Origin of the sequence: Moraxella equi (genome assembly GCF_002027555.1) — a bacterium.
Lineage (GTDB): Bacteria > Pseudomonadota > Gammaproteobacteria > Pseudomonadales > Moraxellaceae > Moraxella > Moraxella equi.
In genome coordinates this window covers 1-48168 of sequence record NZ_MXAP01000020.1, presented here as the reverse complement: position 1 = coordinate 48168, position 48168 = coordinate 1, and the positions used below count along the sequence as shown (strand labels likewise).

At 44.8% G+C, this 48168-nt stretch carries 34 protein-coding genes; 20 read left to right on the top strand and 14 right to left on the bottom strand.

Annotated features, from left to right (window positions below):
- Positions 1–390: 390 nt before the first annotated feature.
- Together dnaE and B5J93_RS13420 are read right to left on the bottom strand one after the other, a co-directional pair.
- Positions 391–4185, bottom strand: a complete 3795-nt coding sequence (gene dnaE / locus B5J93_RS02150; protein ID WP_079324218.1) for a DNA polymerase III subunit alpha — start codon at positions 4183–4185, stop codon at positions 391–393.
- Positions 4186–4469: 284 nt separating this feature from the next.
- A complete protein-coding gene (locus B5J93_RS13420) occupies positions 4470–4634 on the bottom strand; it encodes a hypothetical protein (protein WP_158080663.1) in 165 nt (54 codons plus the stop codon).
- Positions 4635–5046: 412 nt separating this feature from the next.
- On the opposite strand from B5J93_RS13420, the gene B5J93_RS02140 reads away from it, so the two are divergent.
- From B5J93_RS02140 to recD, 3 genes are all read left to right on the top strand, one after another.
- Positions 5047–9330: an exodeoxyribonuclease V subunit gamma gene (locus tag B5J93_RS02140; protein ID WP_079324216.1), complete on the top strand. Its 4284-nt coding sequence runs from the start codon at positions 5047–5049 to the stop codon at positions 9328–9330.
- A complete protein-coding gene (locus tag B5J93_RS02135) occupies positions 9327–13208 on the top strand; it encodes a UvrD-helicase domain-containing protein (RefSeq protein WP_079324215.1) in 3882 nt (1293 codons plus the stop codon). Before B5J93_RS02140 ends, B5J93_RS02135 begins: the two co-directional genes overlap by 4 nt.
- A 118-nt stretch (positions 13209–13326) precedes the next feature.
- On the top strand, positions 13327–15441 hold the full coding sequence (gene recD / locus B5J93_RS02130; RefSeq protein WP_079324214.1) for an exodeoxyribonuclease V subunit alpha: 2115 nt from the start codon (positions 13327–13329) through the stop codon (positions 15439–15441).
- A gap of 149 nt (positions 15442–15590) precedes the next feature.
- Here the strand turns inward: recD and B5J93_RS02125 are convergent, their stop codons facing one another.
- On the bottom strand, positions 15591–17363 hold the full coding sequence (locus tag B5J93_RS02125) for an acyl-CoA dehydrogenase C-terminal domain-containing protein (protein WP_079324213.1): 1773 nt from the start codon (positions 17361–17363) through the stop codon (positions 15591–15593).
- Positions 17364–18228: 865 nt separating this feature from the next.
- On the opposite strand from B5J93_RS02125, the gene B5J93_RS02120 reads away from it, so the two are divergent.
- The gene (locus B5J93_RS02120) at positions 18229–19527 is read left to right on the top strand and encodes a transglycosylase SLT domain-containing protein (RefSeq protein ID WP_079324212.1); all 1299 of its coding nucleotides are present in this window, start codon (positions 18229–18231) and stop codon (positions 19525–19527) included.
- A 71-nt stretch (positions 19528–19598) separates the two neighbouring features.
- Here B5J93_RS02120 and B5J93_RS02115 read toward each other — a convergent pair whose 3' ends face one another.
- The 4 genes from B5J93_RS02115 to B5J93_RS02100 form a co-directional block, all read right to left on the bottom strand.
- Complete coding sequence (locus B5J93_RS02115; RefSeq protein WP_079324211.1) at positions 19599–20153, bottom strand: GDYXXLXY domain-containing protein; 555 nt, start codon at positions 20151–20153, stop codon at positions 19599–19601.
- A gap of 42 nt (positions 20154–20195) precedes the next feature.
- Positions 20196–21995, bottom strand: coding sequence for a DUF2157 domain-containing protein (locus tag B5J93_RS02110; RefSeq protein WP_143823473.1), 1800 nt, complete (start codon positions 21993–21995; stop codon positions 20196–20198).
- 114 nt (positions 21996–22109) lie between these two features.
- Positions 22110–23948: a phosphoenolpyruvate carboxykinase (GTP) gene (locus B5J93_RS02105; RefSeq protein WP_079324209.1), complete on the bottom strand. Its 1839-nt coding sequence runs from the start codon at positions 23946–23948 to the stop codon at positions 22110–22112.
- A 178-nt stretch (positions 23949–24126) separates the two neighbouring features.
- On the bottom strand, positions 24127–25455 hold the full coding sequence (locus tag B5J93_RS02100) for an SLC13 family permease (protein WP_079324208.1): 1329 nt from the start codon (positions 25453–25455) through the stop codon (positions 24127–24129).
- Positions 25456–25717: 262 nt separating this feature from the next.
- Here B5J93_RS02100 and xseB point away from each other — a divergent pair, with 262 nt between their 5' ends.
- Together xseB and B5J93_RS02090 are read left to right on the top strand one after the other, a co-directional pair.
- Positions 25718–25948 carry an exodeoxyribonuclease VII small subunit gene (gene xseB, locus B5J93_RS02095; RefSeq protein ID WP_079324207.1) on the top strand — a complete coding sequence of 77 codons (231 nt, stop codon included), beginning with the start codon at positions 25718–25720 and terminating at the stop codon, positions 25946–25948.
- A 53-nt stretch (positions 25949–26001) separates the two neighbouring features.
- On the top strand, positions 26002–26676 hold the full coding sequence (locus B5J93_RS02090; RefSeq protein WP_079324206.1) for a TerD family protein: 675 nt from the start codon (positions 26002–26004) through the stop codon (positions 26674–26676).
- A 98-nt stretch (positions 26677–26774) separates the two neighbouring features.
- On the opposite strand, the gene B5J93_RS02085 is transcribed toward B5J93_RS02090, so the two are convergent.
- The 5 genes from B5J93_RS02085 to B5J93_RS02065 form a co-directional block, all read right to left on the bottom strand.
- The gene (locus B5J93_RS02085) at positions 26775–27155 is read right to left on the bottom strand and encodes a murein hydrolase activator EnvC family protein (RefSeq protein ID WP_158080662.1); all 381 of its coding nucleotides are present in this window, start codon (positions 27153–27155) and stop codon (positions 26775–26777) included.
- A complete protein-coding gene (locus tag B5J93_RS02080; RefSeq protein WP_079324204.1) occupies positions 27145–27600 on the bottom strand; it encodes a LysM peptidoglycan-binding domain-containing protein in 456 nt (151 codons plus the stop codon). The genes B5J93_RS02085 and B5J93_RS02080 overlap by 11 nt, the downstream gene beginning before the upstream one ends.
- Positions 27593–28459, bottom strand: coding sequence for a symmetrical bis(5'-nucleosyl)-tetraphosphatase (locus B5J93_RS02075; RefSeq protein ID WP_079324203.1), 867 nt, complete (start codon positions 28457–28459; stop codon positions 27593–27595). The genes B5J93_RS02080 and B5J93_RS02075 overlap by 8 nt, the downstream gene beginning before the upstream one ends.
- Positions 28460–28510: 51 nt before the next feature.
- Positions 28511–29353 carry a 16S rRNA (adenine(1518)-N(6)/adenine(1519)-N(6))-dimethyltransferase RsmA gene (gene rsmA, locus B5J93_RS02070; protein WP_079324202.1) on the bottom strand — a complete coding sequence of 281 codons (843 nt, stop codon included), beginning with the start codon at positions 29351–29353 and terminating at the stop codon, positions 28511–28513.
- A gap of 173 nt (positions 29354–29526) precedes the next feature.
- A complete protein-coding gene (locus tag B5J93_RS02065) occupies positions 29527–29943 on the bottom strand; it encodes a DUF4377 domain-containing protein (protein WP_079324201.1) in 417 nt (138 codons plus the stop codon).
- A 648-nt stretch (positions 29944–30591) separates the two neighbouring features.
- On the opposite strand from B5J93_RS02065, the gene B5J93_RS02060 reads away from it, so the two are divergent.
- Positions 30592–31074 carry a septal ring lytic transglycosylase RlpA family protein gene (locus B5J93_RS02060; protein WP_079324200.1) on the top strand — a complete coding sequence of 161 codons (483 nt, stop codon included), beginning with the start codon at positions 30592–30594 and terminating at the stop codon, positions 31072–31074.
- A gap of 117 nt (positions 31075–31191) precedes the next feature.
- Here the strand turns inward: B5J93_RS02060 and B5J93_RS02055 are convergent, their stop codons facing one another.
- Positions 31192–31629, bottom strand: coding sequence for an HIT domain-containing protein (locus B5J93_RS02055; protein ID WP_079324199.1), 438 nt, complete (start codon positions 31627–31629; stop codon positions 31192–31194).
- Positions 31630–31860: 231 nt separating this feature from the next.
- On the opposite strand from B5J93_RS02055, the gene B5J93_RS02050 reads away from it, so the two are divergent.
- From B5J93_RS02050 to B5J93_RS02015, 8 genes are all read left to right on the top strand, one after another.
- Positions 31861–33150 (top strand): adenylosuccinate synthase, encoded by a 1290-nt coding sequence (locus tag B5J93_RS02050; RefSeq protein ID WP_079324198.1) that lies wholly within the window; start codon positions 31861–31863, stop codon positions 33148–33150.
- A 201-nt stretch (positions 33151–33351) separates the two neighbouring features.
- Complete coding sequence (locus tag B5J93_RS02045) at positions 33352–35007, top strand: ABC transporter substrate-binding protein (RefSeq protein ID WP_079324197.1); 1656 nt, start codon at positions 33352–33354, stop codon at positions 35005–35007.
- A 62-nt stretch (positions 35008–35069) separates the two neighbouring features.
- Entirely contained in the window at positions 35070–36737 is a 1668-nt protein-coding gene (locus B5J93_RS02040; RefSeq protein WP_211278838.1) for an ABC transporter substrate-binding protein, read from the top strand.
- A gap of 55 nt (positions 36738–36792) precedes the next feature.
- Positions 36793–38427, top strand: a complete 1635-nt coding sequence (locus B5J93_RS02035) for a peptide ABC transporter substrate-binding protein (RefSeq protein ID WP_079324196.1) — start codon at positions 36793–36795, stop codon at positions 38425–38427.
- A gap of 157 nt (positions 38428–38584) precedes the next feature.
- Positions 38585–38794, top strand: a complete 210-nt coding sequence (locus B5J93_RS02030) for a hypothetical protein (protein WP_079324195.1) — start codon at positions 38585–38587, stop codon at positions 38792–38794.
- A 175-nt stretch (positions 38795–38969) separates the two neighbouring features.
- Positions 38970–39890: an oligopeptide ABC transporter permease OppB gene (gene oppB, locus B5J93_RS02025; protein ID WP_029102904.1), complete on the top strand. Its 921-nt coding sequence runs from the start codon at positions 38970–38972 to the stop codon at positions 39888–39890.
- 12 nt (positions 39891–39902) lie between these two features.
- Positions 39903–40799, top strand: coding sequence for an oligopeptide ABC transporter permease OppC (oppC, locus tag B5J93_RS02020; RefSeq protein ID WP_029102903.1), 897 nt, complete (start codon positions 39903–39905; stop codon positions 40797–40799).
- Between the two features lies 1 nt (position 40800).
- The gene (locus B5J93_RS02015; protein ID WP_079324194.1) at positions 40801–42399 is read left to right on the top strand and encodes an ABC transporter ATP-binding protein; all 1599 of its coding nucleotides are present in this window, start codon (positions 40801–40803) and stop codon (positions 42397–42399) included.
- 79 nt (positions 42400–42478) lie between these two features.
- Here the strand turns inward: B5J93_RS02015 and B5J93_RS02010 are convergent, their stop codons facing one another.
- Complete coding sequence (locus B5J93_RS02010; protein ID WP_115237274.1) at positions 42479–43705, bottom strand: NRAMP family divalent metal transporter; 1227 nt, start codon at positions 43703–43705, stop codon at positions 42479–42481.
- 210 nt (positions 43706–43915) lie between these two features.
- Between B5J93_RS02010 and xthA the strand changes: the two genes are divergently transcribed.
- From xthA to B5J93_RS01985, 5 genes are all read left to right on the top strand, one after another.
- Positions 43916–44731: an exodeoxyribonuclease III gene (gene xthA, locus B5J93_RS02005; protein ID WP_079324192.1), complete on the top strand. Its 816-nt coding sequence runs from the start codon at positions 43916–43918 to the stop codon at positions 44729–44731.
- 303 nt (positions 44732–45034) lie between these two features.
- Entirely contained in the window at positions 45035–45661 is a 627-nt protein-coding gene (locus B5J93_RS02000) for an alpha/beta hydrolase (RefSeq protein WP_228144836.1), read from the top strand.
- A gap of 3 nt (positions 45662–45664) precedes the next feature.
- Positions 45665–46219: a hypothetical protein gene (locus B5J93_RS01995; protein WP_079324191.1), complete on the top strand. Its 555-nt coding sequence runs from the start codon at positions 45665–45667 to the stop codon at positions 46217–46219.
- Entirely contained in the window at positions 46188–47285 is a 1098-nt protein-coding gene (gene zapE, locus B5J93_RS01990; protein ID WP_078274998.1) for a cell division protein ZapE, read from the top strand. Before B5J93_RS01995 ends, zapE begins: the two co-directional genes overlap by 32 nt.
- A 208-nt stretch (positions 47286–47493) precedes the next feature.
- Complete coding sequence (locus B5J93_RS01985; RefSeq protein ID WP_079324190.1) at positions 47494–48066, top strand: nitroreductase family protein; 573 nt, start codon at positions 47494–47496, stop codon at positions 48064–48066.
- Positions 48067–48168 lie beyond the last annotated feature (102 nt).

The following is a 48168-nucleotide window of genomic DNA, read 5'->3' as shown; positions in this document are numbered from 1 at the left end:
TTGGAAAGAGGTCTAATATAATCCAAAAAATCGTCTTTCGATTTGTATAAACTTTTGAATATACTGAGTTTTTGTGTAAAATACGAAAGCTGTTTAAAGTGTTGAATTTTCATGGTATTATGTAAAAATGTTATCAATGCTCAATAATCTCCTTGTATATTCCCAATAAGTTATAATAAGCAAACTTTACGTTATTTACATCTTGCACACGCCCTGAAAAATACAATGTTGTGTATCTTGTATTGGGTCTAGAGGGTGGATAATCTTTTATTAACAAAGCTGTGTATTGTCAGAGATGAAGCTCAATAAATCTTAATGTGAGAAGCGAGGTGGGGCGTAAGAGCAAATCAAATCCACCCTTGATTGCAGTCCTACCTTAATTGTAAAAACTCATTTCACCACCAAATCCGACCCAAAGGTATGTCTTAGGCGGTTTAGGTTGTTATCAGATGGATACAAGCGAAAACGGTCATTCGTCAGCACTTTACAAATACTGCATTCATCGTACAAATACAGCGACACAGGCAGACAGCCGTCGGGGGTGTTGCCATTTGCGTCAATGATGGCTCCCCCGTCTTCGGTCGTTGTCTCGGATTTGATGAATCCAGCAATCTCATCGGGGTTGGGCGGAACATTCTCTTTTAGCAGACTGGTCAGTACCGACAGTCGTTCGGTGTCGTGGCTGTGCAGTTTGACGTGCAGACTGTCCAACGATTTTAGGCGAGACTCAATGATGTTCTTACCCCCTTGTAGGCGAGCGAACACCCGTCCGTCATTTTCGCTGACACTAATGCGAGCGATGAGAATCACGCCGTTTAGGTTGTTTAGCTGTTCCCAGTCTTTTTTGTCAATCTTTGCCAATGTCTGCATGTTTAGGCGTTTGGGGTTGAAGTTTTTGTCTTCTTTGGTAAGATGGGCGTATTTTTGGCTTAGGACGGCATTTAAGCTGATGTTGCTTTCAAGCAGGGGCGAGATACGTTGGTATTTGTCCATATAACAGCTAAGCTCCAAGCGACAACTGCCGTCATCTAAGGTGATGGCGACACGGTTACCAAAGTTTGCCACGTCTATCACCAGTCCTGCGACCAAGGCAAATTTGCCATAGCCCGTCTCGGACACTTCGCTTAGGTTTTTGACGTTGGTATAACGGGGCAACTCATCACGATAAGCGTCCATGGGATGACCTGTCAGATACAGTCCCAACGTGTCTTTCTCGCCACGCAGGCGAGTTTGGTCGCCCCAGATGATGTCAGGCAAGGGCGGAGCGACAGACAGCCCTTCGTCCACTTCGGCAAATAAGTCAAATGTACCTGCTTCGCTGTTTAGTCGGTTTTGGTGAGCCACTTCCATGGCTTGGGGGAGTTGCTCCCAAAGTCCGCCACGGATTTGGTAGGATAAGTTTTTGCCATGAATGTCAAGCAGTTCGGGACGTAGCACGCCTGCTAGGTCATCAAAACAGCCAGCATTGATGAGAGCTTCTAAGGCACGTTTGCCGACTTTTTTGGTGTCCACACGGTTACAAAAATCGTATAAATCCTTAAAAGCCCCTTCGCTTCTTGCCTTGACGATACTGGCAACCGCGTCTTCGCCCACGCCTTTGACTGCTCCTAGCCCATAGATGATGGTTTTGGGGTCACGAGCGACGAAGTGAAATTGGCTGTGATTGACCGATGGCGGCAGCACTTCTAGGTCAAAGTTATCCTTGCAGTCGCTGATTAAAAAGACCACGGTATCGGTATCATCCATCTCCGATGTCAGCACTGCCGCCATGAACTCGGCAGGGTAGTAATGTTTTAGATAAGCGGTTTGGTAGGCAAGCACGCCATAGGCTGCCGAGTGCGATTTGTTAAAGCCATAGCCTGCAAATTTCTCTACAAGCTCAAAAATCTTAATGGCAAGCTCACCATCCACGCCAAGCCCGATAGCCCCTTCTTCAAATATCGACCGCTGAGCTGCCATCTCTTCGGGCTTTTTCTTGCCCATGGCACGCCTTAGCATGTCCGCTCCGCCTAGGGTGTAGCCTGCTAGGGTCTGGGCGATTTGCATGACCTGCTCTTGATAGACGATGACCCCATAAGTCGACTCTAAGGCAGGTTTTAGCCAGTCGTGCTGATATTGGGGGTCAGGGTAGGCGACTTCTTGTATGCCGTGCTTGCGGTCGATAAAGTCCGACACCATCCCCGTCTCCAAAGGACCGGGGCGGTACAAGGCACACATGGCGATGACGTCTTCGATGTTGGATGGTTTTAACTGTTTTAGGTATTTTTTCATGCCCGAGCTTTCAAGCTGGAACACCGCCGTGGTGTTGCCATTTTGTAGGACATGCTCATACACCGCCGTGTCATCTAAGGGCAACTCATCTAGGTCAATGGGGTCTTTGCCTTCTCTGGCAAGGCGTTCATCGATGTTGTTAATGGCGGATTTGATGACGGTCAAGTTTCTAAGTCCCAAAAAGTCAAACTTCACCAGTCCGACTGCTTCTACGTCGTCTTTGTCGTACTGACTGACAAAATGCCCTTCATCATCGGCATAAATGGCACTAAAATCACTGATACGATTCGGGGCGATGAGTACGCCCCCTGCGTGCTTACCGACGTTACGGGTCATGCCTTCAAGTTTCTGTGCCATCTCCCAAATCTCAACCGCCTGTTCGTGGTCTTGGGTATCGGCATTGGTGAGCAAATCTTTTAATAAAGGCTCTTCTTTGACCGCGTCTTCAAGCGAGATACCGGGGGTTTTGGGGATGAGTTTAGAGATTTTATCGGCAAGACCGTATGATTTGCCCTGTACCCGTGCCACGTCTCGCACCACAGCCCTTGCCGCCATCGTACCGAAGGTGATGATTTGTGAGACCGCCATTCGCCCATAAGTATCGGCAACATAAGCGATGACACGGTCTCGCCCTTCGATGCAAAAGTCCACATCAAAGTCAGGCATGCTGACACGTTCAGGGTTTAGAAATCTCTCAAAGAGCAAATCATACCGCAAGGGGTCTAAGTCGGTGATGTTTAGGCTATACGCCACCAGTGAGCCTGCCCCCGAACCACGCCCCGGACCGACAGGCACGCCATTTTCTTTTGCCCAGCGGATGAAGTCCATCACGATGAGAAAGTAGCCTGGAAAGCCCATTTTTAAGATGATGTCCACTTCAAATTTAAGGCGTTCATCATAAGGCTTTCGCACATCCGCCCAGCTCTCATCTCGGCTCTCGGGTGGATAGAGTTTGTCTAATCGTCTGTTTAACCCATCTTCGGATGTTTTGCGGAAAAACTCTTCTTCGGTCATGCCTTCGGGTATGGGAAAGGCGGGCAAAAAGTTTTTACCAAGGGTGAGCGTGACGTTACAGCGAGAGGCGAGCAGGGCGGTGTTTTCAATGACTTGGGGGATATCAGCAAACAAAGCACTCATCTCGCTTTGGGTTTTAAAATACTGCAACTCACTATAAATACGAGGGCGTGTGGTGTCCGCCAGCACATAGCCACTGGCGATACACACACGAGCTTCATGAGCGTCAAAGTCAGTACTGGCGGTGTCTTCTTTGCCTTGACTGCGAACACTCGCGTTCATAAAACGCACGTCATTATGAGCGATGATAGGCACGCCAAATCTCGCCCCTGCCATGATGATGTCACGGTTTAGGTCGTCATCATGGACGTGGGTGCGTTTGACCGCCAGATACAGACGGTCGCCAAAGGCTTGTTGCCATGTGCCTATCGCATTCATTCCCCCACGCAAAGCGGACGTTATCTCTGAGCGGTGCGTGAGTATGGCGATAATCCCTGCGTTTTTGGCAGGGTCGAACAAATCCCGTTTTAACACAATGGGCGTGCTGACCGTCACTTTGCCGTTCTCGCCCATGGGTCGGTTAGTGTAGCTGTCTGAGACTAGGCGCAGGATGTTTTGGTAGCCGTCGTTGTTCATGGCATAGAGTATGACGCTAAAACTCTCATGTTCGGCGGTCGCACTAAAATCATCGCCCGTGATGACTTCCGTGCCAAGCAAGGGCTTGATACCAGCACCAAGGCAGGCTTTATAAAACTTGACTAGGGCAAAGGTGTTTTTAAAATCGGCAATGCCCAAGGCGGTCTGTCCGTCATCCACGGCACGTTTGACCAGCTCTTTGATTTTGACGATAGAATCAACAATGGCGTATTCGGTACGCACGCCCAAATGCACAAATGACATAAATTCGCTCTGTTTTAATTTTTAAATGGGTTTGGGCAAATAATTGGCAAAATAAAAGGTTATTGACTATATAGATGATTTTTAAAATTTAAACGGTTTTTAAAATTTTCATGTTTAACATGAGTCGTGTTTATTCATGTTATTTTGGTAAATTTGCTAGGAAAAATATATTTACAAAGATGACTGATTGATTTTAAAAAAAATTGTCATAAAGCAAACCGCCATTTTCCTGACAAATTTATTTAATTTAATTTAACACACCATCAATTTAAAACACCAACACATCACAACGCCACGGGTATGGGGTTAATCTCTTGGCTTTTTTGATAAAATCCCACGCCTAGCGACATCACAAACAGCAACACAAACACCGCCAAGACACCCAGCACGGCTTTTTTAAGATAAGGATAGCATTTGGAGCAGGCGTGTTTGAGGTCGTATTTTTTCATTATATAAATCAATGGGTTGGGGTTTGTTTTAATATACCCAAAAAACTTCAAAATTAACACACACGCAATGATGTTTGGATGTAGGGGCGTGCTGAGCACGCCTATATAGTCTGCCAACTTTGAAATAATACTGTGTCAAACTCGCTCGTAGTACTACTTGTACAACTTCGCTCGTTTTCCTTGTCTTATTTCAAATTTGTTTGACTATAACAATGACAACATTAAAGGATGTGTGGAGCTAATCTCTACAAACCCGTGGTAAATATCAGGTTTGTTAGGCATAAACTTATCAATGATTGCTAAATGGGGTTATTATAACATGGAAAATTTACCAAAATCACGGTAAAATTAAGGAAATTTTTCGGGGTCATCCCAGTCATCATCTTATCATCAATACCGAGCCGATTTGTCCATGTTTCATATCATCCAGTCCAATAACACCGACCGTCTTGTGGGTCATCTGATTGATTTTTACCAAAAAAATAACGCAGAAGATGACCTTGCCCATCTAATTTTTACCCCGTTCACCGTCATCGTGCCGTCCATGGTGTTGGGCGACTGGCTGACCAAGACCGTGGCGAGCCGTGTGGGCATTAGCACGCTGTTTACCGCTCAGTTTTGGGGTAAATACCAGTGGGACATGATGAAAACGGTGTTGGAGCTAGACGCGCAGGCACACCCCCATGACGCTCTGTCCGTGCCAGAAGTGGCAGTTTTGTCGGCGTCCATCATGCGTTGGCGGATTTTTGGCTTTGTGATGAGTGAGTTTGAAAAAAATAACCGACTGCTTGATGATACGGCTCATCCGCTTTATTTTTTGATAAAGCCTTTGTATGATGACGACACAGACACTCTGCCCGAGACTCGGCTGTGGCAGGCGTGCGATGAGTTATCACGCCTATATGTGCGGTATCTGACCCATCGCCCCGAGTGGCTTCGTGACTGGGCAAATGGCGTGTCGCTTAACGATACCGTCAAGCAGATGATGAGCGAGAAAGAACGACTGGACAAAGTCTTTGGGGCGATACAGCCGAGCGATGACAATAATAATGATAAATCTGATGACAAATCCGATAAAGCCAATGCCAGCGACATGCCTGAGTGGCTCGTTGAGCATTATCTGGATTTGGAGCGACTGCTTGGCTATCTGTGGCAACAGCTTTTTGGCGAGACCTATCGTTATCGCTTGGCATTAAAAGAGCGTTTTTGGCAGGTGCTGTCAGGCAAGCGAGACGGCACGGCTAACAATACCAATCATGCCAACCATACCAGTGGCGAATCATTGTCCATGCGTGCCATACAGGCTTTGCCCAAAGCCCTGTATCTATTTACCGTGCAACAAATCCCCAAAGTGGAGCTTGATTTTTTAAAACAGCTGTCTTTGTCTTTGGATGTGGTGCTACTACACTTTAACCCATCGATGATGTTTTGGGCGGACATCGTGGACAGACAATGGCTAAAAACCCAGCAAATCATCCGTCCGCACATGGTCTATCTTAAAGACTACGGGCATGGGTTGTTATCACGACTGGGCAAAGAGTCCCGAGACACCTTTGCCATGCTTGCCGACTTATCGGGGGGCGACAGCCACGCCACATGGCAGGTGCGTTGGCAGGATGATTTTGATGAGTCCGTGCCCAAGAGTGGTGCACTGCCGAACCTACTACAAAGCTTAAAGGCGGACATTCTCATGCTAAACCATGACAAGGACGTCCATGAGCAGGCAGGCGGACAAATCGTGGCAACCTTGCTTGATGATGAGCTATTTGCCCATGATGATATGGCAGATGATACGCTCATGCAAAAAGTCCGCCCCAAGACACCGCTTGGGCTAGACATCGGGGCGGACATGGGCAGTCTGTCCATACACGCCTGCCACAGCCTAAAACGCCAATTGGAGCTGTCTCGGCTCATGATAGCCAAATACCTCAATGATAACCCCGAGCGACGCCTTGCCGATGTGGTCGTGCTACTGCCTGATATTATCAGTAGCGAAGACATCATTCGCTCGGTGTTCCCTGACGGACGGGGGGCGGACGGTCTGACCTTGCCCATCAAAATCACAGGCACGCCCGATAAGAGCATCGATGAGCTGATGGGGGCTATCATGGGTTTTTATACCTTATTGGGAGAACCGACCAGTCGGTTTTATGCTGATGAAGTCTATGAATGGCTACTGACCCCTGCGTTATATGAGAGCTTTGGGCTGTCGTTTGATGAGATGAGACGGGGCGTGGAGCTACTAAGGCAGGCAGGGTTTAGACGGGGTTTTGATGAAAAGCACTTATCGGCGACGTTGCACGCTGATGACAGCGATTATCGCTATACGTTTAGCCATGCCTTAGACCGTTTGGTGTTGGGGCTATTGACCCCGACCAAAACCCCAAGCCGTGCCTTACATCCCTTTGTGTGGCGTGCAGGGGCGTTTGGTGAAGCAAGCCTACCGCTCATGGGCGTAAGTCTGGGCGATGAGCCTGTGGTTCATGCCTTGACCGCCATCCATGCGGGACTATCTGCCAACCGCCAACAGCTCACCGCCGTGGACAGCGTGGAGCGACTTTTGAACCACATCGAGCATGATGTCATCAACCGCTACTTTGGGTATTGGCATGACAGCGTTGCCATGCGGGCGATTTTTAACACCAAAAACGCCATGATGAGTAGCCTGCGAGCGAACCGCTATTATCATCGCCATCTGACCGTGGGACAGGAGCAGGTCGGCAGTGTAGTAAGTACTGATGAGATTCGCCTGTCGATGAAGTTCGTGTTGGAGAGTCTATCTGAGACGGTCAAGGCACAGGCGATTAGTGCCGAGCCATCAGAAGTCATTACCTTTGCCCGCTTTGGGGCGGTGCGGAGTATTCCTTTTGGCATGACGGTCATGCTGGACATGAATTTGGCGTCCTTTCCACGCCAAGACAGGGCGGTGCGACTCGATTTGATGCGTGCAGGGGTGCGACGACTGGGCGACCGCTATAACGAAGATGATGATAATGGGGCGTTTTTGGATGCCTTGCTATGTACCAAAGATGCGTGTGTGATTTTTTATCAAGGGCTAAGCAGTGACGGCAAAACCAAGCTGTTGCCTGCGTCTGTTGTCGGCGAGCTGATAGAATTTTTAAAAACCGAAGCCCAGTGGCGGACTGACGGCATGGATGATTGGCAGGCAGGTGCAGGGATAGAGACAGATGGCATGGATGATGACATTACCACACTCATCAATCAGCTCATGCCTACCCTAGTCGAAGATTATCTCATCACTTACCATAGCCCGACATTCTTTGACAAGGCGGTGTATTATCATGATGACCATCAGATGACCCCTACTGATGACGTGGCAGGACAGCTCAAAGCACACCTAACAGCGAGACTGACCGCCCTAAAACACCGCCAAAAACAAGCCCTGCCCCCGCCGCAGCTGTGGCAGGACATCCGCCACACCCTAGACAGCCCAGTCTCCACACCACAGCCATCATCGCTCATCATGGATGATACGGCAGTGCAAAAGTTGGCAGACTGGCTTGGGCAGTCTTTGGCTTGTTCAGATGATAAGGCACTTGCCCGTCATATCAAGGCGATGTGCGAGCATTATGAGCTGACTTTGCCGACACACATGCAGGCAGGCGAGCTTATTGGTCGCTTTAAAAACCTAAGCAAAACCTACTTACATGACAAAGTCAAGATAGACAAAGAACGCACCCCTGATGAGCAAAACGAGCCGTTGAGCTTAGACTCATTGGCCAATTATCACATGAATGAGCTGTTCATCCGTGGGGCACAGTTTGGGCTGTTTGACACGCAGACGGGCGATGAGTCATTTCGGCAGGTGCTAGACACCATGAGTAGGGCAAGCGACCATCGCCATAATGACGCCATCTTTGCCATGCAGTCGCTGTATTATGGCGACCGACTGCCAGCAGGGCAGTTACGCTTATCCACGCCTGATGAGTATTTTACCGAGCTTAAAGACGACCTTGGCGAGTTTAGTAATACGCTAGATACACTCAAACAGGATGAGCGTTATGCCATGGCATTAGGTGTGATGGGCGGTTTGCTAAGCACCACTTCTGAGCAAAGTGTCCCGCTCATCTGTGATGACATCCACATTGACATCACCGTCAGTCTGCCGACCGATGACCCATCTGGCACACCTGACTCATCTTGGCGAACCATCTTGCCAAACTCTGCCCGAGCTGAGCATTTATTCCGTTTTTTTGTTCATCATCTGTTATGGCAGGTGACGGGCGATGATGATAAATTTAGCTTGTGGCAATACCGCAAGGCAGGTGGGGACACTCATCTGACAGGGCGGACATTTGCCATCGGGGGCATTGACACACGCACCGCCAAAGCCTATATCCTAAACCTAATCGTATTGGCACAGCTTGCCAAACGTGAGTTGATTGTCATGACGCACCGAGACGCTTTGGCATACATCGCCCGCAGTCAGACAGATGATGCAAAAATCACGCCTAAGCTGTTTGAAAAATGGACAGGAAAACCCAGCAATAATGATGATAGGATTTATGAAACCGACAGTCGCCATGAGACATGGCAGTTGGCATTACAAGGGGCTGACCCCTACAAAGCCTTGACGACGTATCTACCCTTGGCGTTGCCACTGTATCAGCTGATGTTTGGCTCGCTGATTGCCATTGACAAATTAAATAAAAAAAGTGATAAGGATAATACATGACAAATCTGACCGACATCCCTGCCATTGCTTGCACACTTAGTAATGGCTATTTGATAGAAGCGTCCGCAGGCACGGGCAAGACATGGACATTGACCGGCATTATTTTACGGCTATTGATAGAGAAAAAATACGCCCCCGAGCGTATTATTGCCACGACCTTCACACGAGCGTCCGCCAGCGAAATGCAAGAGCGGATACAGGCTCGTATCAGTAGTTTTTATCGCTATGTCTCTTGGCTAAACGGGCAAAAGGCGGCTCATGCTCACTGGTTTTATCACGCCCAAGACACGGACAGCGATACCGCCAGAGACATCAATGAGACATGGGGACAGATAGTAGAGCAGGCAGGCGTGGCAGGCATTGCCGACCATGATGACCCGATTAATGAGTATTTGATAAAACAGCTCATCACAGACAGCGACCCCAATGCCCTGACGTTGGCGATTCGGCGGTGTTCACTCCTGCTTGCGACGTTGGATAAGCTGTTTGTGGGGACACTAGACAGCCTTGCCCAAAAGTGGCTCAAAGAATTTGCCGACCAAATCGGCTATCAGATGAATACCGAGCTTAGCACGAGCAGCAATGAGCTAACCTGTGCTCTCATTCATGACGCCCTACGCCGTGAGCATGTGCGAGTGGCTCAGTTGCCACTGTATGCACTCATTGACAAGGCGGTGTTTAGCGATATAGGTTCGGCACATCAAGTGGTTACCGTGGCACTTAATTTCTATGACGCTCCCATCGATACCATGGCAAGTGTGGATGACTATTTGGCGATGTTGGATAAACGGTTGATGTCTGTCTTTGAGATTATATCGGTCTTTGAGCCGTTTTATGAGCTTGATTATATGCTGGCATTTGGGTTTAAAAATGTCGGTATAGCCATCAAAGAATTTGGGCGTTTAAAAAACATCATGGAAATGATAAAAATCCATCATTTAGATTTTGTGAATCATGTCAGTGATGAAGATAAAAGTTTTTTGGATAAGTTAGAAGATATTAAAAAAGAAACAAATTTTAAAAAAGGCTTTGAAAATAACAAACAAGCCTTTCTTGCTTTGCCGTTGGATAAATTATTAATCATCCGTGAAACAGTAACTGCCATCAAGGAAATTGCTGATTATTATAAATCCCATTTATATCAGACCATTGCCAAGGACGTGCGGGTATTATTAAAAAGCACCTTAGAACGTCAGCACAAAAGCACCTTTACTTTTCAAATGGTGCGACTCATCGAAGCCTTAGAGCATAGCCCTGAGCTGGCAAGGCACATTCGCCATCATTATCCTGTGGCACTCATTGATGAATCCCAAGACATTAATGGACTGCAAAAACGCTTAATAGAGCTTGTTTATTTGGATTATTTTAAAGAAAGGCGAGACAAAGGCAAATCTAGCGCGGGATTTTTATTATTGGTTGGCGACCCCAAGCAGGCGATTTATCGTTTTCGGGGCGGGGATGTTGCCAATTATAACAGCATTAAACATTATGGACAGACCGATATATTACCGCCTTTATTAAACAGCAAGCTGACACTCACGACCAACCGCCGTTCTAATAGCGAGTTAATCGACAGTTTAAATCATTGGTTCGCTCATCAAGATAACGTTCATAATCCTGCTTATCTGGGCGACGGCATTTATTATCAGTCCATCACCGCTCACAAAGAGCAAAGTTTATTATCATGGCAATATTTGAATAAGCCAGCATTGCCTGATTATTTGGGGCATAAGCCATTAACATTATTGCATTTGCCTTATAAAAAAGATGATGACAATAAAAAGTTGGATAAATACCAATATATCGCCCATCATATTAATAGCTTATTGCAAGGCGGACATACCCTTGATGATAAAAAAATCAAACCTGATGACATTGCGGTATTGGCACGCACCAAAAAAGATTTGGCACAACTAAAAAAACAGTTGGATAAATTGGGTATTCCATCGATTTCGCCCAATGACATTAATGTTTTTACCACAGAGTCGGCAAAAGATTTATATGCTCTGCTCACTGCCATGATAAACCAAGAGCGAGAGATTTTAGGACGACTTTTTATTACCCAATTATTTGGTTATGAGTTAAGAGAGGTTACTGATTTATTAAATGATGAACAAGTCGCCCAGTCCGTTGTTTTTTATTTAAAAGAATGCCATCAGCGGTTTTTAAAATATGGCATTGCCAGTGCTTTGACTTATGCTTTATTACACCATCCGTTATCCGATGATAATCTGTGGCAAACATCTGCTAAGGCAGGCGAGCGATATTTGGCGGATTTGTGGCAACTGACCGAACTGATAGGGCGAGAATATACCCATCAGGATAATAACGAGATAAAACTCATGAATTGGCTCGCCGATAAAATGACAGGGCAAGATGATAATGAAGACTATCAGCAGATGATATTGCCAAGCGAGTCGGGCGTGAATCTCATGACCATTCACAAATCAAAAGGTTTGGAATTTCCCATTGTCTATGTCATGAATTTAGATGACCCTGCCATAAGTAAGAACCACAAAGACATGTTTTATGCTTATAGTGATAAGCAATATAACCGCCGTATATCGCCCATCAAAGATAAAATGGCTCATAACGAGATAATAAGCAATTATTATAAAACCAAACAAAACCAAGAATTGCTTGATGAGCGTTTGCGAGTGGGTTATGTGGCATTGACCCGAGCGTCAGAGCAGACTTTTGTGGTCGGGCAGGATTTATATAGTGCTGGTCAAATAGATGAGCGACCATTGTTTTTATGGTTCGATTGTAAACAGAAAGATATCATATTGCCCGAGCGACTGACAGATAAAGTGGACGTTATTGATTTGGCAAAATCAGAACAGCTGATAACCGATAACTATCAAGGCGATGATGTGGTATTGACCCCGATACATTATCAGCCATGGCAGGCGGTATTTGCCAAAGCGTATTTTTATGGGGTGTCCAAGACCAGTGCCACGGCATTGATGAGTGTGTTTAATAAACCATCAGTGATGGATGATGATAATGCCATCGATGATGAGATAGCCATCATTCCACAAATGGCGACAATCACAGATGATATTATCTCTTATCCTGAGAATGACATTCGCCCATTATTTGAAAAAGGCGTGAATGCAGGAACGTTTTTACATCATTTATTACAATTTATCGACCCCAATGATAAAAATAACATCAGCAGTCGCATTGATGATGAGATTCGCCAATTAAACTTTGCTCATGCTTATCACAGCACTCATGGCGACATATCGCATGAGTCAAATGATGAATTAGCTAATGAATTGGCTAATCAGGCTCTATTAAACCATCATCAAGCATTGATAGAATGGCTGTATGACATTAGTCACACACCATTTTTATCATCAAAGATAAGTTTGAGTGCATTAGCTCCTAGTCGCCTTGCCAAAGAAATGTCTTTTACCCTAAGATTGACCGAGTCATTTAATATCAATGAGCTAAATGAGATATTTAAAACGCACAGCGACAAAGAGATAATACTTACCGAGCAAAACCCATCTGCTTATTATAAATATCTCAATGGCGAGATAGATTTGGTTTATGAACATCAAGGCAAGTTTTATGTTGTGGATTATAAATCCAACTTTATCGGCGAGAGCTTGTCGCATTATCGCCATGATTCATTAGAATCCGCCATGAACAAAGCAGGCTATTGGCTCCAAGCGTGCGTGTATCAAGTGGCATTGCACCGTTTATTAAAATTACGCATAAAAGATTATGTCGGGCGTGAAGAGCAGTATTTGGGAGCGGTGGAATTTGTTTTTTTGCGGGGCGTGGATAAGCATGATCCAAATTTGGGGCATATTGCTTGGCAAGTGCCATTACCGCTTATTTATGCGTTGGATAAATTATTTGGTTAAGTTTTTATATTTGATTAAATGATTTTAAGTTTTTGAATGGTTTAATCAGACAATTTGACTAAAACCGATTAAAAACGTTATTTATTTTAAAATAAACCGCTAATATAAAAGAAAATCCATGAATACTCCTTATCAAAACAACATCGCCCAATATCTCATCAGACGCATGCAGGATAATGCTAACTGGTATCATGAGACAGGATGTATTGATGACTTTGTATTTAATACGGCTGATGAGACGATATTTTGTTTGATTCATTTTGTCATCAGTCAGTTATTGCATGACGGGCATACGGTATTATTATTAAATAGGCATGATGATATTCATAATACCCAAAATACCGCCCATGATAAATTAAGCCCGTGGCAGTTGTCAGTATTACATCCTATCATCTCGCTCATTAGCGATAAAGTGGGCGATGAGTTGGATTTTAATGCTATTTTTGGGCGTATTGATGAATTGTCAAATGATAAAACGGCTTTGGCTCATTATGTTCACCACACCCAACATGACCTAAAAGAGCGGTATTATCAGCACAGTATTATCACCAAAAGCCACAGCCATCAGTCAGATGAGCAGGTGGTGACACAGCTTGGCGAGCTGATGATTTGTGCGTTGCGTTTTTATTATGTGACGAGTATCACGCTGGGTCGGGATTTTGATGAGTTTATCAAGCGATTATACGCCAACCCTTTCTTTGCTCATGGCGATGATGAAAAGCCAGATAGGGCGGTGGTGTTTTATCATGATGATGATACGCTGTATCTGTGGCTCGGTCGCAGTTATCAAGCGGAGCGTGAGCTGTTGTCCGCCATTCATGAGATTCGCCACAGTCCCATCCACGCCCTAGATTTGCCCATCAATCCATCGCTAAACCCTGAGCAACAGCAAGCCATCAGGCAGGTGGCGAGCGAGCCGTTTAGTATCATCACGGGTGGACCGGGAACGGGCAAGACTTTTACGGTCGCACAGATTGTACTGGCGTTGCACCATGCCCTGTCAGATGTGGGCGGAGAGCTGAGTCTGGCACTGGTCGCCCCCACGGGCAAGGCATCACAGCGGATGGCGGAGTCGCTTCAAAACGCACTCTCGGGCAGTCAGACCAACATCACTTTGCCTGAGCCGATGACCATTCATCGCCTGCTTGGCATTGGCATGAGTGGTACGCCCCGCTACCATGTGTCAAACCCACTGCCGTATGAGCTGATTGTTGTGGATGAAGCGTCCATGCTGGGTACGGAGCTGGCTCGCCATCTGCTCTGTGCCGTCAAGCGTGGGACTAGGATTATCCTGCTCGGCGACGCTCATCAGCTCTCGGCGGTGGACGCAGGGGCGGTGCTGGCGGATTTGTGTCGCATACCGAGCTTGATGACGGCACGCACGCATTTGGTTGTATCCAACCGTTTTTCTAGGGATTCGGGCATTGGGCGTTTGGCACAGCTTATCAATCAACCAGAAAACATCGCCTTTGACAAGCTCATCGCACTCATTCATCAAGAAAACCATCTGTCATGGACGGACATCGCCTTTTTAACAGCACAGCGGTCATTGTTGCGACAGCAGTTTTATAAAAACATCGCTGATGAATATATGGCACCTGATGGATTTTTTGCCTTAACCAAAACATTAAAAAAACAGTTTGCCACATATGGTGATGATGAAAAACAAACACAGCTACAAGCATTAAATGAGCGGTTTAATCAATATCGTATTTTGACTGCATCACATATCGGCAGTTGTGGCGATGAGCTGATTAATGGCTTTATTGAATCATTGCACCGTGATTATTTAAAACTGCCGACGGTAAAATCGCCTTGGTATCATGGTCGCCCTGTGATGATATTAAAAAATCGCTATGATTTGGGATTGTTTAATGGCGATATTGGCATTTGTTTGCAAAGTGGCAAACGAAGTCATGAATTGTCGGTGTATTTTGGCGATTCGGTTAAAGGCTTGCCGATTAATATGCTAGACGGAGATATTGCCACAACCGCCTATGCGATGACCGTGCATAAATCACAGGGGTCAGAATTTGAAAAAGTCGCTGTGGTCTTTAATGATGATAACGAGCGTTTATTATCCAAGGAGCTGATTTATACCGCCATTACCCGTGCCAAAACCAAAGTGGCAATATACAGCACCGAGCAGGCATTATTAAAAGCGGTTAATACCCCAACAATCCGACAGACAGGATTATTGGTGCATGATGATATAAAAGGTGGGGTGGATTGAAAATTGGGTTTTAATTAGCGATCATTCATAAAGTGAGTAGAGGTAGTCATTTATGCTCTTGTAAGACTTGGTGGTTTTGAAAAATAATGACAAAATAAAAATCGGGACATTCGCCCGATTTTTATATGGTACAAATTTATCGCATAAATTTACCCGAAAAACCCTTCATCAAATGCCATGATGCTATCCGCCCCATTTTTTGCCATGACCGCATGGGCGTGCAGGCGTGGCAGGATACGAGCGGTAAAATAGTCAGCGAGACGGACTTTATCAGCATAAAAATCCCCATCCTTATCCGCACACGCCTTGACGGTCAGCACATACATATAGGCATAGCACAGATAGCCCACCGTGTGTAGATAATCCACCGCCGAGCCGTTAATGGCGTTGGGGTCGGCAGTTGCAACCTTGATAAGCTGTGCGGTCAAATCCGCCACCGTATCGCACGCTCTTAGGGTCTCACTTTTTAATAGGCTGTCGGGCAGGGCATTAGCGGACGCTTTGATTTCATCAATAAACGCACTCATCGCCCGTCCGTTGTCCTTGACGACTTTTCGCCCGAGCAGGTCAAGGGCTTGAATGCCGTTCGTACCTTCATAGATTTGGCTGATACGGGTATCACGCACGATTTGCTCCATGCCCCATTCACGGATATAGCCATGCCCGCCAAACACCTGCTGGCAGTCAATGGTGGCACCAAATGCCATGTCGGTCAAAAACGCCTTGGCAATCGGGGTGAGTAGGGCAACCTTGGCGGACGCTGATTTTTTGGTATTGTCATCATCACTAAATTTAGCCGTATCAAGTTCACGAGCGACATACATGGCAAAGGTGCGAGAAGCCACGCTGTTTGCCTTGGCATTTAGGAGCATGCGACGTACGTCCGCATGATGAATGATGGGGTCGGCAGGTTTATTGGTATTTTTGACACCGCCATCGGCTCGCCCTTGTAAGCGGTCATGGGCGTAAGCACAAGCGTTTTGGTAGGCAAGTACGCTCGCCCCAAGCCCTTGTAGCCCCATGGTAACTCGCTCATAGTTCATCATGACAAACATACTTGCCAAGCCTGTATTCTCCGCCCCCACCATATAGCCTGTGGCGTTGTCAAAGTTCATCACGCAAGTGGCGGACGCTTTGATGCCCATTTTATGCTCAATGGAGCCTGCCGATACGCCATTACGCTCGCCCAAACTGCCGTCTGCATTGACCAAAAATTTTGGCACGATAAACAGTGATATGCCTTTTGAGCCTGCTGGGGCATTGGGCGTTTTGGCAAGTGCCAGATGAACAATGTTATCTGTCAGGTCATGCTCGCCTGCGGTAATAAAAATCTTAGTGCCTGTGATGGCATACGAGCCGTCAGCGTTAGGGGCAGCTTTTGTTTTGATAATCCCCAAATCCGTCCCTGCGTGCGGTTCGGTCAAGCACATCGTCCCTGACCACTCGCCACTGTATAGCTTGGGCAAATATAAAGCCTTTTGTTCATCACTGCCGCTTGCCAGTAGGCACAATGTCGCCCCTACGGTAAGGTTGGGGTATAGGGCGAATGATTGGTTGGTGGCAAACAGCATCTCTTCGGTAAGCATACTGACCATTTTTGGCATGCCTTGTCCGCCATACTCAGGGTCGCCCCCAAGCCCTATCCAGCCAGCATCGGCATAGGCTCTAAATGCGTCCTTAAAGCCCTGTGGCGTGGCGACTTGTCCGTTTCCAAGATAGCTTGCCCCTTCTTCATCGCCCAATTGGTTTAGGGGCAGAAGCGTGGACGTGGCGAATTTTGCCATTTCGTCCAAAATCATGTCCACCGTGTCTCTATCCACATGGGATAGGGCAGGCGTGTTTTGCCAAAAGGTTGGAGCATCAAAAATGTCGTTTAACACAAAACGCATTTCATTAAGGGGGGCGGTATAAGATAGGGTCATGGCGATGTCCTTGTGTCCGTTAAACATAGAAAGTGAAAAATTATGATAAAATTTAACCAAAAAATGGTCATTTGGCAAGGGCTGATTTGAACTGATGGGTCATTTATAAATTTGATAAAAACTTGAAAAACATAACAAAAATCAAAAATCATTCTCATTTAATAAATATGAACAATTGTTTTGTAACTTTCAATTAAAATTCTAAAAAGTAAAACATTGATTTTGGTTATTTTTATGGTGTAAATTTGATGTAAACTATTGATATATAATATCTTTTTAAAAATGACTGATAAGTTTACAAAATTATATTGCAATTTTTATTTTATAATAAATTAATTAAAAATTATTTTACAATCATCGCAGGTTTTGTGAATATTTGCTACTTTATAATTTTTATCGTTAAATTTTTACCGCCTGTCGGCAGTTTACAATGTAATGATTGAACATTTTGCTAAATCGCCTATATTAAAGCTAAGTTTTTTCTAACCTTAATTTACTTTTTTGCTTACTCATAACCCATATGTCATTTATATCATTTATTGGCATGGTTGATGGTAAGCCACTGCGAAGAAACTGCCAAATTTTAGTTAAACCGTTTGGTTGTTGCGTGATGATGTTCCCTGTGATGATTGGCTAAACTTGTCATTATGGGTAAATCCAAGCCACAGGCTTGATGGCGATATCATCATGATTTATCTGTCTTATCCATTGATGTCAAGTAACCCTAGGCGTAATGGCTTAGAAGTGCTTGAACACCCATCATGGATGGCACGGATATCTAACACGGCAATCGCACCACATATTATTGCATTGTGTTATTTATGATGTAAATCGTGCGGTGTTTACGGCAAGATAGGAGAATATTATGCAAATCATTCGCACCAATAATCACCGATTTTATTATTCATTTTATGCCAATAACCCAGCAGTATTAGACAATAATAACACCAATCCAAATTTTAAAGCGACAACATTTAAGCCGTTTATCATCCAAAAATCCGCCCTGTGCTTGTCGGAACTTAACGAACAAACCAAACAAGGTCTTTTTGGCAAATTTGCCCAGCGACTAAATACCCCAAACAAACCCGTGGCAACCCTTGCCAAGTGGGTGCTGTGTCTTGGCACGGCGTCACTGCTTTCTTTGCCTGTCAAGGGCTTTTTAACCCCAAGCATGGATTCCACGTCATCATCTGCCATGTCTGCATTGGATGGTGTGAGGCAAAAGGGTGAGATTGTCATCGCCACGACCAAGGGTGACAGCACGGTGTTCAACCATGGCGACATTCAGCATGGTTTTGGTTATGACATTGCCGACCGTTATGCTGATAAACTTGGTGTTAGTCTAAATCTTAAAGTCTATGACACCGAGCAAGAAGCTCTAAACGCCTTTAAAGCAGGCAATGTCGATGGATTGCTTGGTGAGAGTCAGGCGGATATGACAGGCGTGCCATTAGCGTGCAATGATGACATGGTGCAGACACTGTCAGGCTATGGGCTAAATGGCACGACATCGCTCATGTTCCGTGCCACAGATGGTAGTCTTAATGAACACGCCAAGAGCTTCTTGTGTAGCCCTGATGAGCTGTCACTGACAGCGTCGACAGCACGTTTTTATGACCAAACTCTGCTGACCAATGCTTATAGTGACATGCACTTTAAAAAAGCCCTAAAACAGCGTCTGCCATTGTATAAAACAGCGTTTAAAAACGGGGCAAAAGCTCATAATCATGACTGGCAAGTGTTGGCAGTCATCAGTTATCAAGAATCGCACCTTGACCCTAATGCCATCTCACGCACGGGCGTTGAGGGGCTCATGATGCTAACCCAAGACACCGCCAAAGCGATGGGCGTAAAAAATCGCACCGACGCTGTCCAAAGTATCCAAGGCGGTGCCAAATACCTAGAAGTGCTAGAAAAGCTCTATATAGATGTACCAGATTCGGAGCGTTTGTGGTTCGTACTGGCGTCTTATAATATGGGACCTAATGCCGTCAAACGCATTCAAAGCGAGCTAAACGCCAAAGGGCGAGATGGCAACAGTTGGGCGGAAGTTTATGGCTATTTGGCTCGCAATGCCAGTAAGAACGGGCGATATGTGCAGTGCATGCACTATGTGACCAACATTCGCACCTATCTTGAAACCATCAAAACCATGCAAGTATAAGCTATACCTCAATACAAGAACCTGTCATTAGGCAGGTTTTTTGTGTTTAATGATTAAGATTAATATTAAGATTAATGGACTGTTTCGCATCCTAACGATTCCAATTCATCATCCACCAAATCAACCAAAATCGGATTGCCTTTGTCGTCCGTTTTTTGATGGGCGAACGTGGCTTTTTCATAGCAGTTGCCAAGCCCTTCGGCAAATAAAAAACTTGACGATGCTGAATAAAAATTAAAGACATAATTGTTGGGATTATTGATGATAAGCGGACGTAACTGTGATTGCTCGTCTTTATTAAATTCACTTTTGTCAAATCTGCTTTTTATGACCATATTTTTGTCATTAGTTAATACCCAAATTAGCACATGAGTGCGGTCTTGATAATGTTCATAAAAGCGTTCACCGTAGGCATATAAATCATCGGTATTTTTGGTAAAATAAAAATCATAGCCAAGCGTCATATAATCGCCTTGTATCAATGAGCGTGGGTCGGTGGGGGCAAGGCGGATATAAATGTCTTTGCCGTGTTTGATGTGCGTTTCGTGTTTGTAGATAATCGCCCCAAATACCGTTAGGGCAATTAGACAAAAAACAACAGGCAGGTAATTATTGATATGTTTCATGATGGTTTAAGTTAAATGGATTTTTATTAAATTTGGGGTAATTTATTTATCATAAGTAATAGAGTTTCGTTGCAATTTAGGCAAAGTTAATAACCAAGCCAAAAGTAATATTGCCACGCCAGAGATTGCCATGACCATGCTTTTTATCAAAAAAGTGGCGGATAAGTGATAATAGCCATACCATAATAGCCCAATAACGCCAACAATATAAGCATAATTGATGAACTTATCAGGACGGCTAACCCCATAACATACCCCAAGCATGAATATTGCCAAGCCAAATTGCCCAAAACCTATCAAAACCCCTGACAACCCAATCAATAACAAAAGTCCGATATGAGTAAGGTGATGATTAAAAAATTGATAAATCAATATGGCAATAAGAGCAAATTGCAAGCCATAAATTACCAAAGACGTGGTTTGGGCGGTTGTGTCATCATAAAACGTCACGGTATTTGTCAAAAATACCGTGCTAATGACCACACACATCACAAACCCCCAAATGGCACGGTGTGGGATTAAGGATTGTTTTTTGTGGATAAGCAATAAGACAAGTAGCATAAGCCATTCAACGCCCAATACCATATCAGAAATAGACAGATAATGAAGAATTGGCGACTCATTGATAACAAATTCTTGAATATAAGCATAAGTTAAGCCATATACACCGAGCAACTGCATGATAATAACGAGCCAATGCACTCTAACAAAGATGGCGATGATGGCAAATATCAGTTGGGCAATGATAAGGGGAAATAACATTACTATTTTATCATCAAGATGATATAAAAAAGCAATTTGACCGCAAAGCATAAGAGCATAAGCCAAATGACGAATAAATAAATGAGATAATTTGGTGGATTCATTGTTTGTATTGCTATTTAATTTTTTTAGGGCGATAAAAGCAATAATGGCGGTAATTAGCCCAAAAAATAGCGAACCTGTTTCCCAAAAAGTCAAAAAAGACAACGCATAAAATATCCCTGCAATATATGCTCCCATGCCAATCGGAGTGCTATGAAATTTGCCTTTGGGTAAAATGGCATTTAGATAAATACCAATCCCACAAAACCATAAAAAACTTAATGTACCAATGGCAAAAAAAGAAAGGCTGTCTATATCAAAAATTTCAAGCAACGCCCAAGCCAAAAGTGATAAACCAAATAACGATGTCATCAAAGCGGTGCTGATTGATTCTTGGTGTTTTGTGAGTAAATAAATGGCAAATAAAGGCAGGGCTATGATACTTAGTATATAAATAATATGGGTATTATCAATCTGCAAAAAGACACTAAATAAAGACAATACCCCAATCATCATGATAAGTAAATATTTGCCAATGGGATAATAACGATGAGTAAGGTATAAATTACCAAGCAATAGGATATTCATGGCAATTAGATAAAAAGAGCCATCGGTACCGATGTGAGTTTGTTTAAAAAACAAATAGACCGTCAAAGGCGAGATAATCGCCCAAATAAAAAACACGCCATAATTATGCCGATACAGATAGGGTAGGGCAAGCACCGACCAAATGCCAAATAGCCAAAAACTGTCCGCCCCTGTCTGATAGGCTTGCCCGATGACGGCAAGCGACAGCCCAATCATGCCAACCGCCAACGTGTGCAAGGTCTGGCGAGCCGTGTCATGGCGTATCCATACGCTTGCCACGCTTGATAGCACCATGAGACTCATGGGGATAGCCATACGCACGCTGTGGGGCAGGTAGAACCAGTTGGACGCCACAAAATACACAAGGCTTGCCACAAGTACGCCAATGCCAATAAGGTTTAGCTGTTTGATAAAAATGGGGTGTGTGGGGTTGGGGACTAGGGTGGTCATGAGATGGTCATTATAATGATAATTGCTATAATGTATCACAAAATCAAAGCCATTACCAAATAAAAAACGCCCCAAATCGGAGCGTTTTTGTGCTAAAAGATGCCATGCTATTGCTTATGACATGGTTTGTACGCCTTCTAGGATTTTATCGGCGTGGTCGATGAGTGCCTGTGGCATACGCTCACCCAATTTGCCAAACAGCTCTTTATGGCTTTGGATTTCTTTGATCCACTCATCTTTGTTTTGACGAGTAACGGTCTCAAAATCTTCTTTGGTAAAGTCAGAATGAGTCCAATTTAGGTCTTCATAAGTCGGTACAAGCCCAATCGGTGTGGCATGAGCATTGGCATTGCCTTCACAGCGGTTGATGATCCATTCTAGCACACGCATATTTTGCCCAAAACCTGGCCATACAAAGTCGCCATTATCATCACGGCGGAACCAGTTTACCTTAAAGATTTTTGGCAGTTGGGTGCCATGCTCTTTGGTCAATTTTTCTAGCTTTTTGCCCATGTCTAGCCAGTTGGTGAAGTAGTCTGCCATGTTGTAGCCAGCAAATGGGAGCATCGCAAAGGGGTCGCGGCGGACAACGCCCTGCTGACCGACCGCAGCAGCAGTGGTCTCGCTGCCCATGGTGGCGGCTTTGTACACGCCATCAATCCAATCAGGGGATTCGGAGATGAGTGGCACGGTGTCGGCACGGCGACCGCCAAAGATAAAGGCAGAGATTGGCACGCCTTCGCGATTTTCCCAGTTGGGGTCAATCGATGGGCATTGGCTTGCTGATACGGTAAAGCGGGCATTGGGGTGTGAAGCTTTCTCACTACCGTCATGCTTTTTGCCTTTCCAGTTGATGAGATTGTCAGGCACTTCTTTGGTTTTGCCTTCCCACCATACTTCGCCGTCTTCGGTCATGGCAACGTTGGTGTAGATGACATCACGAGACAAGGACGCCATGCAGTTGGAGTTGGTTTTGGTGTTGGTACCAGGGGCAACACCAAAGAAACCTGCTTCGGGGTTGATGGCGTACAGTTTGCCGTCTTTTGATGGCTTAATCCAAGCAATGTCATCGCCCACGGTTTCGACTTTCCAGCCTTCGTAACCTGCTGGTGGGATAAGCATGGCGAAGTTGGTTTTGCCACAGGCGGATGGGAAGGCAGCTGCCACATAGTGCTTTTTGCCTTCGGGGTTCGTTACGCCTAGGATAAGCATGTGCTCGGCAAGCCAGCCTTGCTCACGACCCATGACGGAGGCAATGCGTAGGGCTAGGCATTTTTTGCCAAGTAGGGCGTTGCCACCATAGCCTGAGCCGTATGACCAGATTTCACGAGTTTCTGGGTAGTGAACGATGTATTTGTCGTCATTGCACGGCCATGCCACGTCTTTTTCGCCGTCTGCCAAAGGCTTGCCAACTGAGTGTACACATGGCACAAATTCGCCGTCCGTGCCCAACACCTCATACACCGCACGACCCATGCGAGCCATCTTACGCATGCTTACCACCACATAAGGACTGTCGGTCAATTCGATGCCAATATGAGCGATGTGGCTACCAAGTGGACCCATGCTAAATGGCACAACGTACATGGTGCGACCTGCCATACAGCCGTCAAATTTGTCGTTCAAGATGACACGCATCTCGCTGGGTGCTTTCCAGTTGTTGGTTGCCCCTGCGTCAATCTGTTTTTCGCTACAAATAAAGGTACGGTCTTCGACACGAGCCACATCAGACGGGTCAGAAAAAGCAAGGTAAGAATCAGGGTGTTTTTCTTGGTTTAGCTTGACCATGGTGCCATTGTCAATCATGAGATTGATAAGGCGGTCATATTCTTCTTGTGAGCCGTCGCACCACTCAATACGAGCAGGTTTGGTGAGTTTGGAGATGTCGGCGACCCAGTCAATGATGGCTTGATGGCGGACAAAATCAGGGGTGTTTAGGGCGATTGCGGTCATGGGAATCTCGCTTAAAAATGAATCTGTGATAGAGCTATTTATCAGCAGAATTAAAAAATTGCGGTATTAAACCATATTTTGCCATAAATTGTAAGTTTTATTTTTTTTAAAATGAATTTATTTTTAAAAAAAATGAACATATCATCACGACATGTTCATTTTTTGGGTTAATATGGGATTATCTTAGGAAGAAGAATGCCCATATTGTGACGATGGCGATGGATACCAAGTTTAGGATAAATCCAACGCTCATCATCTCTTTTTGCTTGATATAGCCTGTCCCCATGACGATGGCATTGGGTGGGGTGGCAACAGGCAGCATAAAGGCACAAGAGGCACCGATACCAATAACCATTACCAAAAGCTCTTTGGGCAAACCAAGTTGCACACCAATAGGAGCAAATACAGGCACCAAAAGGGCTGCTGAGGCAGTATTTGAGGTAAATTCGGTCAAGAAAATGATGAAAGCAGCGATGGCTAAAATCACCACAAAGGCAGGAGCCACGCTCAATACACTTGCAATTTGCTCACCCAACAGCTTAGATGCCCCTGATTTTTCCATAACCACAGACAAGGCAATACCACCACCAAAGAGCATGAGTACGCCCCAGTCAGTGTTGTCCGATACCTGTTTCCAGCTTACCAAACCACACACCAACACAGCCACTGCCGCAAACAAAGCAATGACTGTATCAGGCGATTTAAAGCCCACCATCTCACCCAACTGCTTACCAAAAATCCAGCTTACCGCAGTTACAAGGAAAATAACTAAGGTCAAAATACGAGGAAATGTCCAAGGAATATTCTCTTGTTGCATGGTAACTTTTTGGTTAAGATTTGGCTTTAACACAAAATACATCGCACCAAGCAAAGTAGGCATAAATACAAGCATGATAGGTAAGCCATATTTCATCCAACCTGCAAAATCAAGGTCAAGTGCTTTGGCAGCGATGGCGTTTGGTGGTGAACCCACCAGCGTTCCCAAACCACCAATACTGGCAGAATAAGCAATGCCAAGTAATACAAATACAAAGGTATTGCGGTCTTTTTCTTTGTCCACTTGGGTCAAAAGCCCCAATGCCAAAGGCAACATCATGGCGGCGGTGGCGGTATTACTAATCCACATCGATAAACCTGCTGTAACTGCAAAGATAAGCAGTACTGCTGTGCCAAGATGACCCTTTGCTAGACTAACTAAGCCAAAGGCAATTTTTTTGTCAAGTTTTTGTACATGCATGGTTGCTGCCAATGCAAAGCCCCCAAAGAACACAAAAATGATGGGGTCAGCAAAATGTGCCAATGCTTTTTTGGTTTCAAAATCAGGAATACCAATAAGCATGGCAAGTAGTGGCACCAAAATGGCAGTGGCAGTTACATGAATGGCTTCGGTCAGCCACAAGATACCCACAAAAATCAGTAATGCCAAACCTTTATTGACCTCAGTACCAAACGGCATGACATTATACAGCACCAGCGAGACGATGGCAGAGATGGCAAAGATAACCATGCCACGAAGTGCCTCTTTACTTATCACGCCTGATTTGGTTTCATTATCATTAAAATTGGTGCTGGCTAATAAAATTTTGCATATGATAACAGAATTGTAAAGTTTTGAAAATAGGTTATTGATTTTGTAGTTAAAAAATCAAGACAAGGATGAGTATGGGAATAAGATGTGGGAGCGTAATATATGAGTGAATAAATTAAACTTGCTTGCCAATGACGGATTGGGTAAAATGGGTTATTTATCCTAATTGACCGAGTGTATCATGCCAAAAACGACTGCCCCCACCACGTTTAAAGAAGCCTACGACATTTTAAAGCATAATGCCGATACATTAGAGCAAAGCCAAACCTTAGACATTGATAATCTTGTGAGTATGGTTGAGCAGTCTATTGGGGCTTATAAAGTCTGCCAAGAGCGTATCAATGCGGTAGAATTGGCATTAAAAAACGCTTTTGATGATACTACTTTATCAGACAAAACCAATGTTAAGTAGCATCAGTACTTCAAAAGATAACTTACCACTTACCACCTAATTTAAAATTGAACATGACAGATACAAACCATACAGACGTGGGCGATCAGCCTTTAAAAGCATTTTTTGAACCTAAGACACTCACTGAGATAGGCGTGCTTGGACATACCTTGACCGTGGCGGTCAGTTATGAAGCCTGCCAATTTGACAAAACGGGCTTACTTGCCTTTGTCAGAAAATTGCCTGTATTAAAGGGGCTGACCCCGTTTCGCTCGCCAACGCTTACCATGGATATTGATTTATCCTGCGTGGTGCTTGATGGCTCACATCAAGTGCTAGATAAGATTTGGTATGCCAAGGTGCGAGGGCTTGATGAGAGTGTGCGTCATGTTGGGTCATTGGCAGGGGCAAATAATTTTGAAGAAACGCTCATACCCCAAGAGTTGATTCACGTCAAACTTAGCGAGTTGCCCGAGACGGCACAAAAGCTCGTGTTTGTCATGTCAAGTTATCATAAACATCCGCTTTGGCATGCCAAAAAAGGCATTACAAAAATCAGTGATGACGACAGCATCATTCATGCCTATGAGTTGGCAACAATCACCGCAGGCGAGCATGGCGTAGTGGCGTGGGTGATGGAGCGTGATGGTGATGATTTTAGGATATCTGCCCCACAAAAGGGTCTTGGTAGCTCATTTGACCCTGCTAAGCTAAATGATGAGCTGGATAAGCTGGCAGGTGGATTTTAATGGACTTCTTATAAGGCTTCAAATTTAAAGAAAACCGTTATGGACAGACAAATTGTCATGAGCGGTTTTCTTTTGGTGGGGTTTTTAGCTGCATCCAATCATTTTAAAACCGTCACAGGGTCAATGTAGACACCGTTTTTAGCAATACGAAATTCTAGTAAAGTTGCCCCATTTGGTTGTTGTTTCATCTTGGCAATAGGGTCGCCCACACCGATTTGCTGCCCTTTGCGGACACTCACGTCTTTGACATGCAGATAGCTACTGACAAAGCCGTCAGGATGTGAGATGGTAATAATGCCACCTGTGTTGGCATTGTCAGCATGCACTATTGTACCTGAACGTGTGGCACGAATCGGATCATTGTTTTTACCAGTAAACCACATGCCTTCGGTCTTGGTGTTGATGCCATTGATGTTGCTAATTTCACCAAAGTGACGCACAACTTTACTATCTTTGCTGACAGGGTATTCAAATTGCATGACGCCCACACTGCCGACCATGGGGTTTTTTAACGGTAATCACCTTGGTTGTGTTTGTATTGGTATTTGAGTGTACGGGGCTTTGTGTGATACTGGTACTTGTGCCAGCTTGGGCGGGGTTTGATGTTCCCCATAGGGTTAGCCACTGCCCGACACGGATGGTGTGATTACTGTCTAGGCGGTTGATGCGACTAACTTCACGCCAGTTAAGACCATAGCGAGCGGCGATTTTTGAGACGGTATCACCACGTTGGACTTGGTAACGCTGGGGCACGCCTTGTTTGGTATGGTTGCCACCAGCAGGCGTGGTGCGAGTGTTATTATTTGGCTGATAGGTGGGTTTGTTGGCACACGCTGACAGGGTTAACGCCGTTAAAAAGGCTACACACATTCGAGTATGTGACAGTGTCCCCCCTTTTGTAGTGAAAAAAGACAGATTAGCCATGATTGTTACTCCTATCGTCTATGCCATTTACGGTAATAAGGCGTTCATCAATAAGGCGATACGCCACCAGTTTGCCACCCCACACACAGCCTCCATCTAACGCACGAACGTGGTCGGTGGCAACTTTTGCTTCTAGTGCTGCCCAATGCCCGAACAAAATCTTGCGTTTGCGTACCACTTTCCAATCAAACCAAGGACGATAACCCAAAGGCATGGTATCGCCAAGGCTTTCTTTGAATGAAAATTCAAGCGTGCCATGTTTGTCACACAGTCGCATGCGTGTCAGATAGTTGGCAATCAGTCGCAGGCGAGCATGACCTGTTAGCTTATCCGACCAAGGTTCGATGGCTTTGCTGTATAAATTAGGCAACAGCTTATCAAGCTCATCTAAATCACCACCAAAGACTTGTGCCAGTTCGTTAGCATAACCCTTGGCGTCTTTGACCTTCCAATGGGGCGGCATGCCTGCATGGGTCAATACCGTTTTGTCGTTGGGATATACCAAAAATGGCTGATGACGTAGCCAGTTTAACAGCTCATCACAGTCGGGAGCGGTAAAAATCGGTGCGGTGTTGTCTTTGGGCTTGATGGGTAAAACACCCCGCCATGTGGCAATCAGCGTAATATCATGGTTGCCAAGCACGGTGGTCAATGCCCCAATGTCGGACAAACGTTTGACTTGTCTTAGGGTATCTAAGGAATTCTCCCCACGAGCCACGATGTCGCCACACAGCCAGAGTTTGTCTTGGGTTTCATCAAAATCTAGGACAACAAGCAGTCGATTAAAGGCATCAAAACAACCTTGCAAATCCCCAATGACGTATTCATGGCGATAAACTTTGGGTGCTACTACATTCATTATATCAGTTAAATAATAAAAAGTTTGGTTGATTGTAATAATTATTTAGGGTCACTTTTGGTTTTTTTCAAAGGCGACATCAGACATTCGCACAAAATCCGCCACACTCAGAGTCTCGGGACGGGCTTGAGGATTGATGCCCGCTTTGGCAAAATCATCATCATCCAAGGTTGGTAGCATACTCACGCTTTTAAAAATCGCTCGCAAGGTTTTGCGTCTGTGATTAAAAGTCTCACGCACGACATCGGCAAAGAGTTTTTCATCTTGGGCTTGCAAGGGTTTGACCTTAAAAGGCGTTAGACGAAACACCGCAGAGGTTACCTTTGGTGGTGGGTTAAACGCCCCATTTGGCACGGTCAAAAGATAATCAGCGGTGCAATGATACTGCATGATGACCGACAGTCGCCCATACGCCTTGGTGTTTGGCTCGGCAGTGATACGGTCAACGACTTCTTTTTGAAGCATAAAGTGCATGTCGGTGATGACATCGCTAAATTCTAACAAGTGAAATAAAATGGGCGTGGAGATGTTATAAGGCAGATTTCCCACCACACGAAACGCCCCACGCCCCACCTGCTTGGCAAGCTCATGATAATCAATATGCATGGCGTTGTCATTAATGATGGTGAAATCAGGGTGGCTGTTCGCCCCAATGTTGATTTTTAGACCATTTGCCAAATCACGGTCAAGCTCGATGACTGTCATGCCGTCCACCTCCGCCAGTAGTGGCTCGGTCAATGCCCCAAGCCCCGGTCCGATTTCTAGTAGGTTATCGGTGCGAGATAAGCGAACACTATCAACAATTTGGCGGATAATGCCTGTATCGTGTAAAAAGTTCTGCCCAAAGCGTTTTCTGGGGGCGTGATTAAATTCTTTTGGCGTGCGAATGGTCATGGTGTGTTTGTCTTAAAATTTAGCCAATTATAACACCCTTTGCCAAAAAATAAAAATTGGACGAACCGACCAGTCATTTTCATGATGGTAAGCTCGCCCAATGGGTAGATTATACTGTACTTGAAAGGCTTTACAAGAGCAAAGAGTCTTTAAGTCTTTGTAGCCAGAAATAATTACTGTACAGGATTGATGATTTCAGGATTTACTGAGACGACTTTGTTTAGTTTCCATACAGGAACGACTTTGCCTGAGGCTTCATCATCAACTGCTGTTTGGCTGATGTTTAGCACATAGCGGTTGCCTTCTTCAAAGGTGAACCCTTCGATGTTCCCACTTAGGACGTTATAGTTACGCTCGTGGGTACGGCGGTATTGTAGGCATTCGCTAGCAACGGTGTTTCCTGCGGTGTCAGTGAGCTGGCAAGTGGCTTTGCGTGGGGCGATTTCGATGTCAAAGTTTGGAATGTTGACCACTTTAACGGCTTTCACTTCGCCTTCTACAGTCTTGACACGAGTATCGTCTAGTTGGGTGCTGGCACAGCCTGTTAAGGTCAAGGTGATGATTGATGATAGGGCGATGATTTTTTTCATGGGGGTATCCTTAATTTAATGTGGTGTTGATGCTAAATTTACAGCAGGACAGCGATTGCCTGCAAATTTATTGTAGTCTTTTTTTATTGCCATATTCTTTGTGGACTGTAATAAAAAGTAATAAAGCGTTGGTTTTGGCTTATTTTTAGCCACATTCATTACAAAACATACACGCATTTTGCTTTTTTTTTAAATTATCTAAACATTTTCTCAAATTAAAATTTGCCAAAAATAAAAGCGACATGATGGAGTGGTATCAATACACGTTTACAAAAAAATAGCAATCGATTAACAAGTGACGGATGATGATTTGTTATAATAGGGCGTGCCCACCCTTTATAACACATTTTAACATTTAGAAATTTCATAGAAATAAAATGGTGTTTTTGCATGAAAAATGGCTAAATCTTGTAGCTCGAAGTCAAAAGCTCGTTTGATAAAATGACTCTCAAACTTCACTTTTTTCTTGAAAAACGGGCGATTTTTCGTGATTTTCATTGCAAATAAAAAAGTTCAGCACACCCTAGCCATTCTTTTTGTTTGGCAGGTTTTCATATTTTTTTAAAACCGTTATTCATTTCTCAACCATAGAGAACTAACATCAAAGATGGTTAAAACATCTTTACATTTATATTATAGAGAGACATTATGCGTTTATTTAACATCACCACCTTAGCTCTGACCGCTCTAATTGGCGTGCAGGCTTCTGCCCATTCGACCACGGCGTCTTATTATGCCGATAAATTTAATGGTCGCAAAACTGCCAATGGCGAATTATTTAGCAATAACGGCATGACTTGTGCGTCCAACCAATACAAGCTAGGCACTCATGTCAAAGTGACCAATGCCAAAACAGGCAAATCCATTACTTGTAAAGTCAATGACCGTATTGGTAAGGTGGGGCGTATTGACCTGACTAAAAATGCCTTTAAACAGCTTGCTCCATTGTCAGCGGGTTTGGTAAAAGTGACCATTACCCCAGTGGGTAAAGATGAAAAAGCAACTAAGGCAGATGATACCGTCATCGCCAAAGACAGTCTTGCCAAAGAAAAATTGGCACAAGATGAGCAAAAGGTGAATGAAAATAATCAAGAGGGCACGATAAATCTGGCATTTGAACAAGACAAGTGATTAAATCATTTGTAAAAACCACAAAATCCGTCATTTGGTGTCATGACGGATTTTTTTATGTGTTGCTTGATGTGAATAAATTATCAATTTTTTTAAATAAAATCAATGGATTAAACGCTAAACCACCATTTTCCAGTCAAAAGGCATTTCATGATGTCCACGAAGTGCCATCATCAGGGTCTGTTTCATGTGTTGCAAGACTTCGGGCGTGTAGGCGATGGCGGGGCAACCCCAAACAGGGTTGGGCCAGCGAGCGTCATTTTGATAGCGGACGACATGATGAAAGTGTAGTTGTGGCACTTGATTACCAAGGGCGGCGACGTTCATTTTGTCTGCCCCAAAGATTTTTGCCATTTGGCTAGATACCCAGCTTGATTCACGTAAAAATTGCACTTGGTCAGCGTCAGATAACTCATAGATTTCTTTGATGTTTGAGACACGTGGCACCAAAATCAGCCAAGGGAATTGACAGTCGTTCATCAAACGCACGGTACATAGGGGTAAGTCGCCAACCAAAAATGTGTCTTTGGCAAGGGTGGGATGTAATTGGAACATTGAGATAGCCTTTTTTTAATTATGAATTTTAACAGGATATTGTAACATGATTTTGGTGAAAATTTTAAGGGCTTTGGCAAAATTTTGCAAGTTTTTGCTGATTTGAATTGATTTGATAAATTTTAAAAATTTGTTCAATTTAAGCTAGTTTTCCCCCTTGGTTATGTGTTAAACTAGATAGGAAAAACGCCAAAATTTGGCATTGGTTTAACTTTAAAAAAGGTGAAAGACATGGGTAAAAATGTTGTCGTGCTTGGCAGTCAGTGGGGCGATGAAGGCAAAGGCAAAATCGTGGATTTATTGACCGAGAAAGCAACAGCGGTGGCACGCTATCAAGGCGGACACAATGCAGGGCATACGCTGGTGGTCGGTGGCGAAAAGACCGTTTTGCACCTTATCCCATCAGGGATTTTACGTGAAGGTGTAACGTGCTTTATCGGCAATGGTGTGGTGCTTGCCCCTGACGCTCTACTAAAAGAGATGAAAGGCTTGACCGACAAAGGCGTGCCTGTGCGTGAAAGACTGCGTATATCGCCTGCTTGTCCGCTTATCATGCCCTATCACACCGCCCTTGACCAAGCCCGTGAGTTAAAGCGTGGCAACAGTAAAATCGGCACGACAGGGCGTGGCATCGGCCCTGCTTATGAAGACAAAGTGGCTCGCCGTGGCTTGCGTGTGGCTGATTTGTTCCGCAGTGATTTGGCGGATAAATTGGCAACTATCCTAGAATACCACAACTTTGCTTTGACCCAGTACTACAAAGCAGAAGCGATTGATTATGATGCCACCCTTGCCCTATGCCAAGAGTGGGCAAGCGAGCTAAAAGACTTGGTTGTGGACGTCACAGACGAGCTAGAAACACGCCGTCAGGCAGGCGAGAACTTGATGTTTGAAGGGGCTCAAGGCACCTTGCTTGACATTGACCACGGGACTTATCCGTTTGTAACGAGCTCAAATACCACCGCAGGGGGCGTGGCAACAGGCACAGGGCTTGGGCCTTTGTATTTTGATTATGTGCTTGGCATTACCAAAGCCTATACCACCCGTGTAGGGTCAGGACCTTTCCCAACCGAGCTATTTGATGATGTGGGTGAGCATTTAGGAACGGTGGGGCATGAGTTTGGAGCGACCACAGGGCGTGCCAGACGTTGTGGCTGGTTTGATGCAGTGGCACTTAGACGAGCGGTGGTGCTAAACTCTATGAGCGGTATTTGCCTAACCAAGCTTGACGTGCTAGACGGTCTTAGCGAGATTAAAATCGCCACTGATTATACCTTGCCAGAAGGCGAGATTCAGGGTGCGTATGATGCTGAGTATTATGCCAAAGTAACGCCTGTGTATGAGACATTGCAAGGCTGGAGTGAGTCTACAATCGGTATCACGAAGTTTGACGATTTGCCAGAGAATGCCAAAGTCTATATCAAGCGTATCGAAGAGCTTGTGGGCTGTCCTGTGGACATCATCTCAACAGGGGCGGACAGAGCCGAGACGATTGTGCTAAGAGACCCGTTTGATGCGTGATGTTTTTTAACATAAAAACCACTTATTTTTACAATAAGTGGTTTTTTGTTGTCATTATTTTGCCATAATCTTTAAAAAATTCTTGACTTTGGGGGTAAAAAATGATTATATTTAGTTGTCATTTGAATAAGTGGTAATTACGCAAGTTCAAATAACGCAATGCTAACGATAAGTTACTGTTTTTCACATAAGGACATACTCATGAATGCAAAATTTGTACCATCAGCACTGCTTGTCTCTCTTAGTCTGGCTTTATTTGGTTGTGGTGGCGATAAAGAGTCAACCCAAACATCAGCAGGCAATACATCTGTTGCTACAGGCGAACTTGCCGATACACAAGAAGTGACCATCAATAACGGTGCAGAGCCTGAGTCGCTAGACCCCCATAAAGTATCAGGCGTACCAGAATCTAACGTCATTCGTCAGCTATTGGTTGGTTTGACATCAACGGATGCAAATGGCAATACCGTACCTGGCATGGCAGAATCATGGGAGAGTGCTGATAATAAGGTGTGGACATTTAAAATTCGTGATGCCAAGTGGTCAAATGGCAACCCTGTGACGGCTCAGGATTTTGTGTATAGTTTTCAGCGCCTGGTAAATCCCGAGACAGCATCGCCTTATGCCACTTATTTGGCGGCGGTCAAGGTGGTGAATGCCCAAGACATCGTAGACGGTAAGGCAAAACCTGATACACTGGGTGTCAAAGCCATTGATGATAAGACGCTTGAGGTCACCTTATCCGAGCCTGTACCTTATTTGCCTGACACGCTCATTCATACTTCTGTCAAGCCTGTCAACCAAAAAGCAGTAGAGCAACATGGCGACAAATGGACAGCAGTGGGTAACTATGTGGCGAATGGTGCTTACAACCTAAAAGATTGGCAGGTTAATGAACGCATCGTGCTAGAGCGTAATGCCAGTTATTATGACGACGCCAAGACCACCATCAATACAGTCACGCTACTGGCCATCCCGTCGGAGGTTACCGACGTGACTCGCTACAAAGCGGGCGAGGTCGATGTCACGGCAGATGCCCTGCCATCAGAGCAGTTCAAACAGCTCCAATCAGAGTTGGGCGAGCAGGTCAAGGTTCAGCCGAAGCTATGTACTTATTATTATGAGTTCAACCATACCAAAGCTCCATTTGATGACGTGCGTGTGCGTAAAGCGTTATCGTTGGCACTAGACCGTGACATCATTACTGACAATATCTTGGCACAAGGTCAGACCGTGGCATATCAATTCACGCCAAATTCTATCGCAGGCATGAAAGATTATGAGCCTGAGTGGAAGGCGTGGGACAAAGCCAAGCGTATTGAAGAAGCCAAAAAGTTACTGGGTGAAGCAGGTTATAATGAGTCCAATCCTTTGAAGTTTGAACTGCTGTATAATACATCAGAGGCACACAAAAAACTGGCGGTGGCAGCAGCGTCGTTTTGGAAAGATTCTTTGGGCTTTGTTGAAGTGAGCCTAAATAACCAAGAATGGAAAACCTACCTTGAGACTCGACGCACTCAAAAACATCAAGTTTCTCGTGGTGGGTGGTGTGCTGACTACAACGAGGCATCAACTTTCCTAAATACATTCATCTCAACCGATTCAAGCAACTATGGTAAATACAACAGCCCAGAGTTTGACCGTTTGATGAGTAGTACATTAGGGGCGGATGTTACCGCAGAACAGCGTGCCGAGCTGTATCGTCAAGCCGAAGCGGTGCTAGACAAAGACAGTGCGACCCTCTTTGTGTATCACTATGTATCACCCCGTTTGGTAAAACCATACGTCCTAGGCTATGCAGACAACGACCCGCAAAGTACATGGCAGGTCAAAGATTGGAAAATCGCCAAACACTAACACATCACAACAGCACAAATCGCCCTAGGGTGGTTTGTGTTTTGTTTATTATAGGAGAAATTATGTCCCATTTCATGTCTCAACTGCCACGTTTTCGTCCTGCTGTGCTTAGCATGGCAGTCTTGTTTGCTTTGACAGCGTGTGGCGGTGATAAGCCAAGCTCGGCTCAAACCGATACTACCCAAACTGGCACCAATGCCCAAGCGACTGCTGAGCAAGCCATTACCATTAATAACGCCAGCGAGCCTGAGTCGCTTGACCCGCATGTCGCCAAAGGTGCACAAGAGGCGAACGTGATTCGTCAGTTTTCAGAAGGACTACTGACAACAGATAATGATGGTAATCTGGTGGCAGGCATGGCACAAAAGTGGGAGAGTACTGACAATAAAGTATGGACATTTAGCTTGCGTGATGCCAAATGGTCAAATGGCGACCCTGTAACGGCTCATGATTTTGTGTATAGTTTTCAACGTTTGGTTGACCCAAAAACGGGGTCATCGTATGCCAGTTATCTAGAAGATGCCAAAGTGGTCAATGCCAGTGAGATTATCTTAGGTAATAAGCCAACGGATGCATTGGGCGTACGAGCCATTGATGATAAGACCTTAGAGATTACTTTGTCAGAAGCGGTACCTTATTTGCCTGACATGATGATTCATACGTCTGTACAGCCTGTGCATAAGGCAGCCGTGGAAGCTCATGGCGATAAATGGACAAATCCTAAGAATATCGTGGTCAATGGGGCGTATAAGCCGACCGAATGGATAGTTAATGAAAAAATTGTCCTAGAGAAAAACCCAGCCTATCATGACCATGCTAATGTCAAGCTGGATAAGCTGACCATGCTACCCATTCCGCAGGCGACCACGGATGTACAGCGTTATCAGGCGGGTGAGATTGACATTACTGCCAGTGAACTGCCATCTGAGCAGTTTGCATCACTAAAACAAACCTTAGGCGATGAGGTTAAATCCGCCCCAACGCTATGCACCTATTATTATGAGCTGAATGTTGATAACGCCCCCTTTAATGACATCAAGGTTCGCCGTGCTCTAAACTTAGCGACAGACAGAGAGTTGATTGCCAAGAAAGTCATGGGGCAAGGACAGGTACCTGCCTATCAATTTACCCCGCCTGCCGTCAAAGGGGGATTAAAATATACCCCAGAATGGCAATCATGGGACAGAGCCAAGCGTTTAGAGGAAGCTAAAAAGCTACTGAATGAAGCAGGTTATAATGAATCTAACCCGTTGACCTTTAAGCTGTTGTATGATACCAACGAAAGTCACAAAAAAATCGCCGTGGCAATGGCAAGCCTGTGGAAAGAGTCCTTGAGTGTAAATGTAGAGCTTGTGAACGAAGAGTGGAAGAGTTACCTAGAAACCCGCCGTCTAGGCAAATACCAAATGGTGCGAGCCAGATGGTGTGGCGATTATAACGAATCATCAACGTTCCTAAACTTGATGAAATCAAATAACACCAACAACTGGTCAGCCTATAAGAGTGCCGAATATGACGCCATCATGGCAAGTTCATTACAGGCAGGGCTTAGCGATGAAGAGCGAGTGAAAATCTATCATCAGGCTGAGAGTTTGCTGGACAAAGATGAGGTTCATATTGACATCTTTTATTATACCAATGCCCGTCTGGTCAAGCCTTATGTACAAGGGTATTCTAATAAAGACCCGCTTGACCAATGGCAAGCCAAATATTGGTCAGTGGTAAAATAGACCATTAACACCGCTGGAGCGGAATGCTCCAGCCTCATCATCATGGAGAACTAAGATGAAACTATCAACATTAAACCTAGCCATGCTTACCTTATGTGGAGCGGTTACTTTGATAGGGTGTGGGGGTGATAAGCCGTCCACCCAAGCAGGTAGTGCCAGCAGTATCAGTGCATCCAAGGACAGTATCACCATACCCAATGGAGCAGAACCTGAATCACTGGATTTGCATAAGACATCAGACGCAGGTTCGTTTGCCATCATGCGTCAAATGTTCGTAGGACTGGTCAGTGCTGATGAAAAAGGAGCGACCATACCCGCATTGGCAACCCAGTGGAGTAGTGATGATGGCAAAGTGTGGACATTTAAACTGCGTGATGCCAAATGGTCAGATGATAAGCCAATCACCGCCCATGATTTTGTGTATAGTTTTCAGCGTCTGACCGACCCAAAAACGGCTTCGCCATATTCTAGTTATCTTGTTGATGCCAAAGTGGTTAATGCAGGTCAAATTGCCGAAGGCAAGGCAGATGTGGAAGCCTTGGGTGTGAGGGCCATTGATGATAAAACACTTGAAATTACACTAACTGACCCTGTGCCTTATTTGCCTGACTTATTGGTGTTGCCTGTGGCATACGCCGTGCCAAAGCAAGCCATTGATGCTCATGGTGACAAATGGCTTGACCCTGCCAACATCGTGGTTAGTGGTGCGTATAAATTGACCGATTGGGTGGTTAATAGTCACATCACCGTAGAGCGAAATCCTGCCTATTTTGGCGAAGTGACGGGTAATATCAATAAAGCCACGTTCCTGCCCATCACATCAGCCTCCACAGAAGTCAACCGCTATAAGGCAGGCGAGGTTGAGCTTGCCGCCATTCCATCGGAACATTTGGCAAGCATCAAAAAGGAGTTGCCTGATGAGGTGCATTCTTCGCCAAAATTGTGTACTTTTTATTTAGAATATAATCATGCTAAAGCACCTTTTAATGATGTAAAAGCTCGTCAAGCCATTGCCATGGCGTTAGACCGTGAGACGATTGCTGAAAAAGTGTTAGGTCGTGGTGAGAAGGCAACTTATCAGTTTACCCCGCCTGCCATTCACGGCATGGGTGAGGTCAGCCACGAGTGGATGAAACTTGACAAATCAGCACGAGTAGCAAAAGCCAAAAAGCTCATCGAAGAGGCGGGTTATTCAGCGAGCAAGCCTTTAAAGTTTGAACTGCTATATAGCACGAGCGAAACAGGCAAGCGTATCGCCACAGCCACATCATCCATGCTCAATGAATCATTTGGCGGTAGTGTCAATGTATCCATCATCAACCAAGAATGGAAAACCATGTTAGATACTCGCCGTCAAGGTAAGTTTGATACAGCATTTGCAGGATGGTGTGCCGACTATAACGAGCCATCAACCTTCCTAAATATCTTACGCTCGGGCAACAGTAACAATTCAGGTCAATACAAAAATGCAGAATTTGACCGCCTGTTGGATTCAACCCTAAATGCAGGCATTAGTGATGATGAGCGTATGAAAATCTACCACAATGCCGAAGCGATTTTGGATAGGGATATGGTGATGGTGCCGATTTATACTGCCATCTCGGTTCGTCTCAAAAAGCCCTATTTAGAAGCAGAGTCACTAAATGACCCGAGCAGTAACTGGCAAATCAAGGACTGGACGTTAAAATAATTGGCATTAATCACAGCACCTTGCAGTTGTTTGTAAGGTGTTGTTGTTTTTAAAAATTACGCCCTATGATTGATGCAAATTTTTTTGCAATGAGATTTTTTTTAATAAAAGTTTTAAATACTGATGTTTTATCAAAAATAATTAATAGGTGTATATGATGGCTTATGTTACAATAAACCACCGATTCTTTAGGGCATGCCTGCCTTTTGTATTTGCAATGAAAGATGAGAAAAATCGCCCGTTTTTCAAGGAAAAAGTGAAGTTTGATGGTCATTCTATCAAACGAGCTTTTGACTTCGAGCCACAAGATTTAGCCATTTTTCATGCAAAAACACCATTTTATTTCTATGAAATTTCTAAATGTTAAAATGTGTTATAAAGGTTCAGCACGCCCTAGATAAAACTCATCAGTAGAGGGAATGTTAGATGATGACAAATGTAAAAAGTAATGACAAAAGGACATAATACGTCATCGTTACATTTGTTAAACTGGCAGGATTTCTACGTTGCCATGGACTTGCAACAACAATAAGAGAGTGCTTATGTTTAAACTCATTTTTAAGCGTGTGTTAGAAGCCATTCCAACCATGCTCTTTTTGATTACCATTTCATTTTTTATGATGCGACTTGCCCCTGGTAGTCCTTTTACGGGCGAGCGTAATCTACCCCCTGCGGTACTTGCCAACATCGAGGCGAAATATCATTTAAATGATCCGATATGGCTTCAGTTTTTAAATTATCTAAAACAGCTCGCTCAAGGGGATTTTGGTCCATCTTTTAAGTACAAGGATTACACCATCAATGAACTGCTTGCCCAAGCCTTGCCTGTCTCGGTGGAGATTGGCTTGTATGCGTTCATCATTGCGGTGGTGTTGGGGATTGGTCTTGGGGTTATCGCCGCTCTAAAACAAAACAGCTGGCTTGATTATGTGTTGATGACATTGGCGATGACGGGCGTGGTCATGCCAAGCTTTGTCAAAGCACCGCTACTTGTGCTGATTTTTGCGGTCATTTTAAAATGGTTTCCAGCAGGGGGCTGGAATGGTGGGGCATTCATGAATTTGGTGCTACCTGTGACAGCATTGGCGATAAGCTATGTGGCGAGTATCGCTCGTATCACAAGAGGGTCGATGATTGAAGTGATGAACAGCCCTTATATTCGCACCGCCAAGGCAAAAGGCTTGCCCTTGTCGCACATTGTCTTTAAACATGCCTTGCGTCCTGCCATGTTGCCCATCATCTCGTATTTAGGGCCTGCGTTTGTGGGGATTATCACAGGCTCTATCGTGATTGAGACGATTTTTGGTCTGCCCGGTATCGGTCAGCTGTTTGTGAACGGTGCGTTAAACCGTGATTATAGCCTTGTGCTGAGTTTGACGATTTTGGTGGGGGTATTGACAATCCTATTTAATGCCATTGTTGATATTTTGTATGCCGTGATTGACCCGAAAATTAAATACTAAAAAGGAATGCGTATGTCTATGAATGCAAGCGAAACAGTGCAAGCCGTAGAGCCTGTGGTAAAAGGACGAAGTCTATGGCAAGATGCATGGCGACGTTTTCGCCGTAACAAAGCCGCCATGGCAAGTGGTGTGGTGTTGCTTCTTATCACGGTATTTGTGATTGTCGCCCCCATGTTATCGCCATTTGGCTATGCTGACACAGATTGGAGTAACATGGGTATCGCCCCATCTATGGAAACCAAGCACTATTTTGGTACGGATACCCTAGGGCGAGACTTGCTTGTGCGGACAGCTGTCGGCGGACAAATCTCGCTCATGGTGGGGATTGCTGGTGCGTTGGTGGCGGTGTTGGTGGGGACGGTCTATGGTGCTGTCTCTGGCTTTTTGGGTGGTAAAGTGGACATGGTCATGATGCGATTTTTAGAAATCCTAAGTGCCTTTCCTTTTATGTTTTTTGTGATTTTATTGGTAACCCTGTTTGGGCGTAATATCATTTTGATTTTTGTGGCAATCGGTCTGGTGTCATGGCTTGACGTGGCTCGTATCGTGCGTGGTCAGACATTAAGCCTAAAAAACAAGGAATTTATTGAAGCCGCCCGAGTCACAGGCGTGAATAACTGGCAAATCGTGACCCGTCATATCGTGCCAAATGTGCTCGGCGTTGTCGTGATTTATGCGTCTCTTATCGTGCCGGGCATGATTTTGTTTGAGTCATTTTTGAGCTTTTTGGGGTTGGGCGTGCAAGAGCCGAGAACCAGTTGGGGGGCACTGCTTCAAGAAGGGGCTCAGACCATGCAAGTCGCTCCTTGGCAACTGCTTGTGCCATCTACCTTTTTGGTGGTTACACTGTTTTGTTTTAACTTTATCGGCGATGGCTTGCGTGATGCCCTAGACCCAAAGGATAGATGATATGACATTATTACAAGTAAAAAATCTGGACGTATTTTTAAAAACCGATGAAGAGCTTGTCCATGCGGTCAAAGATTCATCATTTACCGTAGAAAAAGGACAGACGCTTGCCATCGTAGGCGAGTCAGGTTCGGGCAAATCGGTCACGTCAATGGCGATTATGCAACTGTTGCCAAAAAATATCGCCAGTTTTGGTAAAGACTCATCGGTGCTCTTTGATGGCAAAGAGCTACTTAGCTTGTCTGAGCGTGAGATGCGTGCCATTCGTGGTGATAAGATTGCCATGATTTTCCAAGAGCCGATGACTTCCCTAAACCCATTTGTCCCTATTGGCAAACAAGTGGCAGAAGCGGTCAGCATTCACAACCCGAGCGTGAGCAAATCCGAAGCGACTAAGCTGGCACTTGACACCTTGCAAAAGGTCAAAATCCCCAATGCCGACAAAAAAATGACGGCATATCCGCATGAGTTCTCAGGTGGTCAGCTCCAACGTATCATGATTGCGATGGCGATTATCAATAAGCCCGACCTACTCATCGCTGATGAGCCGACGACGGCACTTGATGTGACCACGCAGGCGGAGATTTTGGATTTGATGCTAGAGTTACAGCGTGATTTGGGCATGGCGATTATTTTAATCTCCCATGATTTGCGACTGGTGAAAAAGTACAGCGACCAAGTGTGTGTCATGCAACATGGCGTGATTATCGAGCGTGGCACAACCCAAGACGTCTTTAATAACCCACAACACCCTTATACAGTGGAGCTTTTGATCCCCATTCCTAATAACCACAAACCCATCCTTGATGAATCTGCCCCCAAACTCATCACAGCGGACAATGTCAAGGTGGACTATGTCGTCGCACGCAACTTTTTTGGTAAGCCGACCAAGACCTTTAATGCGGTCAAAGGTATTACGCTTGACCTAAAAGTGGGCGAGACGCTTGGTATTGTGGGCGAGTCAGGTTCGGGCAAATCCACGCTAGGGCGTGCCATCATGCAGATTGTGGCGTCCACGGGCGACATTCGTTTTAATGGCGAAAAAATCATTGACACAAAGGGCGACAAACGCCAAGCCCTACGCCGTGACATGCAAATCGTCTTTCAAGACCCTTTTAACTCACTCTCGCCCCGCCTGACCGTGCGTGAGATTATCGAAGAGGGCCTGACCGTGCATTTTCCACAGATGACCAAAGAAGAGCGTCGGCAAAAGGTGGTGAAGATTTTAAAAGAAGTCAATCTGTCGCCTACCATGATAAACCGCTATCCGCATGAGTTCTCAGGCGGTCAGCGTCAGCGTATCGCCATCGCCCGAGCGATTATCTTAGAGCCGAAATTTGTCCTGCTTGATGAGCCGACTTCTGCCCTTGACCGCTCTACTCAAATCATGGTGGTCGAGCTTTTAAACGACCTACAAAAGAAATATGGACTAAGCTATATCTTTATCAGTCATGATTTGTCGGTGGTTAAAGCACTCTCTGACCGTGTGATTGTGATGAGTGGGGGCGAAGTGGTGGAGATGGGGACAGCAAGACAGATTTTTGAAGAACCAAAACATGAGTACACCCAGCTGTTGGTGCAAGCGTCTAATTTGTCTTAGTTTATCTTGATTTATTTTACCCCATCCAACAAAAAACCAGTCAAGTGACTGGTTTTTTTATCGTGGGTTGGTGCAAAGTTTATCCGATAACCCCAAAAAACTGTAACAAAAACAGCCCTGTAAACCCTGTCAAAAACACAATCCCACAGATGGCATACACGTTCATCAAAGGCGAGAGTTTCTTGCCACGGCTTTTGATGAGTGAGTAGTTCAAATAGGCAAAAATCGGTGCGGTGACAAAGGCAGAAATCATGGCAAATTTGAGCAAAGTTGCCATCTGCCCCATAAAGAACGTGATAAGCCCAAAACCTGTGATGGTGGTGACGGTCGTCCAAAACAGCGTGGTTTTGCCTGATGACTTGTGTCCGCTGATGAGCGTAAAGCATTCGGCGTTGGCACGACCGTAGCCATCCACGCAAGTGATGATGGTGCCAAACATGCACAAAAAGGCGATGAACGTCACCAAGCCCCTTGCCCATTCGCCGATGGTGTTGGTGTACATGTTAATTAACTGTCCGATGTAGGCACCGCCTTGCATGGCAATCTCTTGTCCTGTGCCGTACTGGACAAACACCCCCAATGCCAAGAAAAATAACGCCAAGATGGTAGAAGTAAGATAGCCAACATTAAAGTCAAGCAAGCCTTGCTTGTGCGTGGGGTGGTCGTCACGGATTTTTTTGGCAGTCCATATTGATGCGATGACAGAGAATTCTAATGGCGTTGGCATCCAGCCCATCAAAGCGATGATAAAGGCAAGCCCTGCCATGTTAAAGGGTGAGACCGCCACAAAGTCAGGAGCAGGCGGGGAGGCTTTTGCCCCTGCGACCATCACTGCCAAGACGGTCGTTACGGTCAAAAGAATGATGATCCATTTGGTGACATTATCAAGCACTCGAAAATGCCCAAAGATAAGCAGTGCCCAAGAAGTAACCATGACTAAGCCTGATAAAGCAATGGTAGATAGTTCAAAGGGGAGCATGTAGCTTAAAATCACCGCCGTCAGCAGTGCCACCGCCCCCGTGCTAATCATGCCTGATAAGATGGACAGGATAAAAAACGCCCAAAGATAAAATTTGGATTTTTTGGCGTAGCCTGTGATGAGACTGTCGCCTGTCTCATAAGCATAGTTAGTGGCAAAGCGAAAAAAGGGGTATTTAAAAAAGTTTGCCAATAAGATGATGATGGCAAGTTGCCATCCATACAACGCCCCTGCCTGTGTTGATGCGACCAAATGCGGCCCACCAATGGCAGCAGATGCAATCAAGATGCCTGGTCCAAAGGCTCTCCAGTTAATGCGATTAGCCATAATTACCCCAATAATAAAAATAAAGTTTTGTGATATTAGCATACTATAGCTTATTGTTTTATAATTTTTTATGATTAATAATTTATATTATGCAAAAATTATTATGGATCAAGCAGGTATTTTGTAAAAATGTTACCAACGGTCGGCATGCCCTTTATATTTGTGGTTTTGCCCTTATAATATGCCATTATTTTTTAAGAGAATATCGCAATGACTACTTTTGTCAGTTTTAATATCAACGGACTGCGTGCCAGACCCCATCAACTCATTGCCGTGCGTGATACGCTTGGGGCGGATATTATCGGTTTGCAAGAAACCAAAGTTCATGATGAAGCCTTTCCCTTAAAAGACGTGGAGAGCCTTGGCTATCATGTGGAATTTTTTGGACAAAAGTCGCATTATGGCGTGGCGATTTTGTCCAAATTTGAGCCGATTTTTGTACAAAAGGGCTTTCCCTTTGCTGATGTGGACGCCCAAAGACGGCTGATTCATGCCAGATTTGATGTCAATGGGCGTAAGATTGATGTCATCAACGGCTATTTTCCCCAAGGCGAAAATCGAGACCATGAGACCAAATTCCCCATGAAACGTGCCTTTTATGCCGACCTAAACCGTTACATTGACGAGCTAAAAGGGCAGGGGCGTGAGCTTGTCATCATGGGCGATATGAACATCTCGCCCCATGATAATGACGTGGGCATTGGCGAGCCAAATGCCAAACGCTGGCTAAAAAATGGCACCTGTTCATTTTTGCCCGAAGAGCGTGAGTGGTATGATGAGCTGATGAGTCGTGATTTACATGATACTTACCGTAAGTTTAAGCCTGACAGTGCGGACGAGTTTAGCTGGTTTGATTACCGCTCAAAAGGCTTTGATGACACGCCAAAACGGGGGCTTAGAATCGACCATATCTTGTGTACAGACAAACTCATCCAAGACTGTGTGGATGCAGGAATTAGCTATGACATTCGTGGGCTAGAAAAACCGTCCGACCATGCACCGATTTGGGCAAGGTTTGAGGTGTGATAACACGAGTATTATTATATACTCAATAGACTTTAAAATTACCACAAACGCAATGATGTTTTGGTGTAGGGCGTGCTTTCCACGCCTACAAAAAGGGCAGTATTCAAATATCAAAAATTTGTGGTAACTTTAACACAAAAACTTATGGTTCCTTTTTTATGTTAAAAATTTATTTAACATAATCTTAATTATTTATGCCTATTTTACAAAGAAAACCCAAAATCTCATCATAAAAACCCACCACAAAAACACCTGTATAGGCCTGATTTTATGCTATAATAGCTCATTTATACTTTTAAAAACATGAAAAACCTAAAACCCACCACCCTAATCCCTGCCCTACATATGGGCGATAATGCAGTGCTTGAAGTGGACGCACATTGGGCAAACTCGGACACGCTTGCCGTCATTTTGCACCCCAACCCCAAAGCAGGCGGAACAATGAATAATAAGGTCGTTACGACCCTATACCGCTTTTGTAAAGAAAATGGCATGGATACCGTGCGGTTTAATTATCGGGGCGTGGGGCTCTCAAGCGGTGAGATTGAGTATGGCAATGGCGAGTATTTGGACAGCCTATGCGTGCTTGATTGGGCACTGCAGCAGACGAATGCCAAGACGCTGTGGCTGGCGGGATTTTCTTTTGGGGGATTTATTGCGTGCCGTGTGGCGGATAAGGTGTTGACGGATTACGATGTCAATCTACAAAAACTCACGCTCATCGCCCCGTCCATTGAAAAAAACGACCCAACAGGGCTAACCTTGCCGACCGATACGCTCATGATTTATGGCGACCAAGATGAATTTGTCCGCCCAAGCAGTATGGCGGATTTTGCCGATGAGTTTGGTATAAAAAGTAAAGTGATGGCAGGGGCGAGCCACTTTTTTCATGGGCGACTTAGTGAGTTAAAAGAATTGATTGAAAAATAAACCATGTCAAAATCAAAAGACCCAAATAAAGTCAGTCTCGGCGAAGTGTTTGCTTTAATAACAAGCAATAAAGCGTTATGTTGGGTGGTGGTTTTGATTACTGCTTTGATAATTGTCGTGCTTTGTGGGGTTGCTTATCACAATCAGCAGAAAACCATAAAGAAACACGAGTTATTAAAAGACAATGGCGTGTTGATATTAGCCACGTCCTACCGTGAATATTGTGGAAAGAATGCCACAAGATTTTATCGTTTTGATGTGAATGGTAAAAGGTACATCAAATCTGTTGGAATGTTTTGTGGTAAACCTTTGGGCGATACTGTCGAAGTGTATTATTTAAAAGACAAACCGCACATCAATTTATTTAAAACACAGTTACAACGTGGTGCACCAAGCCATTGGCATTCGGTATTTATGATAATTGTGTGTACGTGTTCGTTGTTATTTTTGACCGTTTATAAAATCATACATTCTTATTTGGTTGCCGAAAAACATTCACAAAATGAGCTTAAATTAAGGAAAAATAATGACCAATTTATCCCCCCAAAAACGCTATGATGAAGCCCTAGCCACAGGCAATTTTAGCCATGATGACGTGCAAGCAAAGGCGGTTGCTTATCTTGACAAATTGCACCATGAAATCATGGCAAGCCAAAACACCAATCAAGGCTTTTTTGCCAGTCTGTTCAAATCCAAACCCACGCCTCCCAAAGGCTTGTATATGTGGGGCGGTGTCGGACGTGGCAAGACGTGGCTTATGGATATGTTTTATGACAGCTTGCCGATAGAGCGAAAAATGCGACTGCATTTTCATCATTTTATGAAGCGGGTGCAGTCCGAGCTTGTCAAATTGCAAGGGCAAGTTAATCCTTTACAAAAAGTGGCGGATATTATCCATGCTGAGGCGGTTGTTATTTGTTTTGATGAATTTTTTGTCTCCAATGTGTCGGATGCCATGATTTTGGGCGATTTGTTTAGTATGCTCTTTGAGCGTGGCATTACGCTTGTGGCAACGTCCAACATTGAGCCGTCTGGACTTTATAAAAATGGCATTCACAGAGACCGCTTTTTGCCTGCCATCGAGCAGGTTGAAAAGCACACAACCGTGATGAATATTGACGCAGGCGTGGATTATCGGCTAAGATTGTTAAAGCAAGCCAAACTCTACTCATCGCCCCTAACGGACGACACCAAAGACTGGTTGTCCGAGCGGTTTGACACGCTGGCAGGTGGTCAAAAAGTGCTGATCGACCCCATTGTCATCGGTGGGCGCAAGATTGATATCATCAAGCGTACCGAGACCATGCTGTTGGCGAGTTTTAGGGATTTGTGTATGCAGCCCCGTTCGGCGTCTGATTTTATTGAGATTGCCAGTGATTTTGATACCGTGATGGTGGATAATGTCCCTGCCTTGACGGATACGTTTATGGACCCAACCAGACGATTTATTTATTTGGTGGACGAATTTTATGACCGCCGTGTCAAATTGCTTGTGCGTGCCGAGCAGTCCATTTTGGAGTTGTATCAAGGCGAAAAACTCGCCTTTGAGATTGAGCGGACACGTTCACGCCTCTTAGAAATGCAGTCCGAAGAGTATCTGTCGGAAGAGCATCGGGTGGAATAGGGGGTTTATAGCAAATTAACCCCAATTTGTACCAATGCTAAATTTTGAAAAATGCCTTGTAGGGGCGTACTTGGCGTACTTTCCACACCCGATGATTGGGTGAATTACATTTGTCTTGTATAAAAAACCTTGATTTTTGGGCAAAATAAATTATCCCTATATATTCATATTCCAAACCGATTAAAAGTAAAATCAAACGAGAACAACCATGAACGACCTAATCTCCCTTATCCATGCTCGCCGTAGCATTGGCAAACTCTCCCTACCCATGCCAAGCCATGATGAGCTAAACACCGCCTTTTTGTGTGCGATGACTGCCCCTGACCATAAGGTGTTACGCCCCTATCGGTTTGGCGTGATGACAGGCAAAGCCCTTGATGAATTTGGGCAGGTATTGCTCCAAGCAGGGCTTGCCAAAGCCGAAGTAGACGGCGAGAGCCTAGATGACACCGCACGCACCAAACTCATCAATATACCAAAACGGGCTCCGATGATTATCACGGTGGCAACCGACTACAAACAGCACCCAAAAGTGCCAGAGTTTGAGCAACTTCTGTGCGTGGGGGCGGTGGTGCAAAACCTGCTGTTGGTACTACAAAGCATGGGCTATCGCACGGTATGGCGGACAGGCGATTTGTGTAATGAGCCTGCCGTCAAAGCCCATTTTGGGGTTAGCGATGACAATACCGTGTGCGGATTTGTTTATGTTGGGTCAAGCGATATTGCCATGCCTGAGCGTGAAGCGGTAGATTTGTCGGAATTTGTTTATTTTTATCAATAAATTATCAATCTCAACGATTTTGATTGTTTTTGAATGGTAGGGGTGAATTATAATTCGCCCAAAAATCAACACTTTATCACAGGGCGAATTGAAACACGCCCC

What these genes read in the sequence shown, in the direction of transcription:
- dnaE (WP_079324218.1), bottom strand. Translation starts at nt 4,185, where the DNA reads ATGTCATTTGTGCATTTGGGCGTGCGTACCGAATACGCCATTGTTGAT.
- B5J93_RS13420 (WP_158080663.1), bottom strand. Translation starts at nt 4,634, where the DNA reads ATGAAAAAATACGACCTCAAACACGCCTGCTCCAAATGCTATCCTTAT.
- B5J93_RS02140 (WP_079324216.1), top strand. Translation starts at nt 5,047, where the DNA reads ATGTTTCATATCATCCAGTCCAATAACACCGACCGTCTTGTGGGTCAT.
- B5J93_RS02135 (WP_079324215.1), top strand. Translation starts at nt 9,327, where the DNA reads ATGACAAATCTGACCGACATCCCTGCCATTGCTTGCACACTTAGTAAT.
- recD (WP_079324214.1), top strand. Translation starts at nt 13,327, where the DNA reads ATGAATACTCCTTATCAAAACAACATCGCCCAATATCTCATCAGACGC.
- B5J93_RS02125 (WP_079324213.1), bottom strand. Translation starts at nt 17,363, where the DNA reads ATGACCCTATCTTATACCGCCCCCCTTAATGAAATGCGTTTTGTGTTA.
- B5J93_RS02120 (WP_079324212.1), top strand. Translation starts at nt 18,229, where the DNA reads ATGCAAATCATTCGCACCAATAATCACCGATTTTATTATTCATTTTAT.
- B5J93_RS02115 (WP_079324211.1), bottom strand. Translation starts at nt 20,153, where the DNA reads ATGAAACATATCAATAATTACCTGCCTGTTGTTTTTTGTCTAATTGCC.
- B5J93_RS02110 (WP_143823473.1), bottom strand. Translation starts at nt 21,995, where the DNA reads ATGACCACCCTAGTCCCCAACCCCACACACCCCATTTTTATCAAACAG.
- B5J93_RS02105 (WP_079324209.1), bottom strand. Translation starts at nt 23,948, where the DNA reads ATGACCGCAATCGCCCTAAACACCCCTGATTTTGTCCGCCATCAAGCC.
- B5J93_RS02100 (WP_079324208.1), bottom strand. Translation starts at nt 25,455, where the DNA reads ATGGTTATCTTTGCCATCTCTGCCATCGTCTCGCTGGTGCTGTATAAT.
- xseB (WP_079324207.1), top strand. Translation starts at nt 25,718, where the DNA reads ATGCCAAAAACGACTGCCCCCACCACGTTTAAAGAAGCCTACGACATT.
- B5J93_RS02090 (WP_079324206.1), top strand. Translation starts at nt 26,002, where the DNA reads ATGACAGATACAAACCATACAGACGTGGGCGATCAGCCTTTAAAAGCA.
- B5J93_RS02085 (WP_158080662.1), bottom strand. Translation starts at nt 27,155, where the DNA reads ATGCAATTTGAATACCCTGTCAGCAAAGATAGTAAAGTTGTGCGTCAC.
- B5J93_RS02080 (WP_079324204.1), bottom strand. Translation starts at nt 27,600, where the DNA reads ATGGCTAATCTGTCTTTTTTCACTACAAAAGGGGGGACACTGTCACAT.
- B5J93_RS02075 (WP_079324203.1), bottom strand. Translation starts at nt 28,459, where the DNA reads ATGAATGTAGTAGCACCCAAAGTTTATCGCCATGAATACGTCATTGGG.
- rsmA (WP_079324202.1), bottom strand. Translation starts at nt 29,353, where the DNA reads ATGACCATTCGCACGCCAAAAGAATTTAATCACGCCCCCAGAAAACGC.
- B5J93_RS02065 (WP_079324201.1), bottom strand. Translation starts at nt 29,943, where the DNA reads ATGAAAAAAATCATCGCCCTATCATCAATCATCACCTTGACCTTAACA.
- B5J93_RS02060 (WP_079324200.1), top strand. Translation starts at nt 30,592, where the DNA reads ATGCGTTTATTTAACATCACCACCTTAGCTCTGACCGCTCTAATTGGC.
- B5J93_RS02055 (WP_079324199.1), bottom strand. Translation starts at nt 31,629, where the DNA reads ATGTTCCAATTACATCCCACCCTTGCCAAAGACACATTTTTGGTTGGC.
- B5J93_RS02050 (WP_079324198.1), top strand. Translation starts at nt 31,861, where the DNA reads ATGGGTAAAAATGTTGTCGTGCTTGGCAGTCAGTGGGGCGATGAAGGC.
- B5J93_RS02045 (WP_079324197.1), top strand. Translation starts at nt 33,352, where the DNA reads ATGAATGCAAAATTTGTACCATCAGCACTGCTTGTCTCTCTTAGTCTG.
- B5J93_RS02040 (WP_211278838.1), top strand. Translation starts at nt 35,070, where the DNA reads ATGTCCCATTTCATGTCTCAACTGCCACGTTTTCGTCCTGCTGTGCTT.
- B5J93_RS02035 (WP_079324196.1), top strand. Translation starts at nt 36,793, where the DNA reads ATGAAACTATCAACATTAAACCTAGCCATGCTTACCTTATGTGGAGCG.
- B5J93_RS02030 (WP_079324195.1), top strand. Translation starts at nt 38,585, where the DNA reads ATGGCTTATGTTACAATAAACCACCGATTCTTTAGGGCATGCCTGCCT.
- oppB (WP_029102904.1), top strand. Translation starts at nt 38,970, where the DNA reads ATGTTTAAACTCATTTTTAAGCGTGTGTTAGAAGCCATTCCAACCATG.
- oppC (WP_029102903.1), top strand. Translation starts at nt 39,903, where the DNA reads ATGTCTATGAATGCAAGCGAAACAGTGCAAGCCGTAGAGCCTGTGGTA.
- B5J93_RS02015 (WP_079324194.1), top strand. Translation starts at nt 40,801, where the DNA reads ATGACATTATTACAAGTAAAAAATCTGGACGTATTTTTAAAAACCGAT.
- B5J93_RS02010 (WP_115237274.1), bottom strand. Translation starts at nt 43,705, where the DNA reads ATGGCTAATCGCATTAACTGGAGAGCCTTTGGACCAGGCATCTTGATT.
- xthA (WP_079324192.1), top strand. Translation starts at nt 43,916, where the DNA reads ATGACTACTTTTGTCAGTTTTAATATCAACGGACTGCGTGCCAGACCC.
- B5J93_RS02000 (WP_228144836.1), top strand. Translation starts at nt 45,035, where the DNA reads ATGAAAAACCTAAAACCCACCACCCTAATCCCTGCCCTACATATGGGC.
- B5J93_RS01995 (WP_079324191.1), top strand. Translation starts at nt 45,665, where the DNA reads ATGTCAAAATCAAAAGACCCAAATAAAGTCAGTCTCGGCGAAGTGTTT.
- zapE (WP_078274998.1), top strand. Translation starts at nt 46,188, where the DNA reads ATGACCAATTTATCCCCCCAAAAACGCTATGATGAAGCCCTAGCCACA.
- B5J93_RS01985 (WP_079324190.1), top strand. Translation starts at nt 47,494, where the DNA reads ATGAACGACCTAATCTCCCTTATCCATGCTCGCCGTAGCATTGGCAAA.